Origin of the sequence: Emticicia sp. SJ17W-69, from assembly GCF_051209875.1 — a bacterium.
Taxonomy (GTDB): Bacteria; Bacteroidota; Bacteroidia; order Cytophagales; family Spirosomataceae; genus Emticicia.
Genome location: NZ_JBNTQY010000001.1, coordinates 1,557,130 through 1,614,800 on the forward strand (window position 1 = coordinate 1,557,130; position 57,671 = coordinate 1,614,800).

At 34.4% G+C, this 57,671-nt stretch carries 49 protein-coding genes (1 of these 49 running past the window's edge); 23 read left to right on the forward strand and 26 right to left on the reverse strand.

All coding sequences use genetic code 11. The features are described from left to right. The 7 genes from ACQUQZ_RS06330 to ACQUQZ_RS06360 form a co-directional block, all read left to right on the forward strand. A protein-coding gene (locus tag ACQUQZ_RS06330) for a trypsin-like peptidase domain-containing protein (RefSeq protein WP_435353958.1) crosses the window boundary here: on the forward strand, positions 1-795 show its 3' portion. It extends 93 nt beyond the left edge of the window; only the last 795 of its 888 coding nucleotides appear in the window; the start codon falls outside the window, past its left edge; it ends in the stop codon at positions 793-795. 143 nt (positions 796-938) lie between these two features. Then, positions 939-1,283 carry an RNA recognition motif domain-containing protein gene (locus ACQUQZ_RS06335; RefSeq protein ID WP_435353959.1) on the forward strand — a complete coding sequence of 115 codons (345 nt, stop codon included), beginning with the start codon at positions 939-941 and terminating at the stop codon, positions 1,281-1,283. Then, complete coding sequence (locus ACQUQZ_RS06340; protein WP_435353960.1) at positions 1,280-2,527, forward strand: DEAD/DEAH box helicase; 1,248 nt, start codon at positions 1,280-1,282, stop codon at positions 2,525-2,527. Before ACQUQZ_RS06335 ends, ACQUQZ_RS06340 begins: the two co-directional genes overlap by 4 nt. Positions 2,528-2,640: 113 nt before the next feature. Continuing rightward, positions 2,641-2,883, forward strand: coding sequence for a VF530 family DNA-binding protein (locus tag ACQUQZ_RS06345; RefSeq protein ID WP_435353961.1), 243 nt, complete (start codon positions 2,641-2,643; stop codon positions 2,881-2,883). A 442-nt stretch (positions 2,884-3,325) separates the two neighbouring features. Continuing rightward, on the forward strand, positions 3,326-4,000 hold the full coding sequence (locus tag ACQUQZ_RS06350) for an acetyltransferase (RefSeq protein ID WP_435353962.1): 675 nt from the start codon (positions 3,326-3,328) through the stop codon (positions 3,998-4,000). Between the two features lie 8 nt (positions 4,001-4,008). Continuing rightward, complete coding sequence (locus ACQUQZ_RS06355; protein ID WP_435353963.1) at positions 4,009-6,213, forward strand: O-antigen ligase family protein; 2,205 nt, start codon at positions 4,009-4,011, stop codon at positions 6,211-6,213. 12 nt (positions 6,214-6,225) lie between these two features. Next, complete coding sequence (locus tag ACQUQZ_RS06360; RefSeq protein ID WP_435353964.1) at positions 6,226-7,254, forward strand: glycosyltransferase family 2 protein; 1,029 nt, start codon at positions 6,226-6,228, stop codon at positions 7,252-7,254. 19 nt (positions 7,255-7,273) lie between these two features. Here the strand turns inward: ACQUQZ_RS06360 and ACQUQZ_RS06365 are convergent, their stop codons facing one another. Then, entirely contained in the window at positions 7,274-10,048 is a 2,775-nt protein-coding gene (locus ACQUQZ_RS06365) for an outer membrane beta-barrel protein (RefSeq protein WP_435353965.1), read from the reverse strand. Between the two features lie 173 nt (positions 10,049-10,221). Next, entirely contained in the window at positions 10,222-11,094 is an 873-nt protein-coding gene (locus tag ACQUQZ_RS06370) for a geranylgeranylglycerol-phosphate geranylgeranyltransferase (RefSeq protein ID WP_435353966.1), read from the reverse strand. Positions 11,095-11,312: 218 nt separating this feature from the next. Here ACQUQZ_RS06370 and bshA point away from each other — a divergent pair, with 218 nt between their 5' ends. After that, positions 11,313-12,455 carry an N-acetyl-alpha-D-glucosaminyl L-malate synthase BshA gene (gene bshA, locus ACQUQZ_RS06375; protein ID WP_435353967.1) on the forward strand — a complete coding sequence of 381 codons (1,143 nt, stop codon included), beginning with the start codon at positions 11,313-11,315 and terminating at the stop codon, positions 12,453-12,455. An 84-nt stretch (positions 12,456-12,539) separates the two neighbouring features. Here bshA and htpG read toward each other — a convergent pair whose 3' ends face one another. Then, entirely contained in the window at positions 12,540-14,348 is a 1,809-nt protein-coding gene (gene htpG / locus ACQUQZ_RS06380) for a molecular chaperone HtpG (RefSeq protein ID WP_435353968.1), read from the reverse strand. A gap of 254 nt (positions 14,349-14,602) precedes the next feature. Between htpG and ACQUQZ_RS06385 the strand changes: the two genes are divergently transcribed. Then, entirely contained in the window at positions 14,603-15,184 is a 582-nt protein-coding gene (locus ACQUQZ_RS06385) for a hypothetical protein (RefSeq protein WP_435353969.1), read from the forward strand. 2 nt (positions 15,185-15,186) lie between these two features. Here ACQUQZ_RS06385 and ACQUQZ_RS06390 read toward each other — a convergent pair whose 3' ends face one another. Then, positions 15,187-16,230 carry a DUF4249 domain-containing protein gene (locus ACQUQZ_RS06390; protein WP_435353970.1) on the reverse strand — a complete coding sequence of 348 codons (1,044 nt, stop codon included), beginning with the start codon at positions 16,228-16,230 and terminating at the stop codon, positions 15,187-15,189. A gap of 228 nt (positions 16,231-16,458) precedes the next feature. Between ACQUQZ_RS06390 and ACQUQZ_RS06395 the strand changes: the two genes are divergently transcribed. The 5 genes from ACQUQZ_RS06395 to ACQUQZ_RS06415 all read left to right on the forward strand — a co-directional run bounded on the left by ACQUQZ_RS06395 (position 16,459) and on the right by ACQUQZ_RS06415 (position 21,939). Next, positions 16,459-17,277 carry a TonB family protein gene (locus ACQUQZ_RS06395; protein WP_435353971.1) on the forward strand — a complete coding sequence of 273 codons (819 nt, stop codon included), beginning with the start codon at positions 16,459-16,461 and terminating at the stop codon, positions 17,275-17,277. Positions 17,278-17,358: 81 nt separating this feature from the next. Next, the gene (locus ACQUQZ_RS06400) at positions 17,359-18,105 is read left to right on the forward strand and encodes a hypothetical protein (protein ID WP_435353972.1); all 747 of its coding nucleotides are present in this window, start codon (positions 17,359-17,361) and stop codon (positions 18,103-18,105) included. 182 nt (positions 18,106-18,287) lie between these two features. Next, positions 18,288-19,430, forward strand: coding sequence for a carboxynorspermidine decarboxylase (gene nspC / locus ACQUQZ_RS06405; protein ID WP_435353974.1), 1,143 nt, complete (start codon positions 18,288-18,290; stop codon positions 19,428-19,430). A gap of 424 nt (positions 19,431-19,854) precedes the next feature. Beyond that, entirely contained in the window at positions 19,855-20,910 is a 1,056-nt protein-coding gene (locus ACQUQZ_RS06410) for a saccharopine dehydrogenase C-terminal domain-containing protein (RefSeq protein WP_435353975.1), read from the forward strand. Between the two features lie 114 nt (positions 20,911-21,024). Then, the gene (locus tag ACQUQZ_RS06415; RefSeq protein ID WP_435353976.1) at positions 21,025-21,939 is read left to right on the forward strand and encodes a DUF1338 domain-containing protein; all 915 of its coding nucleotides are present in this window, start codon (positions 21,025-21,027) and stop codon (positions 21,937-21,939) included. A 31-nt stretch (positions 21,940-21,970) separates the two neighbouring features. Here the strand turns inward: ACQUQZ_RS06415 and ACQUQZ_RS06420 are convergent, their stop codons facing one another. Together ACQUQZ_RS06420 and ACQUQZ_RS06425 are read right to left on the reverse strand one after the other, a co-directional pair. Next, positions 21,971-22,168, reverse strand: coding sequence for a PspC domain-containing protein (locus tag ACQUQZ_RS06420; RefSeq protein ID WP_435353977.1), 198 nt, complete (start codon positions 22,166-22,168; stop codon positions 21,971-21,973). A gap of 94 nt (positions 22,169-22,262) precedes the next feature. Beyond that, complete coding sequence (locus ACQUQZ_RS06425; RefSeq protein WP_435353978.1) at positions 22,263-22,589, reverse strand: HesB/IscA family protein; 327 nt, start codon at positions 22,587-22,589, stop codon at positions 22,263-22,265. A gap of 163 nt (positions 22,590-22,752) precedes the next feature. Here ACQUQZ_RS06425 and ACQUQZ_RS06430 point away from each other — a divergent pair, with 163 nt between their 5' ends. Beyond that, positions 22,753-23,370 carry a YiiX/YebB-like N1pC/P60 family cysteine hydrolase gene (locus ACQUQZ_RS06430; RefSeq protein WP_435353979.1) on the forward strand — a complete coding sequence of 206 codons (618 nt, stop codon included), beginning with the start codon at positions 22,753-22,755 and terminating at the stop codon, positions 23,368-23,370. Between the two features lie 45 nt (positions 23,371-23,415). On the opposite strand, the gene ACQUQZ_RS06435 is transcribed toward ACQUQZ_RS06430, so the two are convergent. The 5 genes from ACQUQZ_RS06435 to ACQUQZ_RS06455 form a co-directional block, all read right to left on the reverse strand. After that, positions 23,416-23,799, reverse strand: a complete 384-nt coding sequence (locus ACQUQZ_RS06435; protein WP_435353980.1) for a hypothetical protein — start codon at positions 23,797-23,799, stop codon at positions 23,416-23,418. A 151-nt stretch (positions 23,800-23,950) separates the two neighbouring features. Then, positions 23,951-25,699 carry an aspartate--tRNA ligase gene (gene aspS, locus ACQUQZ_RS06440; RefSeq protein ID WP_435353981.1) on the reverse strand — a complete coding sequence of 583 codons (1,749 nt, stop codon included), beginning with the start codon at positions 25,697-25,699 and terminating at the stop codon, positions 23,951-23,953. A 123-nt stretch (positions 25,700-25,822) separates the two neighbouring features. Further along, positions 25,823-27,034, reverse strand: a complete 1,212-nt coding sequence (locus ACQUQZ_RS06445) for an acyl-CoA dehydrogenase family protein (protein ID WP_435353982.1) — start codon at positions 27,032-27,034, stop codon at positions 25,823-25,825. 308 nt (positions 27,035-27,342) lie between these two features. Next, positions 27,343-28,563: a diaminopimelate decarboxylase gene (lysA, locus tag ACQUQZ_RS06450; RefSeq protein ID WP_435353983.1), complete on the reverse strand. Its 1,221-nt coding sequence runs from the start codon at positions 28,561-28,563 to the stop codon at positions 27,343-27,345. Positions 28,564-28,716: 153 nt separating this feature from the next. After that, positions 28,717-29,100, reverse strand: coding sequence for a DUF3127 domain-containing protein (locus tag ACQUQZ_RS06455; RefSeq protein ID WP_435353985.1), 384 nt, complete (start codon positions 29,098-29,100; stop codon positions 28,717-28,719). Between the two features lie 237 nt (positions 29,101-29,337). Between ACQUQZ_RS06455 and ACQUQZ_RS06460 the strand changes: the two genes are divergently transcribed. Further along, positions 29,338-30,669, forward strand: a complete 1,332-nt coding sequence (locus ACQUQZ_RS06460) for an alkaline phosphatase D family protein (RefSeq protein WP_435353986.1) — start codon at positions 29,338-29,340, stop codon at positions 30,667-30,669. Next, positions 30,666-31,301: a redoxin domain-containing protein gene (locus ACQUQZ_RS06465; protein WP_435353987.1), complete on the forward strand. Its 636-nt coding sequence runs from the start codon at positions 30,666-30,668 to the stop codon at positions 31,299-31,301. The genes ACQUQZ_RS06460 and ACQUQZ_RS06465 overlap by 4 nt, the downstream gene beginning before the upstream one ends. A gap of 59 nt (positions 31,302-31,360) precedes the next feature. Here the strand turns inward: ACQUQZ_RS06465 and ACQUQZ_RS06470 are convergent, their stop codons facing one another. The 4 genes from ACQUQZ_RS06470 to ACQUQZ_RS06485 all read right to left on the reverse strand — a co-directional run bounded on the left by ACQUQZ_RS06470 (position 31,361) and on the right by ACQUQZ_RS06485 (position 38,635). Then, positions 31,361-32,668, reverse strand: coding sequence for a hypothetical protein (locus ACQUQZ_RS06470; protein ID WP_435353988.1), 1,308 nt, complete (start codon positions 32,666-32,668; stop codon positions 31,361-31,363). 74 nt (positions 32,669-32,742) lie between these two features. After that, entirely contained in the window at positions 32,743-33,459 is a 717-nt protein-coding gene (locus ACQUQZ_RS06475; RefSeq protein WP_435353989.1) for a hypothetical protein, read from the reverse strand. A gap of 109 nt (positions 33,460-33,568) precedes the next feature. Next, the gene (locus ACQUQZ_RS06480) at positions 33,569-35,248 is read right to left on the reverse strand and encodes a SusD/RagB family nutrient-binding outer membrane lipoprotein (protein ID WP_435353990.1); all 1,680 of its coding nucleotides are present in this window, start codon (positions 35,246-35,248) and stop codon (positions 33,569-33,571) included. A 105-nt stretch (positions 35,249-35,353) separates the two neighbouring features. Further along, positions 35,354-38,635, reverse strand: a complete 3,282-nt coding sequence (locus tag ACQUQZ_RS06485) for a SusC/RagA family TonB-linked outer membrane protein (protein ID WP_435353991.1) — start codon at positions 38,633-38,635, stop codon at positions 35,354-35,356. A gap of 434 nt (positions 38,636-39,069) precedes the next feature. Here ACQUQZ_RS06485 and ACQUQZ_RS06490 point away from each other — a divergent pair, with 434 nt between their 5' ends. Then, positions 39,070-40,587: an McrB family protein gene (locus ACQUQZ_RS06490; RefSeq protein WP_435353993.1), complete on the forward strand. Its 1,518-nt coding sequence runs from the start codon at positions 39,070-39,072 to the stop codon at positions 40,585-40,587. 121 nt (positions 40,588-40,708) lie between these two features. Here ACQUQZ_RS06490 and ACQUQZ_RS06495 read toward each other — a convergent pair whose 3' ends face one another. The 4 genes from ACQUQZ_RS06495 to ACQUQZ_RS06510 form a co-directional block, all read right to left on the reverse strand. Continuing rightward, positions 40,709-41,725 carry a hypothetical protein gene (locus ACQUQZ_RS06495; RefSeq protein ID WP_435353994.1) on the reverse strand — a complete coding sequence of 339 codons (1,017 nt, stop codon included), beginning with the start codon at positions 41,723-41,725 and terminating at the stop codon, positions 40,709-40,711. A gap of 43 nt (positions 41,726-41,768) precedes the next feature. After that, positions 41,769-42,167: a DoxX family membrane protein gene (locus tag ACQUQZ_RS06500; RefSeq protein WP_435353995.1), complete on the reverse strand. Its 399-nt coding sequence runs from the start codon at positions 42,165-42,167 to the stop codon at positions 41,769-41,771. Between the two features lie 55 nt (positions 42,168-42,222). Next, a complete protein-coding gene (locus tag ACQUQZ_RS06505; RefSeq protein ID WP_435353996.1) occupies positions 42,223-42,678 on the reverse strand; it encodes a YHS domain-containing (seleno)protein in 456 nt (151 codons plus the stop codon). 70 nt (positions 42,679-42,748) lie between these two features. Then, positions 42,749-43,369: a LysE family translocator gene (locus ACQUQZ_RS06510; RefSeq protein ID WP_435353997.1), complete on the reverse strand. Its 621-nt coding sequence runs from the start codon at positions 43,367-43,369 to the stop codon at positions 42,749-42,751. Positions 43,370-43,543: 174 nt separating this feature from the next. On the opposite strand from ACQUQZ_RS06510, the gene ACQUQZ_RS06515 reads away from it, so the two are divergent. After that, on the forward strand, positions 43,544-44,080 hold the full coding sequence (locus tag ACQUQZ_RS06515) for an RNA methyltransferase (protein ID WP_435353998.1): 537 nt from the start codon (positions 43,544-43,546) through the stop codon (positions 44,078-44,080). Positions 44,081-44,166: 86 nt separating this feature from the next. Here ACQUQZ_RS06515 and pheS read toward each other — a convergent pair whose 3' ends face one another. Further along, on the reverse strand, positions 44,167-45,195 hold the full coding sequence (pheS, locus tag ACQUQZ_RS06520) for a phenylalanine--tRNA ligase subunit alpha (protein WP_435354000.1): 1,029 nt from the start codon (positions 45,193-45,195) through the stop codon (positions 44,167-44,169). Positions 45,196-45,471: 276 nt separating this feature from the next. On the opposite strand from pheS, the gene ACQUQZ_RS06525 reads away from it, so the two are divergent. After that, positions 45,472-45,858: a LytR/AlgR family response regulator transcription factor gene (locus ACQUQZ_RS06525; RefSeq protein WP_435354001.1), complete on the forward strand. Its 387-nt coding sequence runs from the start codon at positions 45,472-45,474 to the stop codon at positions 45,856-45,858. A 167-nt stretch (positions 45,859-46,025) separates the two neighbouring features. On the opposite strand, the gene ACQUQZ_RS06530 is transcribed toward ACQUQZ_RS06525, so the two are convergent. Then, a complete protein-coding gene (locus ACQUQZ_RS06530) occupies positions 46,026-46,757 on the reverse strand; it encodes a M15 family metallopeptidase (RefSeq protein ID WP_435354002.1) in 732 nt (243 codons plus the stop codon). A 150-nt stretch (positions 46,758-46,907) separates the two neighbouring features. Between ACQUQZ_RS06530 and ACQUQZ_RS06535 the strand changes: the two genes are divergently transcribed. The 3 genes from ACQUQZ_RS06535 (at position 46,908) to ACQUQZ_RS06545 (ending at position 50,818) form a co-directional block, all read left to right on the forward strand. Continuing rightward, positions 46,908-48,143, forward strand: coding sequence for a nucleoside recognition domain-containing protein (locus tag ACQUQZ_RS06535; RefSeq protein WP_435354003.1), 1,236 nt, complete (start codon positions 46,908-46,910; stop codon positions 48,141-48,143). A gap of 117 nt (positions 48,144-48,260) precedes the next feature. Next, the gene (locus tag ACQUQZ_RS06540; RefSeq protein ID WP_435354004.1) at positions 48,261-50,174 is read left to right on the forward strand and encodes a sensor histidine kinase; all 1,914 of its coding nucleotides are present in this window, start codon (positions 48,261-48,263) and stop codon (positions 50,172-50,174) included. Then, the gene (locus tag ACQUQZ_RS06545) at positions 50,174-50,818 is read left to right on the forward strand and encodes a response regulator (protein ID WP_435354005.1); all 645 of its coding nucleotides are present in this window, start codon (positions 50,174-50,176) and stop codon (positions 50,816-50,818) included. The genes ACQUQZ_RS06540 and ACQUQZ_RS06545 overlap by 1 nt, the downstream gene beginning before the upstream one ends. Positions 50,819-51,375: 557 nt before the next feature. On the opposite strand, the gene ACQUQZ_RS06550 is transcribed toward ACQUQZ_RS06545, so the two are convergent. Genes ACQUQZ_RS06550 through ACQUQZ_RS06570 form a run of 5 tightly spaced genes read right to left on the reverse strand, consistent with a single transcriptional unit; the run spans position 51,376 to position 57,659 of the window. Next, entirely contained in the window at positions 51,376-52,977 is a 1,602-nt protein-coding gene (locus tag ACQUQZ_RS06550) for a carboxylesterase/lipase family protein (protein ID WP_435354007.1), read from the reverse strand. A 54-nt stretch (positions 52,978-53,031) separates the two neighbouring features. Then, the gene (locus ACQUQZ_RS06555) at positions 53,032-53,331 is read right to left on the reverse strand and encodes an AtuA-related protein (protein ID WP_435354008.1); all 300 of its coding nucleotides are present in this window, start codon (positions 53,329-53,331) and stop codon (positions 53,032-53,034) included. Between the two features lie 25 nt (positions 53,332-53,356). After that, positions 53,357-54,718, reverse strand: a complete 1,362-nt coding sequence (locus ACQUQZ_RS06560) for an acyclic terpene utilization AtuA family protein (protein ID WP_435354009.1) — start codon at positions 54,716-54,718, stop codon at positions 53,357-53,359. Next, the gene (locus tag ACQUQZ_RS06565; protein ID WP_435354011.1) at positions 54,715-56,010 is read right to left on the reverse strand and encodes a CitMHS family transporter; all 1,296 of its coding nucleotides are present in this window, start codon (positions 56,008-56,010) and stop codon (positions 54,715-54,717) included. The genes ACQUQZ_RS06560 and ACQUQZ_RS06565 overlap by 4 nt, the downstream gene beginning before the upstream one ends. Positions 56,011-56,033: 23 nt before the next feature. Beyond that, on the reverse strand, positions 56,034-57,659 hold the full coding sequence (locus ACQUQZ_RS06570; RefSeq protein ID WP_435354012.1) for a sulfatase family protein: 1,626 nt from the start codon (positions 57,657-57,659) through the stop codon (positions 56,034-56,036). Between the last annotated feature and the right edge of the window lie 12 nt (positions 57,660-57,671).

Consider the following 57,671-nt stretch of genomic DNA (forward strand, 5'->3'; position numbering starts at 1 on the left):
GCCGCTACCTTGTTTTTTGTGAATGAGTTTGCATGTGCCATTACCTGTAAACACGTCATGGATTTGATTGGAAATAGGGCAGTAATTAATCAAAACTATGCTAATTTTCGTAGAGAAAGAGCAGCAATTGCCCAAAATGCTCAATATCAAGAGGCCTTGAAACAATTAGAAACCAAATACAATTATAAATCTGATGTGATGGTCGAACTGAGCGAAAGGTTTTTGGACTGCACAGCAGATTCAGAATTGAGATTTAGATGGATCAATCATCCAAAATATGATTTGTCAATTATTATCTTTGATGACTTTAGTCAGCCTCTTTATCAATCTTACGCACGATTTTTAAAAGATGGTTCTTCTCTCAAACAAGGTAAATCTTTATGCCGTTTAGGTTACCCTTTTCCTGAGTTTACCAATTTTCAATACGACCAAAAATCAGATGAAATTTCATGGACAAATACTGGAATTATAGGTACACCACGCTTTCCGATTGATGGAATGCTCACCAGACATTTGGTTGATGAAGGAACAATTTTTGGTGTAGAGTTAAGCACTCCTGGCTTACGTGGACAAAGCGGAGGCCCACTTTTTGACCGAAATGGCTTGGTTTGTGGAATGCAAAGCAAAACAAACGCATTACATTTGGGTTTTGACATGATGGATGCCGAGCATAATGTCAATGGTAAAACTATCAAAGTTAATAATCAACCTTTTCTTCATGTAGGGCATTGCATTCATGTAGATATTATCAAAACTTTTTTGGCAAAAAACGGTATCAAGTTTTATGAAGAGTAAGTAGTGAATGTATAATTAATAAGGAGTCGCCCGTGTGATGGAAAATGAATAATTGTAAAACCTCATCTTTTGAGCCTTTTCACTTAGTTATCTACATTTTCGTCTAAAAATCCGTACTTTTGTAAAAAAATAAGAAATAAGCAATGGATATTTTTGTGGGAAGTATTCCTTTTAAGTTAAAGGAAAAAGAATTAAGAGAAATGTTTGAGAAATTTGGAGAAGTTACTTCTGTCAAAATAGTAAAAAGTAAGGTGACTCGTCAAAACAAAGGCTTTGGTTTTGTAGAAATGCCCGACGAAGACGAAGTACGCAAGGCAATTTATGAACTCAATGGGACAGAACTCATGGGGCGTACTATTGAAGTGAGTATTTCAGAGAAAAAAGATAAAGCTTCTCAAGCAGGCAAACTCAATGCACAAGGAAAACTAAAAGGTGGTGCTTTTAGGGGTATTGGCAAAGGATATATTGATAAACGTGGCGAAAAATGAAATTTGAAGATTATAGTATCTCGCTCGAAATCAAGCAAAATTTAGAAAAATTAGGCTTTAAAAAGCCAACTGATATTCAATTTAAGTCGATTCCTCCAATTTTAAAAGGAGAAGATGTATTGGCAATTGCCCAAACAGGTACTGGGAAAACGGCAGCATTCGCTATTCCGATTATAAGCATTTTGCAAGAAATGAAGTATTCGGTAAGGTATCAAGAAGGATTAAAGTGTATAGTCATGGTACCTACTCGAGAGCTGGCGATTCAGATTACAGAGGTTTTTCAGCAATTGGCTCGTGGAACAAAAGTTGAGACTTTATGCCTTTTTGGCGGAGTAGAACAAGAGCCACAAATAGCAACAATTGAGAAAGGAATAGATATTCTTATCTCCACGCCAGGTCGAATGTTTGATTTGATTTATCAAAAACATCTCAAAATTACAGGTGTTGAAATATTGGTACTGGATGAAGCTGACCACATGCTTGATTTGGGTTTTATCAAGGATATTCAAGATGTAAAAAAGTTTTTGCCACGTAATCATCAAACTTTGTTTTTTTCGGCAACTATTAATGAGCAAATCAAAAAAGTAGCTTATTCACTGGTCAAAAATCCAATTAGAATTCAAGTTTCGCCTAAAGACCCTGTTTCAAAAAATATTACACATTCGGTGGTATTTGTAGAAATGGACGACAAACGTTTTTTCTTGGAGAGAGTCATTAATGAAAACCCAGACAGTAAAATTTTGGTTTTTGTGCGTACCAAAGTACGTGCTGAGAGAGTAAAAGCAGCAATGGAGCGGGTTGGTATTGCCAGTGAAACGATACATGGTGATAAAGAACAACAAGATCGATTAACAGTTTTAAATAAATTTAGGGAAGGTGAAAGTAAGGTTTTGATTGCTACCGACGTAAGTGCCAGAGGAATTGATATTGCTAACGTGGATTATGTAGTCAATTATGATTTGCCTGATGTTCCCGAAAATTATGTACACCGAGTAGGCCGCACGGGTAGAGGGACAAAAAAAGGTTTAGCAGTTTCATTCTGTAGTACTGAAGAAAAGCCTATTTTAGCAGAAATTGAAGGATTTATGGATAAAGCTATCAGGGTTTTAGAAATTGATAAAAATGACTACACTGAAACCATAGATTTTTCAAAAGATACGACAAATTATGACCTAAAAGCTTTGCTATTGGAGGCCGAAAAGATAGAGGAAAAGCGTAAAAAAGGAAAGAAAAAGAAGAAGTAGAATTGATTGTGCTGATAATTAATGTTGCTTGCAAAGCATTTAGTATTTTTTGCATAAATATTCAACAATATTACAAGCACTTTTTAACAAAAAAATAGAAACTTTTAAAAAGAATGAACCAAGAGCAACCTCAACCTAACAACCCGCTTCATGGCATTACTCTTGAGAGGATTGTAAAAGAACTACATGATTATTATGGTTGGGACCAAATGGCTTACCATATCAATATTAATTGCTTCGCTAATAATCCAACATTAAAATCAAGCCTTAAATTTCTACGAAAAACTGATTGGGCAAGAAAAAAAGTAGAAAAGTTATATCTAAGAATGCTAGATGAGGTGAATGGGTACCAATGATTTTTAGTTTGTAATAAGTTAAATTCACATAACTTTCTTACTAATCTTCTAATTTATATTTAGTCATCGAATTTGATTACTTCTGCATAAGTGATATTTATTTTCAGAGAAAAGTATATCGAAATACATTATTTGATATGACAGATGCAGCTAAATAAAGTAATGCCATATTATTTATAAGTTATTCATAATCATTGAGTTATGAATAATTTACTTCATTGGAAATTAAAATAAAGTACCGTATAATAAAAAATGCTTGTACTAATTTTTGCTTGTAGTTAAATTACACAAAATACTTATTTTAATATTAGTTCAAAATTTTAGCATTTTGTGGTGATAGTAAAATAGCAATTGGTATAAATGCTAAAATAGCAACAGTAAGCCGTTTAAAATATATTTGCTGAAAGAGTGAGTCCTTCTAAATCTGTTTGAAAACCCAATCATGATCACTAAAAAACATAAACTTATCATTTATGGCACTGGGAAGTTGGCTGAATATGCCTATTTTGTGTTTACACATGATAGTGAGTACGAGGTCGTTTGTTTTTGTATCGAAACAGAGTTTATGCCCTCAACTACACAACACCGATTAGGCTTACCTATTTATGATTTAGGCAAGATTGCCGAACATTTTCCTTCAGTTGAATATCATATTTTTGTTGCAGTAGGCAATAATTCTGTGAGAGATAGAATCTATGCAAAAATAAGCACTATGAACTACACATTTGCTAATTATTTATCCTCAAAATCACAATATTGGTTTGATTGTCAGCTTGGAAACAATGTATTCATTAGTGAAGGATGTGTAATACAGCCCTTTGTGAGCATTGGAAACAATACTTTAATTTTTAGTTCAATAATAGGTCATCATTCTACTATAGAAACCAATGTAACGCTGAGTGGATGCACGATTGGTGGTAGTGTGACAGTTGAAAAAAATACATTTATTGGAATGAATGCTACGATTAATCAAAATTTAAAAGTAGGGATGAATAACATCATTGGGGTAGGGTGTAATATTATTCGTGACACAAGAGATGGCGAAGTGTATTCGGCAATAAAATCAAAATTAAGATTATTTTCTTCTTCTCGTATTTTTTCTAATTTTTTAAAATAGTTGCAGGGATGGACCACACCAAAAAACAAACTAACTACTTATTTTATATAGCATTATTATTGACTTTAACGCCACTCATTCATTCTAAAACAACAATTTTCGGAACCATTGTCCAGCGGTCTCTTTACTTTTGGTTGGTTATAGATGTAGCTTTAATTTTTACCCTTTTTCGACAAAAAATAACGAGTATAAAATTTAATTATCTACAATTGGCTGTTTTAATTTATTTTGTAATCAGCCTTTTGGCAGCTATATTAGGTACAGATATTTACCTCAATTTGTTGTCAAATTTTGAGCGAATGATGGGAGTCGTTGGGATGCTACATTTTGTTGTTTTTTTCTTTTTATTTAGCAATTATTCATTTTCAGAAACTCAAATCAATACGCTTATTTATTTGACATTAATAATAGGAACAGCATTGAGTTTTTGGGGAATCGCAGAGGTAATGAATGGAAAGCACTATCGAGCAGAATCAGTATTGTCAAATCCGATGCACTTTGCTTTATACCTTGTGCTGCAAATATATTTGGGTATTTATTGCCTCTTTCGTTGGAAAAATTACCCATCAAAACTTGTAATCATTCTGTATTTGATTGTTTGTTTGATTGCTTTGATGCTTACACAAACAAGAGCTGCTTTTGTTGCTCTTTTGATTGGTGGATTGATTATGTTAATAATTACCATAATTCAATCACATGAAAAATTAAAACTCATTATTTATACCCTAATTGTCTCTATTGTTTCGATAAGTATTGCATTTGTAGGAATAAAATATGGACAGTGGGATAGAATTGATATTATTGATAGAATTGTTAATACCAATTTTGCCGAAGATACGAGTTTGGTTCGTTTGAAAATTTGGAAAATGTGTTTACAACATACTTTTGATAAACCATTTTTGGGTTGGGGGCAAGGCTCATTTGTTTATTTTTATTTCCAAAATTTTACAAGTGAATTAAATAATGCAGGTTTTTGGTATGACTCTTCTCACAATAATTTTATAGACCAAATCATAGGAGCAGGTTATTTGGGCCTCTTTTCATACTGCTTGATTTTTTTCATTTCATTTAAGACCATTTGGATGAAAAACAATCAATTATTGAGATATGAAAAACTGTTACTTACAGGCGTCATCGTATCTTATTTGGCATTTATATTTTTTGGTTTCGATAGTTTGATAAGTTATTTAGGGATATTTTCCTTGTTTATTATCATTCAAAAATATAGCCCCATAAAATGGTCAGTTGATATAAGTAAGGTGAATTTACCGATGAAATTTGTTAAAATAGTAGTATCGTTTTTATCGGTTTTATCGCTTTATTTCTTTGTCTATAAGAGTTTTCAAACAAATGAATTGCTAAGTAAAGCCCATCTCGAACAAAATATTTCAGAAATGATCAGTTTATACGATAAAGCGTATAAAAATGCAATTATTGGAGAATATGATGTGGCTGTAGATTTTGCTCTGAAACAAAACTCAGTTTTAGCAAGTAAACTTTCTAATGAATTGAATCAAAGATATTTTTCAAGTATTGACGAAGTGCTAAAAACGTCATTGAATAAACATTCTGAGAATCCAGTTTTACTTAATCAAAAAGGTTTTGCCGAATACCAAAGCAATAGGAAACTAGCAGGCATCAAAACATTTGAGTTAATGAATAAACTTTCTCCTAATCGCCTTATCAATCATCATGATTATGCTTGGTTATTATTCAATAATAATCAAGTTTCAGAAAGTATATATATATTAGATAAAGTTATCAAAAAACAGCATTATAATAGCAAAGCAATTATCCTGAAAGCTCGCATTTTGTTTGAATCAAAACAATCAAAAGAGGCATTTAAGGCATTGGATATTTATACTCCTAAAGAAGTGATTGAGAATTTCAAAGAAATTACTAATCTCATTTTTGAATACCAACAATACAACGAGTTTTACGATTTTATTTATGCGAAGTTTTCTCCGAATCATTTAAACGATTTTGTTTTGACAGAGGAGCAGGTGTTGATTTGGTCTCAAATTGCTCAACTTTCAAAGGATAAAAAACAAATTTATTCGGTATTTTCTTATTTTTCTGGCAATACCCTTTTAGGAGATGATAGACACTTTCGCCAGAAAAAGGATTCATTAATGGTATTAGAATTGATTGACAAGGTGCATCAAGGTACTGTAAATTATGATGTAATTATGACATTGAAAGACTTCAATTAAGAGCTAAATTATATGGACAAGTTCAATGAAATAAAAGTTAGTGTACTTATTCTAACTTACAATCACGAAAAATTTATCAAAAAAGCGATTGAAAGTGTCCTGAATCAGAAAACAGATTTTGAGTTTGAACTTATTATTGCTGATGATAATTCTACCGATACTACTCAAAATATAATTATTGAAACACTTGCCAGTATTGCTACGACCTCAAAGGTGAGATATATCAGAAACGCAGAAAATTTGGGCGTGATGCGTAGCTGGAGAAATATACATAATATGATATGCGGGCAATATTTTGCCATTTGTGAAGGAGATGATTACTGGATTGATGAGCTAAAACTTCAAAAACAAGTAGATTTTCTTGATACTAATCAATCATTTTCGATTTGTTTTCATAATGTTAAAGTTGATTTTATAGATATTCCACAGGCCAATTATTTATTAAACGATGGCTTAGTAAAAGATGTTTTTACGCTGGATGATTTGATTGGCAATAAAGAGATTTGGTTTATGGCAACTGCCAGTTTAATGATTAGAACCAATAGCCTTAAAAGCATTCCAGATTGGGTGATTAAATCAAAAAGTGGTGATATTCCTTTAATAATTTTAGCATCTCTGCATGGAAAAATCAAATATTTACCCAATGTCATGGCAGTTTATCAAAAACATTCAGCAGGCATGAGTATGACTGACCATAAAGATGACACTGTTTTCTTGAAAAACAGGATTTTTATGTATAGAATGATAAACAAAGAAACCCGTTATAGATATAATAGGAAACTCAGAGAAAATATTGCTAGCTATTATTACCTAATGTTATCAGCTAAACAGCTAAGAAATAGCTATTTTAAAAAACTTATCATTAGCTTTTATTATATTTTCCTTACATTTCCTAATACACCTCAACTAAAATCAGTATTAAAAGACCATATCATTCCTCTTTGGGCAATCAAATTAAGTAGGATTCTTAAAAGAAAATTAGGTTTAATTCCTTTGAACGATGCAAAATATGGCAAAAACGCATCAATTCAAGAACTATAAATCAACAAATACTGATTTTTTATCTAGTAATAATTCTTATTCCTCCACGTCCTTGTGTGGGATTGAATCCTTTCAAAGAATAAGTAAAACTCAGTAAGAAATATCTTCCAAGTGTACGGATACGTTCGTCTTGTATATAATTGAGTTGTGCTACTCGATTGATACCAGTATTACGATTCAATAAATCATTGACCGAAAACTTCAATTCTCCTCGGCGATTTTTCAAGAAAAATGTAGATAACGAAACAGCCCAAAGTGGAATATTTTGGTTATAGCCCGTAGTTAGGCCTGTATAGGTAGTATAATCGAAATCAGTGCCAAAAATCAAGTTTTTATGGATTGTCCAATTTAAGTCGGCAGCGTAGTTATTGTTGAAATATTCTTGGTTTTGTTGCTTGTTGACAGAGTAAAGTGTTTGGTTATACCCAATTTTTGCCTCGGTCGAAAAGTCAAAGTTGTCTTTTTGATAGCTTAACCTGAGTCGTGTATTTGCTTGAAAACCTTTAGTTCGATTCTCTTGTTGATTCACAAAGCCAATTCCTCGATTGAGCATGATATTTTCTGTCAGTTCAACTCGTAATTTTATAGGTTTGATGCGAAAACCATAAGAAGCGTTTCCATTCAATAGATAATCATCTTTTACATTAATTGGCTGTAAAGTCCTCACTAAAAGTTCATTAATTTGCTGAGAATCGGTGATTTTGTTGGTTGTATAAACGAGATTAATACTTGAGAAAAAGCTTGAAAAATTTAATTGATTAAAAGAAGAATAATTTGTTCCAAGTCGATGAGAATATTCAGGTTTCAGGTTTGGATTACCAATATAAATATTCAATGGGTCACGATTATCGGTGATGGGTGCGAGTTGACTGATACTCGGTTCTTGGAAGTTAGTTTCATAGTCAAATCTCAAATGCTGTGATTGTTGAAAATCATAGTTATAGTGCATATTTGGCAAAATATTCTGAAAACTACGTGAAATTTTGCTATCTAATAGCAACAAATTACCTTCTAAATGAGCATTTTGGATATTCAATCCTGTAGAAAAGTTGTATTTTTTACCATTAAGTCTAATATTAGCACCCAAACGGTTATAAGTAAAATAGCTTTCAAAGCTATTACTTAGGAGTTTATTATAAGTACTTATATTGTCTTTGACATCATTCACCACCGCATCTGATTTATAATTATTTTTTGAGTAAGCATAGTTCAATTCTAAATACTTTCTTTTACCTAAAGGCTCGGTAAAAGAGGCGTTTACGCCATAATTCATGCGGTCTGATACCTTATTGTTATTTTGTGAAATATTTTCGGTACGAGCCAAGATTTCATCTTTGAAATATTTGTTGGTGGCAGCTAAATCTCCTTTACTCGTATTATTATTGAAACCAAAAATTAGATTTGAAGAAAAGGTTCGACCTTTTTTGTGGAATCTGTGTCTAAAAAGTAAGTTGCTGTTTAAACTTACTCCTTCGCCATTGCCAACATAATTGCGAAAGCCTGTATTTAACAATACATTTTTATCATTCAATGATTGGCTATTACTCACGGTATTGGTCTTGGTATTATTGTAATTGATATATGAGGTAAGTTTCAACGAATTAAGTGAATCAATTTTTTGGTCGAGTGTAAAATTCAAACGATGATTGTCGTTGATGTTGTTTTGTGTACTCTTTTTATTAGAATTAAAATTGCCAGTTGAAAGAAAATTTTCACGATTTTGTTCACTTTCTGAAAGCTGGTTAAGATTATTGTAAAAGTAGCTACCATTTAGCTCAGTTTTTTTTGTGATTGGATTATTGAAATTCATTCCCCCCGCCCAATTTTTCATATAACCAGTCGGTTTTTGTCCAAAATTGAGTGGCAAACCTGAATCATCCCCATTCACTTCTAATCTAATTGAACCGCCCCTGCCACTCATCATTCTCATCAAATCTCCCGTAAAATTCATATAATCATCAATCGAAAAACCTTGTTGGTTTACATTATTCCCCATACCCAAAAATGACAATTGCTTATCTTTATTGAAGCGGTTGATGTTTAACCTTCCTGCAAAACGTTCGTCAAGTCCCGCTCCAGCAGTAATTTTACCAAAAGCTCCTTTTTTATGGTCTTCTTTGAGTGTAAGATTGATGTTTTTTTGACGTTGACCATCATCAATGCCAGTGAAATCAGATTGGTCAGACCGTTTGTCATAAACTTGTACTTTGTCAATGGCATCAGCAGGCAGGTTTTTGGTTGCCATCTTTGGGTCTCTTCCAAAAAACTCTTTTCCATCAACGGTTACTCGCCTCACAGTTTCGCCTTGTGCCTTTACTGTACCATCTTTATCTACTTCCACACCAGGTAATTTTTTCAGTAAATCCTCCACAACTCCATTGGGTTTTACCTTAAATGAACCTGCATTAAACTCAATTGTATCACCTTTGATGGTTACGGGTGCTTTTTCTGCTTTAACAGTTACTTCTGCCAATTCTTTACTAATAGGTTGTAATTTTATCATACCTAAATCAACTAAAATAGCATCGACAGGAACAATCATTTTTAGGTATGCTTGATGCCCGATATAAGTTATTTTGAATAAATAATTAGTAGAATTGATGTTCTTGAGTTCAAAAAGGCCTTTATCGTTGGTACGACCAAAGTTTACCAAAGAAGAATCTTTTACATTTAATAACATCACTGTAGCATATTGTAATGGATGTGAAGCAGAATCTAAAACAGAGCCTTTAATCGTTATTTTTTGGGCGAAAGTTAATTGTGTAAGTAATAAAAGTAAGAAAAGCTTTTTCATAAAATGTGATATTGTTTTGTTGCCTCAAAATTATGATGAGATACGGCAGAAGTAGGTTAATCATAATTGAAATAAGGTTAATTAATGTTAAAGCAACAAAGCTTGAAAACAGCAGCATCAATGGAAGAAACGGAAATGAAGAAATCAGAAGGGAGTCCTATTTGGTGTATTATTCACACAAATATCATACTCAAAATGCCTACCAACATAATGATTTTGCATACACGGCTTAAAAAGGCAAAATCACGTCGTTTATCAGCCCAATAAAGTTTATAAATAAGCCACGAAAAAGGGAGAATACCTATAATAAAAATAGAAATTAGGTATTGATTTTCAAGAATTGAAGCCATTGAAATCAGAATAATCACAAAGGAGATTATGAAAATATATAGTAATATTTTTGTTCGTCTGATTCCCCAAATAATAGGTAATGTGCGACAGCCATAACGAGCATCACCACGAATATCTTCCATATCTTTAATAATCTCTCGAATCAATGAAATCGAAAAAGCGAAAAGGGCATAAATATTTACTAAAAGTGTGTTTTTTTGATAATAAACAGATAAAATTACTAAAGAAAATGCAGTCAGAAAAGCCACTAAAAAATTACCTATAAATGCTTTCTTTTTAAACCTTTCTGAATAAAACCAAAGCATACAAACCGCTAGAATATTTATTAAAAAAACTTTTAAACCTAAAAAAAGCCCAATGGCAATACCAGTGAAATTGAGTATTTGATGTATAAGTATCGCCCAACGTCGTTTGATATATTTACCAATAACCACTTCTCGTGGCTTATTAATCAAGTCAATCTTTACATCGAAGTAATCATTGATAATATAACCAGCCGATGCAATAGAAATCGTAGCAAAAACAAGCATAAATTGCTTGTAATCAAGTAAGTAGCTTATCCATTCTTCTTTTGGGCCTATCAGGAAAATCCTAACCATATATTGGGTCAACAAGACTATCAAGATATTTCGAGAGCGAATAAGTCGGAAAAAAGCATTGAGCGTTTCTATAAGTTTGGAGTTTAGTGTATTCAAAGATATTAAAGCGAGTACTAATTTGCAAGCTATTTGTAATTGTTACAAGATTTATTTTGATGTTTTTATGTAAAATTGGAGGTAACTTTTAATAATAATAAATCCTTAATTCAAAAATTTGGGATTTTTTTTGAAAAATTTTGTTGTACTAAATAGTGATAGATAAACAAGCCCAAAATCTATTCTAAAAAACTATCAACAAGTCACATAAAGCATCTATGAAAATCGGAATTGTTTGTTATCCTACCTTTGGGGGAAGTGGTGTAGTAGCTACCGAACTCGGAAAGGGACTCGCTAAAAATGGTCATCAGGTACACTTTATTACTTATACCCAACCTGCCCGTTTAGATTTCTTCAATGAAAATATATTTTATCATGAGGTAAATATTGCCAGTTATCCATTATTTCAATACCCACCTTACGAGTCAGCTTTGGCTGGTAAAATGGTTGATGTTGTGAAATATGAAAAATTAGATTTACTACATGTGCATTATGCCATTCCACATGCAACTTCGGCATTTTTGGCAAAACAAATCTTGAAATGTCATGGAATAAATATTCCAGTTATCACAACCTTACATGGTACTGATATTACAATTGTTGGTAAAGATGCCTCGCTTGCACCAGTTGTTACTTTTAGTATCAACGAGTCAGATGGGGTAACAACTGTTTCAGCAGATTTACGAAAAGATACTTATGAAGCTTTTGATATTAGAAAAGAAATTGAAGTAATTCCAAACTTCGTTGATTTAGAGCGTTTCAAAAAGCAAAGAAAAGAGCATTTCAAACGTATTATTTGTCCAAATGATGAAAAATTGTTGGTACATACATCAAACTTCCGCCGAGTAAAGCGTATTGAAGACATCATAAAGATATTTGCAAAACTAAAAACTCAAATACCAAGTAAACTATTGCTTGTTGGTGATGGACCTGAGCGTGGACCAATGGAACAATTAAGTCGTGATTTGAATTTGGGCGAAGATGTTCGTTTTGTTGGAAAATTAGATGCAATTGAAGAGGTTTTGTCGGTAGCTGATTTGTTTTTAATGCCTTCCGAAAAAGAAAGTTTTGGTTTGGCAGCGTTAGAAGCAATGGCTTGTGAAGTACCTGTCATTTCATCAAATACTGGTGGCCTACCTGAGTTGAATGTTCAGGGAGTAACAGGATTTTTGAGTAATGTAGGCGATGTTGATGACATGGTAAAAAATGCCATATATATTTTGCAAGACGAAAATTTGCCTACTTTTAAAGCAAATGCCTTGGCTCGTGCAAAAGAGTTTGATATTACTAATATCGTCCCAATGTACGAACGATATTATGAGAAGGTTTTGATAGGAGAAGGTGTAGGCAGTTTACAGTAAGCAGTCTTTATCCATTTATAAAAAAACTCACAAGAACTAAATCATGTGAGTTTTTTTATGTTTGAAAGTCAGCTAATGCTAATTTTACAAACCTGCTACTGTGCGTTCTACAAATTTGGTTAATTCAGCACCAGTGAGCATTCCTTGAGCTAATAAACCTAAATCATACAACTGCTTTGTCAGTGCCTTTTGGGCTTCAATATCTTCAGTTTTTAATAATTTACTAATCAAACTGTGGTTTGAATTGACTACTACATTATTGCCCATTGGCATCATGCCAAACATATCTCCTTGCCCACTGATACGTTGCATATCTTTCCAACGACGCATGAATTCAGGTTGAACAATACTCACAGGTGTTTCATCAGGTGAAAGCGATTCAAGTTGAATCGTATTATTCCCTGCTACACTTTTGAATAATTCTTCTACTTTCTTTTTCTCATCTTCATTCAATACACTTTCTAAATTCAGCCCTTTGTCAATCAATTTATCAATGCTATCTGAATCTACTCTTTTGAAAGTTGTTTTTTCTAATTTTGATTCCAAAGCATTAATAAAGTGAGCGTCCAGCGGGGAATCAAGCACTAAAACATCATACTCACGTTTCTTTGCCGATGCAATAAAAGCATCTTGTTGGTTGATGTCGTTGGCATATAAGAATACAACTTGGTCTTCTTTATTCGTCTGATTTACCTGTACTTTTTCACGGTACTCATCAATTGTAAAATGCTTACCATCAACGTTTTTTAATAAGATAAATTCTTTTGCACGGTCATAGAATTTATCGTCTGAAACGATACCATATTTCACAAACACACCTACACTTTCCCATTTTTCTTCAAAACCTGTGCGGTCGTTGCGGAAGATTTCTTGTAATTTATCAGCAACTTTTTTAGTGATGTGAGAATTGATTTTCTTCACATTGCCGTCCGCCTGTAAATAACTACGAGAGACGTTCAATGGAATATCAGGTGAATCAATCACACCATGAAGCATTTGCAAGAATTCAGGAACAACGTCTTTTACGTCGTCAGTAATGAACACCTGACGGCTGTATAATTGTACTTTATCACGATTGAGTTGAAAATCCTTCTTGATTTTCGGGAAGTACAAAACACCAGTTAAGTTGAATGGATAATCAACATTTAAATGAATCCAAAAAAGTGGTTCTTCACCAAATGGATACAATTCTTTGTAGAATGCTTTATAATTTTCATCTGTTAATTCAGAAGGAGATTTTGTCCAAATTGGATTTGGATTATTGATAACTTTTCCAGCAAATTCAATCTCAATTGGCAAGAATTTGGCGTATTTTTCTAAAATACCACTAATTCTGAAATTATCTAAAAATTCTTCTGAATCAGCCGCTATGTGCAAAATGATGTCAGTTCCACGCTCTGCTTTTTCAACTTCAGTGATTTCAAATTCTGTACTACCATCACAAATCCAACGAGCAGGTGTTGTATCACGGAATGATTTAGTAATGATTTCTACATTTTCAGCAACCATAAATGCCGAGTAAAAACCTAAACCAAACTGTCCAATTATTTGATTAGTATCAGGAGTATCTTTGTATTTTTCTAAGAATTCTTTTGCTCCCGAAAAAGCAATTTGGTTGATGTATTTTTTGATGTCTTCGGCATTCATCCCAATTCCTTTGTCAGAAATAGTGATCGTTTTTGCCTCTTTATCGACCGAAACTTTGATTGTTAAATCACCTAATTCGCCATCAAATTCACCCATTGAAGCTAATTTCTTTAGCTTTTGAGTGGCATCAACCGCATTTGAAACCAACTCACGTAAGAAGATTTCGTGGTCGGAATAAAGAAATTTTTTGATGATTGGAAAAATATTTTCCGTGTTAATCGAAATTGTACCTTTTTCAGCTACCATAATTTATTGACATTTTTACATGAATACAAATCTTTTGCGACCCTAAAAGCCAGCGAAGTCTATTCATCAAAGCTTGTTCCAAAGCCCTAAATACTGACAGATTGGCAGTTTTTGAAAATATTTTTAGCGTAAAATATACTAATCTTGACTAAAACCGTGTTTATTCGATTAATTAGTTAATTGTACTTTTAGCTCATATCATTTTTTATTGTCAAATGCTAACCGCTAAGAGCTAACCACAAAACCAAACACTCGTGAAGAAACTCATCATTATCTGTTCATTTTTTGCTATTTGTTCGCAATCCTTTGCCCAAGCTGAATATCATACACCTTTCAGATGGGATATTGGGATGCACTATGCTCGTCCGAGCAATTATGGTGTTGGTTTAGGTATTTTTACTGAACCTAAATATTTGGTAACAGATAATTTGTCAGTTGGAGTGAGAGCAGAAGCAACCGTACTTGGGCGTTTGAAAACAAATGCTTCAGAAGATGCAGGAGGCTCATTGGGTTGGGTTACTTCATTGCTTGCTATCTCTGATTATCATTTTGGAGAAGGGCAAATTCGCCCCACTATCGGGTTTGGGGCTGGGCTTTTCCGACCAACGGCAGCTTCATATAGCAAAGGTGATAAATACCCAGAACTGGCTCGTGGAAGTAAATTTGGTATTTCACCACGCTTCGGATTAGATATTTGGCATTTCAGATTATCAGCCGACTACAATTTTATTTTTGGACAAAGAAATCTTATTGACGGACAAAGCATTAATCTCAACCAAAACCATTTGACTATTAAATTAGGTATTTTCTTTGGTGGTGGGATACGAGAGGAGTAAACTCAATCAATCCAGCCTCGTGGTTTTGTTGGCGTTCGATTAGGTCCTTCGATACAAACATAAGTAACACCATTTGTTGTCGGATTTGTCTTTCTACCTAATAAGCCAACAGGCTGAGCTTTACCAGCTGCATTTGCTCGATTGAGCCAATATTTTACCGTAGAACTACTTGCTACAATAAAAGTACCTGTAATTAATTCATTTGGATTGGTTAGATTTTTTACATTTCCCACAATAGCGGCAGGAGGGGTATCTACCAAAGTTCCTGTTCTTTCGGTTTGATCGCTGATAAGTTTCAAAAAGCGGTAGGTTTCTTGACTAATACCTAATTGTTTGATTTCAAATAACGAACCCGCCATTTGATAATAAGGAATTTTAGCAACCAATTTTCCTATAACAGGCCTGCCATTGGAATAAATATCACTAAAGATATTCCAATCTTCGTTATGAAGAATTTCCCAGCAATTTTGGTTGCAATAATAATCATAATTGAATTCAGTTTTACAAACAAACTGTCGTTCCCATAATGTCCAAGTCCAGAGATAATAGTTTTTCTGTTCAGCTGGGTCTTTGAAGTCAACATATATAAAATTTGCTGGAATTTTCTTGATACCATTTTCAATGCCATTTACTTCAAATTCGTCATAAATTTCATCGATTTTTGGTGTATCTGGCATTATTTGGTCATTAGATTCATATTTTGTTCCATCACTTTTCTGAAATTTCAATTGATATGAATTACCAACTTTTGCACGAAATAAAGCAGGTAAAGCATAGACGCCTTCTCCCTGATTGAGAAATGAAATACTCTCTTTTCCATTGATAATAAGCTCAACTTTTAAGTTTGGGATTTCACTATTATAAATTGTTTCATTTTCATGTACGGTAGCTTGAATTTTGATTTTTTGTTGTGTGTCTTCATCTGTCAAAATACCATCTACAACCATTATTTTTAATGAACTTTCATTCAACGTTTCAAAAGGCTCTACACATGAGCAGGCCCACAGTGCGATTGCACATAAGAATATTTTTCTTCTTTTGAACATGTAAAAGTAATTGTATCAGAATTTTGTATAGGATTAATCCTATTTATCCGAAAGTTAATGATAAATAGAGCTAATTTAAGTTATTATATGAATTTTTAATTTAAAAATAAATATTTAGACAAATATCTAAATATTTATTGTCATTTCCTTGCAGGATTCATTTTTGTTATTTAACATTGTGTCGTAATTCAATAAAACTACCAAATGTTCAACTAAACTTTACACAAAATGAAATCTATCAATGCAATTCAACCATCGCTCGATGACATGATTTTCGAGCATCGCAACAAGGCTTATGGAGCGTATGAGCTTCGTACAAGTTATACCAAAACTATCAATCGTGCCTTTGTAATAGGCGTGGGTGTGTTTTTATTAATGTTATTGACAAATTTTATTTTTGCTCGGCAAAAGGATAAGCAAGAAACAGTCATAGATGTAGATTTGACAGCTCAAAATATTCATGATGAAGAACTGCCTGTAATCGAAAAGCCTAAAGAAATAGAGCCCCCAAAAGAGGTAGAGCAATTAAAAACGATCGCTTATTTAATTCCAGAAGTGGTAGAGGAAACTCAAAATGAAACACCTCCACCTACGCAAGAAGCTATTGAAATAGCTGTAATTAGCGATAAAACGCAAGATGGAAAAGAATCTGAGGGCATTGCTGAAACACCACCCGCTGAAGCTCCAACTGCTGTTACAAAAGTGGTTGAATTACCAGAAGAAGATAACGCTCCATTTCTAACTGTAGAAATGAAACCTTCATTTGTAGGTGGTGATAAAGAAATGTATAAATTTTTGTCACAAAATCTGAAGTATCCAAGTGCGGCTCAACGAGCCAATATACAAGGAAAAGTATTTCTGAAATTTATTGTTGAGAAAGATGGTAGTATCACAGGAGTGGAAACGATGAAAGGCATCGGTTTTGGTTGTGATGAAGAAGCTGCTCGTGTGGTAAAATTGATGCCAAAATGGATTGCAGGGAAACAAAATGGTAGAAATGTAAGAGTATTTTTCACCATTCCTGTTTTTTTTAGATTAGATGATTAGATATTTGTATAATTATTTTCAATAGACTTTATATAAAACAGCAGTATAAAGTCTATTGATTCATTTAACCAACTCTAACTTATGACCTCAAAATTACTTTTAAAGAAATTTATTACTTGTCTCATCGCTGGGCTTAGCTCTACTGCACTATTATTAGTTTTGGGAAATAGTGGAAACATTCCTTGGTTTCCTCCTGCAGTTGTCTTTTCATTCGTTGGTATTTCTTTACTAATTGCCTTGCTTTTTCCTTTTATTTGGCAGTTTTTAGAGAATAAACAAAAAATAGATTCGAATAAAATCTATGGATTTATATATACTTTCATTCGATTTATAATTGCCTTCAATTTGATGAGTTTTGGTTGGAAAAAGGTTTTTGGACTTCAATTTGTTGTACCAAATAATATTGCCAGTCAACCAATGAACCAACAATCAGGCGAATGGCTTACTTGGTATTATTTTGGTTATTCGCTTACTTTTGGACTTATCACTGCTGCCATTCAAATTGTTGGTTCTTACTTATTATTGTTCCGAAAAACCATGCTTTTGGCTGCAATTATATTGTTTTCTTTTATGCTCAATCTGACTTTAATCAATATTTTTTATCAAATGAATGGAGGAGCATTGTTACAATCTATTATTTTAAGTATAGGAATTTTGTTCCTAATCCTGCTTGATTATGAGCGTCTTGTCGTGTTTTTCTTGAAAACAAAATCTACATTACCATCTATTTCCTTAACAACTATTTTTACCAAGAATATTATTCGATTTGCCTTAATTATCTTGTCATTATTATTTACACTTTATTTAAAAACTTTGATAAAATCCTAAAATTTACTCTTTTCCTGCCTAATTCTGCACGTGTAATGTGCTTATGAATAGGTTTTGATAGTCCGTTCAATATTTGTTCGGGCTATTTTTTTGTTAAAGATTACAATGAAATGAGTAGTTTTGTAAAACAATAATGGCATCCAAAGCATTATACATTTTACATTATTCATTTTACTTTAAAAATGTCAATAGATATTTCGAAAATTCCTTCGCCGTGTTATGTTTTAGAAGAAAGACTTTTACGCCGAAATCTTGAATTATTAAACCGAGTCCAAACCGAATCTGGTGCATCAATCATTGTTGCCCTGAAAGGCTTTTCGATGTACGCAACTTTCCCAATGGTAGCTCAATATCTGTCGGGTGCAACAGCCAGTTCACTCAACGAAACTCGCTTAATTGTAGAAGAAATGGGTTGCTTAGCACATACGTATTGTCCTGCTTATAAGCCACAAGAATTTGACCAAATAATGGCAAATAGCAGCCATATTACATTCAATTCTTTGAATCAATGGAATCAGTTTAAAGATAAAGTACAAGGTTTTGAACGTAAAATTTCGTGCGGAATCAGAATAAATCCTCAATATGCCGAGGTAGAAACTGACATGTACAATCCTTGTATAGCTGGTTCGAGATTGGGTATTACAAGAGATTTACTTGGTGAAAAATTGCCTGAAGGAATTGAAGGACTACATTCGCACACACTTTGCGAAAATGATTCTTATACTTTAGAACGCACATTGGTTCATATCGAAGAGAAATTTGGTGATTTATTGCACCAAGTAAAATGGCTAAATCTCGGTGGTGGGCATTTAATGACCCGTGAAGGCTATAACCATGAACATTTGATTGCTTTGATAAAACGTCTGCGAGCCACATATAATATTGATATTATACTCGAACCTGGCTCCGCCATTGGCTGGCAAACTGGCTATCTAACTTCCACGGTCTTAGATATTGTTGATGCTCAAGGTATTGATGTCGCAATTTTGGATGTATCTTTTGCCGCTCACATGCCCGATACCCTCGAAATGCCTTATAAACCACGTATTTGGGGTGCAACTGATGCAGTAGTTGGAAATATAAAACCTACTTATCGCATGGGTGGCATGACTTGTTTGGCCGGCGATTTTATGGGAGATTATTCTTTTGAAAAACCGCTACAAATTGGTGATAGTGTAGTTTTTGATGATATGATTCACTATACAATGGTAAAAACCACCACATTTAATGGGGTAGGTTTACCATCAATCGGAATTTGGAAAGAAAATGAAACTTTTCAATTATTGAAAAGTTTTGGTTTTGAAACTTATAAAGATAGGCTTTGATTAGCCTCTGCCTTCGACAATTCCATTGCGGCTACACTCAAGCAGCGGAAATTCTCTCCCGTTCCCTGAGGGATGATTTGTGCCACATCTCAAAGATGTGGCACAAATGTGTCATAAATTTTTGTTTAATTAAATTCTCTTAATTTCCTTGTAAATGTCTTTTCGTTTTCTACATTTGCATAAAAATTATTCTTCATTTGTTTAAAGACTTAAAATACCTCTTGGCACGCCTTGCATATCTTCGCAGTGCTTGCTCATTTGTTCCTGACGCTTGTTAGGTTGTATTTTTACGTTTAATTTCCGACAAAGTTTATCAGTTTTGTAGGATAGGTTTTTAACCTGTCTTTCTAAGAAACGAGTTAAAAACTCGTTGTGCCTTGTCGCATTTATACTTCATCATAACATATTTTAATCTTTTCCTACAATGAAAAACGTACTTGTCATTGGTATGGGCAAGGTAGGTTCGTTGGTTGGTACATTACTCGCAAAACGCTTTGCTGTTACGGGTATGGACTTACGCCAACCTTCTACCAAATTGCCCTTTGATGTCTTACTCGGTGATGTAAATGACATCCATTTCTTAGAAAAAACACTCAAAAATTTCGATGCTGTTGTGTCGGCGATGCCTTATAATTTGAATCTTCCGATTGCACAAACTGCACATAAGCTTGGCATCCATTATTTTGATTTGACAGAAGATGTACCTACAACTTCGGCAATCAGAGAAATGGCAAAAACTTCTAAAGCAGTAATGGCTCCGCAATGTGGACTTGCTCCAGGTTTAATCGGAATAGTAGGAGCAGACTTGGCCAAACGTTTTACAAAACTGCGTGATATTGAGCTTCGAGTAGGAGCTTTACCTCGTTTTCCGAATGGTTTGATGGGATATTCCTTTACTTGGTCGCCTGCAGGTGTAATTAATGAATATATCAATGATGCCGAAGTGATTCATAATGGCGAAGTAAAAATGGTTACTTCACTTGATGGAATCGAACATATTCAGATAGAAGGACAAGAGTTTGAGGCTTTTAGCACTTCGGGTGGTCTTGGTACTATGTGTGAAACTTATTCAGGGAAAGTTGATACTTTGAATTATAAAACTATTCGTTACCCCGGTCATGCAAAATTGATGAAATTCCTCCTTTATGAGTTAATTTTGAAGGATAAAAGAGAACTCATCGAAAAAATATTGACCGAAGCGAAACCTCCTGTGCAGGAAGATGTTGTATATGTATATGCTGTCGTGGAAGGTTGGAAAGGACAAGAATTAGCACGAGAAGAGTTTTATAGAGCTTATCACCCAATTGAAATTGATGGCAAACATTGGCGAGCAATCTCATGGACAACCGCTGCTTCGGTGGCTGCTGTGGTTGAAATGGTTGCTGATGGGAAGTTACCACAACAAGGATTTTTGAAACAAGAAGATATTGATTTCGGGGCTTATCTTGAAACCAAAAATGGCTCGTTTTTTAAAGATTAATTTGTGGAGCGAACCGTAGCGACGGTAGCATTCTGTTCGCCAATAAAGTTGAAAATATTATTTGATACGCACGATAAATGCTTAAAAATATCAATTTAATTTATTGAATTACTAATGAAAAATAATAAAATAGAAACTTTAGCATTTGTATTAAATGGCTTAATGCGTAGATACAGCGAGCGTGTACCTGATGTAAATAAAGTTGCTGAGGCTATGATTGCAGAAGGTATTATTACTAATGCCAATGAAATAGAAAATGACCATGTAGCTTTCCGTACCATGGGTGTGCCGCAATTAGGGGTTCAGTCTTTTGAGAAGATTTTTCTTCATTTTGGCTATGAAAAGCGTGATTTTTTCAATTTTGAAGGAAAAAAACTTAATGCGTATTGGTTTTCGCCACCAGAGCCACGCTTCCCGAGAATTTTTGTGAGTGAACTTCGGGTCGAGGATTTATCAGAAAAAGCCCAAAAAATTATTAAAAGTTATACTGATGAAGTTAAAACTGACCCAGCCGATAGCTTAGATTTAAATGATGGAGTAGCGGTAGATGGATTTCTTCATCAACCATTATGGCGAACACCCACTTGGGATGATTATGAAGCTTTACTTCAAGAAAGTGAATATGCCGCATGGGTAATTTATAACCGATATTACTTAAATCATTATACGATTAGTGTCCATAATTTGAAAGAAGGTTATAACACGATTCAAGAGTTTAATGATTTTGTGGAGAAATTCGGTGTAAAACTCAATGATGCTGGTGGAAAAACAAAAATTAGTCCAGATGGAGGGTTATTGCAAAGCTCGACTGTGGCCGAAATGATTGATGCAGTATTTGCTGATGGTAGCACACATGTTATTTCGGGAAGTTATGTGGAATTTGCCGAAAGAAAGGTATTACCACAATTTGCCGGCATACCAATGGATAAAATTGAAAGAATTCATCGCCGTGATGGTTTTGAAACTGGCAATGCTGATAAGATTTTTGAAAGCACATTTACTAGTCAGACCATGAAGTCAGAAATGTAATTTGGACTCTAAAGGAACAGTAGAAAGTTTTTTATACTGTTCCTTCCTTTGGCATTATAAAAACCATGACTGCATAAATCAGAACAGGTGTACCAAATCCAAAAATGGTAAATATTGCCCACAAAATTCTAATAAGTGCGGCATCTAAACCAAAATATTTGGCGACACCACCGCAAACACCAAAAAACATTTTTTCGCTGCCAATAGTCCTACGTAATTTCTTTTCCATAGTTTCAAAGATTATGTTGTAAAAATAAAAACCATCTGTTTCAAAACAGATGGTTTTTATGTAAATATAGCTAAAAACTTTTCAAGCGGTCATTTTATACCGAAAAACTTTCACCACAACCACAAGTACGAGTGGCATTTGGGTTTTTGAATTGAAAACCTTTACCATTTAGGCCATCCGAAAAGTCTAATTCGGTGCCTATTAAGTACAAAAGACTCTTTTTATCAACAAAAACTTTAATTCCTTTATCTTCAAAAACATGGTCGGTTGGACGTTGCTCCGAATCGAAATTCAAATCATACATCAATCCTGAGCAGCCACCACCTTCTACGGCTACTCTTACTCCATGATTTCCTTCTAAACCATCTTTTGCACGGAGTTCTATAATTTTATTTTTTGCGATTTCAGTTACAGTTACCATAATTTTATTGAGTTAAGCGGCCCACCGCTCGTTACGATTTTGCGATTGATTTTTTACAAATTTAAACACGATTTTTTTAATCTTTTTAAACTAAAAAATCTTTTTTATCGTGCTATATTTGAACTTCACAATTAATTAACGAAAAGTAATACTCAAAAGTTTCATGGCAATTAGATTAGCTAATCGAAAAGAATTAGATGACTTATTTCCCAAAAAAGGGATTCAAGAAATCCGTAGAAATTATGAGATGCTACGAAATGAACTCCAAACGGGTGATTTAATTTTTTTTTCGGGAAACCATTGGCTCTCTAATCTTATTCGTATACGCTCGAAAGGGGCATGGAGCCATGTTGGAATTGTAGTGAGAATTGAAGAAATAAATCGTGTCTTTTTAGTTGAAAGTATTTTGGAAGTAGGTGTAAGAATGATTCCAATGTCTTTTGTTATAAAAGATTATGATGGACGAAATCATCCTTATAATGGACGAGTGAGTTGGGCAAGATATAGAGATCTTACTTTTGATAAGGCATTGATTATCAAGGAATTTGCTTTAGATAATTTGTCGAAACAATACGATAGAAAAGAATATAGCCGAATACTCTGGCGAACGATAACGGGGAAAGCAAAAGTATTTCATGATACGAAATACACTTGTTCGGAGTATGTGTATGAAGCATTTAAAAGTGCTGGAATTTATCTGAAATATGAACGAGGCGATTTTATTTCTCCGTCAGCTTTTTGGAGTAATCAAGAGATTGAAATGAAGGGAATAATTATTTAGATAAGTTTAAGAATCAGCCCTATTTTTTAGGACTGATTCTTTTTACTATAAATTATCGGCAGCAAACTGCGTGAAATCATCTTTAAGTGATTCAAAAATTGGGTCGAAAATTTCGACTTTTTCACGAAGCACTACATTGTCATCTAATTTTCGATGTGTATATGCTACTGGATTTTCTTTCACATTGGCGGTTAATGTACTTTCTTCTTTGTTAATTGAGTGTTTTAAGTGGTCGATTTCATTTTTTTGAATAATAAAGCGATTTTGGAATTGTTCGACCTTAGCTTTGATTGTGGTATCAGTATTTTTAGCACTTACTTCCGACAAACGATTGGTCATAATCTTTATTTCATCTTCATAAAAAGCTAATTTCTTTTCCCAATCTTGATGTTCTTGATGTAAATCCGTGATATACTTTTGAGTCTCCATAATAAAATTTGTGTTTTTGTTTACCCAAAAGTCCGCTTTTATTGTGAGTTCAAATATGAGATACATCAGTTTTGAAACTGCTTTAAATCAACATAAAAAAAAGAGACAAACCTTTTACAGTTTGTCTCTTTTTTTTATGATTTTTTATTGACTAAACAGTCGTTTTAATTTTCAATTCGTCCATTTGTTTGGCATCAATTGTTGATGGAGAATCTATCATTGTATCACGTCCTGAATTGTTTTTCGGGAAAGCGATAAAGTCACGAATCGAATCAGCACCTCCGAAAATTGAACACAAACGGTCGAAACCGAAGGCAATTCCAGCGTGTGGAGGAGCTCCAAATTCAAAAGCATCCATCAAGAAACCGAATTGTTTTTTAGCTTCTTCATCGGTAAATCCTAAAACCTCAAACATTTTTTGTTGTAACGGTCTTTGGAATATACGTACCGAACCACCACCAACTTCTGTTCCGTTAATAACCATATCGTAGGCATTTGCTCTCACAGCACCTAAATTAGTTTCTAGCAAAGGAATATCTTCTGGTTTTGGACTTGTAAATGGGTGATGCATTGCAAACCAACGATCTTCTTCTTCGCCATATTCCAAAAGTGGGAAATCTAAAACCCAAAGAGCTTTAAATTCATTAGGGTTTCTTAAACCTAAGCGACTACCCATTTCCAAACGAAGTTCGCTTAATTGTTTACGAGCTTTGTTGGCTTCTCCCGATATAACTAAAATCAAATCGCCTTTTTCTGCTCCGCAACGCTCTGCCCAAGCTTTCAAATCTTCTTCAGAATAGAATTTATCAACCGAAGATTTTAGCGTGCCATCAGCATTATAACGTACATAAATCAAGCCTTTTGCACCAATTTGTGGACGTTTTAACCATTCTGTCAATTCATCTAATTGTTTGCGAGTATAATCTGCACAACCTTTGGCATTAATTGCTACAACTAATTCAGCTGCATCGAAAACTGGAAAATCTTTCCCTTTGGCAAGGTCGGTTAATTCCACAAACTCCATTCCAAAACGAGTATCTGGCTTATCATTCCCGTATAAACGCATGGCATCAGCGTAGGTCATACGAGGCACTTCTGGCATATCGATATTCTTCACTGTTTTGAATAAGTGACGAATCAAGCCTTCAAACATATTCAAAATATCTTCTTGCTCAACAAACGACATTTCACAGTCGATTTGAGTAAACTCTGGCTGACGGTCGGCACGTAAATCTTCATCACGGAAACACTTGACGATTTGATAATAGCGGTCAAAGCCACCAACCATCAATAATTGTTTAAATGTTTGTGGTGATTGTGGCAAAGCGTAGAATTCACCTGGATTCATGCGACTTGGCACAACAAAATCTCTTGCTCCCTCAGGTGTAGATTTGATTAAAACTGGTGTTTCTACCTCAATAAAATCTTGAGAATCCATGAAAATACGTGTTTGTTGGGCCATTTTATGACGCAACTGCAAATTTTGACGTACCGCATTTCTACGTAAATCGAGGTAACGGTATTTCATGCGAATATCATCACCACCATCAGTTTCATCTTGAATCAAAAATGGCGGTAGTTTGGCTGGATTCAATACTTCCAATGATGTTACTTTTATTTCAACATCACCAGTTTCTATCTTATCATTTTTTGCGATACGCTCAACTACTTCACCTTTTGCTTGAACCACAAACTCACGGCTGAGTGTGCGAGCAGTAGCAATTGAAGCTGCATCTGTTTCATTTTCATTTAAAATCAATTGTGTGATGCCATAGCGGTCACGGAGGTCAATATAAATAATACCACCTTTATCACGAACAACTTGTACCCAACCGCTCAAAGTAACGGTTTTCTTCACATCAGAGATTCTTAGCTCTCCGCACGTATGAGTTCTTAACATTATTATTTATGAATTATTAAATTTTTTGCAAAAATAAGGATTTTTACTCAAAGAAAGGGCTTCTATCACAATTTTCTAAATTGTGAAGATTCATTACTAATAATTTAAATAATTGGTTTACTATTACTTAAACGCGGAAATTCCAGTAATAGCATGACCTAAAATCAATAAATGGATATCGTGTGTACCTTCATAAGTTACCACCGATTCGAGATTCATTTGGTGACGCATGATAGAATATTCGCCAGTAATGCCCATTCCGCCGTGTATTTGGCGAGCTTCTCGGGCAATTTCTAAGGCCATTGCTACATTATTTCTTTTTGCCAAAGATATTTGAGCGGTTGTTGCTTTTCCTGCATTTTTCAATGTTCCCAAACGCCAACAAACCAATTGAGCTTTGGTAATTTCTGTAAGCATTTCTGCTAATTTCTTTTGTATCAATTGAAATGAGGCAATCGGTTTATCGAACTGGATACGCTCCATTGCATATTTACGTGCTGATTCATAGCAGTCCATCGCAGCACCCAATGCTCCCCAAGCAATACCGAAACGGGCGTTATCAAGGCACGACATCGGTGCTTTCAATCCATCAGTTTCAGGCAAAATATTTGATTTTGGAATTCTTACATTATCAAAAACCAATTCTCCTGTAATACTTGCTCGCAAAGACCATTTTCCGTGAATTTCGGGTGTACTGAAGCCCTCCATTCCTCGCTCAACTATTATTCCTTTGATGCGTCCTTGTTCGTTCTTTGCCCAAACAACTGCTACATCGGCTCTTGGTGAATTAGAAATCCACATTTTTGAACCATTCAAAATGATGTGATCGCCATCTTCCTTGAAATTAGTAGTCATTCCACTTGGGTTTGAGCCAAAGTCGGGTTCTGTTAAGCCAAAGCAACCTAAATATTCTCCACTACCCAATTTGGGTAAAAATTTCATTTTCTGTTCTTCACTACCATATTTATAAATCGGAAACATGACGAGCGAACCTTGCACTGATGCAGTTGAACGCATTCCTGAATCTCCTCTTTCAATTTCTTGCATCATCAAGCCATAAGAAATATAGTCAAGGCTTTGCCCACCATATTCGAGAGGAATGGTTGGCCCAAAAACACCCATATCACCCATTTTTTTTACGATAAATTCAGGGAAAGTGCAAGTTTGAGCGGCATCTTCGATGATAGGAGAAATTTCTTTTTTTACAAAATCACGCACAGCCGAGCGAATCATTAACTGCTCTTCGGTCAATAAATCATCAATTTGGTAAAAGTCAGGAGACTCGAATTCGTCTTTTTTATTTGAACGTTGGAAGTTTTGCTGAGAAGGAATCATGTTTTTTGATGTAGCTTTGTTAATGAATAATATTTTGCAATATTAGTGACTAATCACCTTACAAAAATATGACATTGCTTACTAAATAAAAAGGGACTTATTAAATAAGCCCCTCACTATTCTATTTAATATGTATAAATCCTTTTGTAGTCATTCTTTTGTTACATCAATTACTTTGATTTCAAGTCCTTTGAGCAGTTTTGATTTTACTACCTCTTCATCGGTTCCTTTGGAGAAAATTTTATAAATGCCATCTTCTAAAGTAAAAACTTCAATCGTATCGTAACTTTAGTAATTTGGATTCAAATTTACAAATCAATCAGCACCTGATTTTTCAAAATATCTTCCATCGTTTCTCGTTGACGAATGAGATGAGTTTTACCTTCATAAATCAAAACTTCAGCAGGACGAAAACGAGAATTATAATTAGATGCCATCGAAAAGCCATAAGCTCCTGCATTTTTTATAACCATAATATCGCCTTCTTTGGTTTTTGGCAATTCTCTATCTTTCCCAAAAGTATCAGTTTCACAGATATAACCAACCACATCATACTTTTCCTTCTCTTCTCCATCAATATTTGAGCCGTTGATGATTTCGTGATAAGCATCATACATCATTGGACGAATGAGGTGGTTAAGTCCAGAATCAACACCAATGAAATTTCTTTCCGGACTATATTTAACCACATTGGCACGTGCCAACAAATAACCGCATTCACTCACTAAAAACTTACCTGGTTCAAACCAAAGTTCAACATCACGTCCAAATTTCTCACAGAATTCATTGAAAACCTTAACAACTCCTTTACCCAATTTTTCCATGTCGGTTACATGGTCATCTTCTCGATAGGCAACTTTAAAACCTGAACCTAAATCGATAAACTGAATATTTGGGAAATACTTAAATGTTAATTCAAAAAGTTTTTCAGCAGCTTCAATAATTACATGAGCATTTTTGAAATCTGAACCTGTATGTTGGTGCAAGCCTACTACATTTAGGTCATATTTCTTTACGATTGCATTGATTTCTTCAGCTTGCCCAATAGAAATACCAAACTTAGAATCTTTATGCCCTGTCGATATTTTCAAAGTTCCACCCGCCATGATATGTGGATTGATTCTCAAACAAATGGGGAAACGATTGCCATAAGTTTGCCCAAATTTTTCAAGCAAGGGCAGAGAATCCAAATTCATACGTAAACCCATTTCGACTGCTTCTTGTACTTCTGTAAAAGCCACGCCGCTGGGAGTATATTGAATTTGATTGGGTGCATAACCTGCTAAAATGGCTAAATGTGCTTCTTGCATCGAAACAACATCAATATCAACGCCATTTTTTCGCATCAACTTCATGATACTGACATTGGTAAGGGCTTTGCAAGCATATTTTATTTTAAGATTTGTCCCTGCAAATGCACTTCTCATTTTGGTAATTTGTTCTTCGATTTTATGACCATCATAGACATAAAGTGGAGAACCAAATTGCTCGACTAAAGACTCAATACTAATATTTTGAATTGAAAACATGCTTAGTTTAATGTTGAATGGACGAATAATTGAATAAGTGAATAATTAATTCGACCTTAATCAACTATTCAAAACCATACTGTATAATATTTAGCTCTTTTTACTCTCTGAGCATAATCTCAACGAAATTACAGGAGAGAATAGGGAATTTAATTAAAATGGTAAATCATCTTTATCACCTTCAGCCGAGACCGCAAATTCGGTAGCAACTGATGTGGGCTGTGCTGGTGTTGCTGCTTTATAGGCAGTTGCTGGAGCAGCGGCAGTTTCTGCACCTGCCAATTCGATTTTCCATGCTTTCAAATCAGTAAACCAACGTCCATTATATTCACGGCTTTCGGCATCAAATGATACCAACAGCTCGTTTCCAACACTTAAAAATGTTTCATTATATTTATCTCCCCATATCGAAAGACATACTTTCTTTGGATATTGACCATCTGTTTCTATGACAAAATCTTGTTTTTTCCAAGGGCCATTTTTGCCTTCGCCTGTTTGCAAAGCTAATACGTGAATAAGTCTTCCTTTGATTTCCATTGTAAAATTTAATAAATGTTTTGCAAAAGTAAGGCTAATCTTTGAATTGAAAAAGTAATGTAGAAAGGATTGCCGATATGAGTCTATTTTTATAGATTTTACCAAATAGTAATATAGCCTTTTGAAATATTCCTGTAAATTTGAATTGTTGTAGTACAAGTTTCCAACTTGTTCGATTTAATATAAAATTTACGAAATGGTGTTACATTTTTTTGAAACTAAAAATCAACAAATATTATGAGAAAAAAACTTTTATTTGTCTTGACCCTTTGGACAATTGCTCTCTCCTCCTTCGCACAAATACAGTCAAGTACGATTCAATCTGGGCCAATGTTGGGGTATTCAGAAATGAAAGAGGTTTTACTTTGGGTTCAAACAAGAAATGAAGCAAGTGTAAAGTTTGTTTATTGGGACAAAGAAAAACCGGCTGAGAAGTTTTCGACAGATGAGATAAAAACCACTAAAAAAGATGTTTTTGTGGCAAAGTTGATCGCAGATAAAGTTTTACCAGGGAAAAAGTATAATTACGAAGTATATGTTGATAAGAAGAAAGTAAGTTTTAACTATCCTCTTGAATTTCAAACACAAGCACTTTGGCAGTGGCGTACTGATCCACCAGCATTTAAATTTGCGGTGGGAAGCTGTGCTTATATCAATGAAGATCCTTTTGACCGCCCTGGAAAGCCTTATGGTTCTGAATATGAGATTTTTACAAGTATCTATCAATCTAAACCTGATTTTATGGTTTGGGGCGGTGATAATTTGTATTTGAGAGAAGCAGACTGGAATACAAAAACAGGTATTTTGCACCGTTATACACATACACGTTCATTACCAGAAATGCAGCCACTTTTGGCAAATGTACATAATTACGCTATTTGGGATGACCACGATTTTGGCCCAAATGATTCAGATCGTGGTTTTGTAAGCAAACAACAAACATTAGATGCTTTTAAACTTTTCTGGGGAAATCTTAATTATACCTTTGATAATGAAGGTGTTACAGGTTCTTTTCAATGGGCTGATTGTCAATTCTTTTTAGTTGACGACCGCTGGTGGAGAACGCCAAACGACCGAAAAACAGGTACACAAGATTATTTTGGGCAGAAACAATTACAATGGTTAGTGGATGCCATGAAATTTTCAAATGCTCCTTTCAAATTTGTTGTTGTTGGTGGACAAGTGGGAAATCCTGCGAAGATTTTTGAAAACTATGCTAATTATGAAGAAGAACGTAACCAATTATTTGATTTAATAACAAAAGAGAAAATACCCGGAGTCATTTTTATCAGTGGCGATCGTCATTGGACTTCTCTTTGTAAAGTTGAGCGTGAAGGAACTTATCCATTATATGATTTGACAGTTTCTGCTCTAACTTCGGGAGCATCCGCCCCCGTAAATGAAGAACAAAATACTCCTTATGTGGAAGGAACAAGTGTAACCAAACATAATTATGGTTTATTGGAAGTTTCAGGAAAACGTACGGATAGAGTATTGAAAATCAATATTTTAGATAAGGATGGTAAAGAATTGTGGACGAAGGAAATTAAAGCAAGCGAACTGAAATGATTTACCTTAGATATACATCACTTTGGTTTACTCACCATTTAGGAAAGCAATATAGTAAGCCATTGCCTACAAAAAGTAGGGTAGTAGGGGTGATTTCACTTTATGCAAACTTATTACTTATATTTTGTTCTTTAACTATTAATGCCCAAAAACTCCCAACAGATTCTGAACAAATCTTTGACTATAAAACGCTGAAATATAATAAAGCATCAATCGTTGTTTTTTTTGACCCCGAATGTCCAATTTGCCAAAAATATACCAAAAATTTAATTGAATTAGATAAAAAATATAGTTCTGAAGGGATAAAAATTTATGTTGTTTATCCTTTTAAAGTTTTGGATAAAAGTGTATTAGCTGAGTTTAGAGAAGAATATCAATTCAATTTGCCAATTATTTATGATTCAAAAAGAAAATTATTGAAGAAACTTAAAGCTAATTATTCCCCTGAGGTTTTTTTGTTGGATAATAATAGAAAAAGACTTTATCATGGAGCGATTGATAATTGGTTTTATGGATTAGGCAGAAACCGTGCTATACCAAATGAGTTTTATTTACTTGATGCCATCAATGCCTATAAAAATAACTTAGAAATAAAAATAAAATATATAGAGCCTGTTGGGTGTATGCTTTAATATTTGATAAGACGGAGTTCCTACTCCGTCACTATTTCAACGGAACTCCGTTGTACAGTTCAACGATTTTGTTCTATATTTTCATCACCTTCTTGATAGTCTAAATAATATAAAACTAAATTAAACATCTCATCTTTTGTTCCCCAACCATAACCAATATCTATGGGTGGAATATTCGGGTTTTCTGGATTTTCATCAGAATTATCGTAACTTGCTTCTACGATGAAAGTTGAACCAGCGGGGATTTTTAGTAGTTTTTTGAATTGGTAAGTCATTTGCCAATTAAATTCCCAATTGTCAATTTTTACTAAATTTACCACTTCTCCATTGGGAGTTACGGCAAAAGCCCTAAAGTTTTTGCCAATCAAGTGCATGTGTGGTAAAACTGAAATTACAGATATTGACTTGTCAATTTTTTTGGAGATAAAAAAAGTTTTTTTCTCACCTGCTTTTATCAAAAATGGTTTGTTTGAAATATCATTTTCACGTAGCGTAATGTTTCTTACTTCTCTTTCAACTTTTTGTTTGGCAAAAAAAAGTAAAATTTCTGATTGGTCAGTTTCTAGAACTGGTGAAGGGGCATAGTGCATATTTAGTAAAAAGTCTGAATTGGCATTCAGTTTTATACCTGTCCCTTTCGGAAAACTGATTTTATCATTTCCTGGAACCCAACCATATAAAAATTCATCTTTTAAGGCAGTTTTTTGGAATTCATAAACTTTTGGGTCAGTTTCTGAAAGCCCATCAATACCACGAATATGATTAGTTGTATCTACCATTAGACGACTATGGTGTACCACTTTTTTATTGCCTGGATTAAATCCAACTGCTTCAATGTATTCATCTTTTGAGGTATTGCTCGGTAAACTAAAAAACCTAAAATCTTCTAAATTTTCACCTGAAATTTGGTAGGGATTATTCATTTTCAAAACTAAATCAGGTTTTTTATCTTGTGAATCAGCAAAGTGAACCATGTCCACAGTTGAAGAAAGCTTGTTATTATCAATTGACTTTCCCTCTTTCATTCCTCCTTCAATCCAAAGCTTGATAGTGGCTATTTCGCCCACAGTAAGGCCTCTTTCATTGAGATAAGATTGAAATTTTCGGTCAGCGGGGAATGGAGGCATATAACGTGATTGAGTCACTCTTCCAATAAACTTAGCACGTTTAGCAACGTCTTCATACTTGATTAGGCTGAAAGGAGCCGACTTATTTGGTTGATGGCAAGGCGTACAGTTTTTATGAATAATAGGAGCAATATTATCGTAGAAGTTGATTTCACTTGCTTGTTGAGCAAATAGAGTATTACTACTTATTAAAATTAAAATAGTAAAGAAAGTTTTTAGAAGATATTTGGAGTTCAGCATACTTTTAAAAGAAAGAGCAGGTTACAAATGTAGCCTGCTCTTTCAAAATTATACATTTTGCAATCAAGAATCAATTATTTTACAATAAATGAAATTTGGCAATTTGAGTTTGCTTCAGATACTGAAGTTGGGTCTGCACAAATTGAATCTGGATTCCAAGTATTGAATACTTGGCCATCAGTTGTATAGAGTACCCAAGTTACAATAAAGTTATCTTCAGCCACATCACCATAAGCTGCTGTTTCGGCCGGTCTTAACCAAGCGTTATCAGGGCGTGGTCTTGAAGGGTTACTGAATACGTTTACAGCATTTACTTTGTCATATTTAACAGTGGCTGTTTTGTATGCATTATAAATCTGTTGTGGAGTAATACTAAAAGTATTCCACTGACGGTTTGCTGCTGGTGATGAAATAGTAGTAATTAATTTACCTTTACCATTGCCACTCAAATCAGCTACTTTAGGGTTACCATCAGGGTCATTGTATGACTCCAACATTCTAACATAAATTTCAATTTTATTAACTGCCAGTTTATTATCCAAAGATACCCAACGAGTTTTTAAATCTACTTTCGCTGTATTTTGAGCTGCTTTAGGGAAGTTTTTAGCATTGTTAACCTCATAAGGTTGAGGTCTTGCTAATAAATTTCCATTAAATGCAATACCATCAAAAACAGTAAAAGCATGAACACCTGGAAGGAACGTTGGTAGAGGATTCAATGACTCATCTCTACATGCACTAAATGCAAGTAATAGCGAAATCACTAACGAAAGACTTAATATTTTTTTCATTTCTAATTACGTTTAAAATTTTAGATACAAGATTGGAGATTTGAGATATGAGATTTGAAATAAATTTATATTATTTCTTGAATTTCATATCCCAAATTCATTATCTAATTTAGAACTCCCATTTAAGTTTAACTTTATCCCAGAACACAGGGTCTCTGTCAAAAATTACTTCTGTCAATTTAGCTGTTGCATTTGGGTTCAAGCTTCCTTCTTGTGAAGTATAAGGTAAACGCAAAGCATATTGTCTTGGTGGTTTGATGATTGGGTTATTCACTTGTGATGGGAATCCAGTACGACGCATCGCATTCCAGATTTCCATTCCTTGTCCCCAAGAACTGAACCATACTTGTTTCAAAACAACGTTCAATTTAGCAGAATTTGTAGGAGCAGCATCATATAATTTTAATTGAGCCGCTACATAGTCGCTGATTGCAGTAGCTGAAGGAGCCACAGAGTTGGCAGCATCAACTTTAGTACCTAAAGCAGCAACACGAGCAATATGCTCTTTAATAGCAGCTTCAAAAATTGCTCTTGCATCACCACTACCACCACCATCTAAGATAGCTTCGATTTGGTAATACTTCATGTTATTACTTGTGATTAATGGCCAAATACCATTTCCTGAACCTCTACCACCAGTTAAGGCTCTTGGAGTTACAGTTCTACCACCATATAATCCACCAGCAGGGTAACAACCTGGAGCAGTACGCAATGCACCATCTTGAGGTACACCAGTATTATCTCCTCTGTCACGACCGAAGAAACCTGCAATATATTTTAAATCATCAGCAGATGGATCTGAACCAAAAACGGTTTTCCATTTAGCTAAGAAAGCAGGTTTACGTACTAAATAAGTACCACCGTAAGGAATAGTACCTCTATCAGTAGGATTCGACGGGTCAAGAATAGTGTTTGTTTGACGATAGAAATAGAAATCCAAACGTGGGTCTTTGTTGAAAATCATTTCTTCCATCAATTGGTGTGCAGGATACGCAAAACCATTATCTGCTAAATAAGCCGATTGGAACCATGGATGACGACCTTCTGGTGAAGAAGCTGAACTGAAGTTGAAAGTAAAGTCATCAGCTGGTGCAGTGATATAACCACCTGCTGCAATGGCTGCATTCAAATCAGCATTACCAGTTGCACGCCCTTTTCTTGAATTTAACAATAAACGAATCTTAACTGACTTTGCGAATTTAATCCATTTAGCAGCAGAACCACCATACATAAAGTCCGCAGAAGCAGCCAATGGATCAGCAGTCACTTTTGAAAGGTTTACAACAGCTTCATCACATAGTTTAATTAATGCCTCATAAATATCTGAGTCTTTATCAAACTTAGGTGTTGTAATAGCTGTTTCAGCATTTCCTTTCCAAGCTTCGCTATAAGGACAGTCTCCAAAAGTATCTACAAAATTACCAGTTGCAAAGGCCTTCAATGCTTGAGCTACACCCAAATAATGCGGGCTGTTAGCACTTGAATTGATGATAGCTTCTACGTTGCTCATGTTACGGTAGAATGCATTCCATGTGCCATTATAAGATTGATTATTTAAATCAAAATTATCCGCACTACTTAATAATCCCGCAAAACCCATTGCATTATCATTTACAGCTGTTACAGCATTGATTGCCGCATACTCTGCTGTTGGTAATAAAAGCTTGGCAGAAGCCACAGTTGGGCTATTTGGGCTTTGATTAATATCTAAATCAGTCAAGTCGCAAGAACTCAGCACGCTTATTAAAGCTGTGGTAAGTGCTATTTTTGATATATATTTTAATTTCATCTCTTATTTTTTTTTAGGTATGAGAAATTAGCTGTTAGGTTTAGGATTAGGTTTCCTTACATTTTCAATTTATTAGTTCCTAAATCCTATCTCCTAAATCCTAAATTAGAACGATACTGATAAGTTAATTCCGTAACGACGAGTTGAAGGTGCAGCTCCTAAGTCAAAACCTTGAATGTTTGAATCAGCAAAGTTTGATAAAACTTCTGGGTCAAAGTTCAAGCCTGTCAACATGTTAGGAGATTTGAACCATAAGTTTCTTCCCGAACCAGAGATTCTCAAACCACCGATAAATGGCAATGTTTTTTTCAAGAATGCTTTTGGAACATTATATCCTAATGAAACTTCACGTAAACGAATAGTAGTGATGTCATAGATATTAGTTTCATCAGCACCATACGCACCATAACCATTTGAGAAATGAGATTGGAACGCTGTCATTGGAATTGTATTAGGTATAGTTTTACCACTTTCATCAAGCAATGGCTTGTATGTTTGTGGGTCACCTAAGATACCTGGAATTACACGCATACCTTCACGATCTTCAGAGAATTTCAACTGACCTCTCAATAATAGTGAAGCCGCAGTTGCAGAGAACATACTTCCACCTACACGGTAGTCCATCAAAGCAGTCAAAGTAAATCCTTTAAATGTGAATGTGTTAGTCCAACCAACAGTATATTTAGGAGCTGGGTTAGCCAAAATCTCAGAAGTAGGGTTTTGTAATGGCAAACCAGTAGTTGGGCTGATCAATACATTACCTTGGTCGTCACGAGCATTTTTAGAACCATAAATCATACCATAAGGGAAGCCATTGCGGTGCATAGTACCTGTTGATGATAGACCAGTACCACCTAAGAATAATTCACCACTTGGGCCAGCGTCAACAACTTCTGAACGAAGACGAGTATAAGCTACAAATGAATTCCATGTGAAACCATTGTTCAATTTGATAGGCACTAAATTTAAGCCTAATTCCCAACCACGGTTGATGATTTTACCAGCGTTAGTTGCTTTGTAATCAAAACCAGAAGATGTAGGGATACGAGCTGTTACAATCAAATCTGTTGATACACGATTAAAATAAGCGAGGTCAACTCCGATACGATTTTTGAAGAATTGTAATTCTGTTCCTAATTCGTACTCAGTTGTAAACTCAGGCTTCAATGTAGCATTGCTCAATACAGTTGGCAAACTTGTTGCTGAAATTGGTGCACCACCATAGTATTGTACAGCAAAGTTATAAGAAGTAAATACTTGATATGGATCAGCATCTTTACCAACTTTTGCAATGTTAGCACGGATTTTACCAAAACTCAAGATATTTGTAGGCAATTTAAACGCTTCAGTAAAGATGAATGAACCACTTACTGATGGATAAATGTAACTATTGTTGGCTGCAGGCAAAGTAGATGAATGGTCATTACGAACTGTTGCAGTTAAGAACGCATAATTATTATACGATACACCATATTCAGCAAAATATCCATACAAACGTCTTTTGCTTGAGAATTCATTAGCAAATTGAGTGTTTGTTCCACCTACGATCAATAAGTTAGGGTCAATGATTGTTTGACCAACTACATTACTAATATTTTTGTAACGTTGATTGGCATTGAAACCAACTAATAAGTGCATATTAATTTTTTCAGTAATATCTTTATTTGCTGATGCTAAGAACGTGAAATCTAATTCAGTGTTAGTGATATCGGCACGTGTAACTGAACCCAAAGGCACTGAGTTACCACCCGGACGATACACATTTCTACGTGTTTCAGCATAAGTATTTATACCACCTTTGGCAGTTACATTCAACCAAGGAGCTACATCGTAAGTCAAGGCCATGTTCCCAAATACACGATTTACCTTACTGTTATAAGTATTGTATTTAGCAGTCCAAAGAGGATTGTCTAAGGCACGGTAGAATACGTTTGCACCAGTAACTGGATTTTCAAATGGCAAACCATTCAAGTCGAAGTTACGTGGTAAATAAAACAAACGAGAGTAGATTGAACCTGTTGCAGCTAAACCACCGTAGTCAGCATAATAACCTGCACCTGATTGTGGAGAAGCTTGGTTTGTACTTACATAGTTAACATTACCACTCAAAGTGATTTTGTTAGTCAATGTTGCATTTCCACCAAAATTCAAAGTAGTACGGTCAGAACTTGAACCTGGGATAATACCTTTGTTAGTAGTACGTGAAGCACCTGCACTAATAGTAGTAGTATTACCAGTTGAGCTAATATTGAAACTGTTTTCAATTACGTGACCTTGACGGAAGAAACCACCAATGATATCGTAAGGCTTCAATTCATAAGGAACTGCATTTCCTTTAGCATCTAATAATTCAGGGAATGCTGTTTTGTAACGAGCTGCACCATAAGCAACACCAGTGATGGGGTTTGGAACAAAACCAGCAGCATAATTACCATCAATGATTTTTGAATAACGTTCGAAACCTAATGCTTGGTTGATACGGTCAACTTCTGCTGGGAATGCAGAACCCCAGTTTCCAATGAATCCACCATTATACGTTTGGTTTGAACCTTGTGTATATGAATCTTGGTAATCTGGTACAGTAGAGATTTTTTCTGTAGAGTAAGAGGTATTGTATGTTACTTCTAAACCTTTTTTTGCATTTTTACTACCAGCTTTAGTTGTGATAACAACCACACCATTGGCAGCACGAGAACCATAAAGAGCCGAAGCTGCAGCACCTTTCAAAACTGTTAATGACTCAACGTTGTTTGGATCGATGTCATACGCACGGTTTGATGTTACTGTATTTTGGTTAAAACCATCAGTAGCATTTACTGAGTTGTCAAATGGAATACCATCTACCACAAATAAAGGTTGGTTGTTTCCTGAGAAAGAGTTAGCACCACGGATGGTAATACGAGTTGCTTGTCCTGGAGCTCCACCACCTGAAATAATGTTTACACCTGGTACTTTACCATTCATTGCACGCAATGCATCTGGCTCAGAGCGTTGTTGTAAACTCTCGGCACTTACACTTGAAACTGCATACGCCAAAGCTTTTTTCTCTCTTTGGATACCAATAGCAGTAACAACTACTTCTGACAACTGTTTTGTGTCGGCACCAAGCGATACATTTACAACCGACTGGCTGCCTAATTTTACTTCTTGGGTATTCATACCAACAAAACTGAATACCAAAGTACTCCCACTCACAGCCTCAATTGAGTAGTTACCCTCTACGTCGGTTTGAGAACCTTTAGAAGTACCTTTTACTTGCACCGAAACACCCGGTAATCCAGAGCCATCATCTGATGACGTTACTTTACCTGTAATCTTCTTGCCTTGTGCCATTACAGCAAAGGACATGATGACTCCCAGCAAACTAAGAAGTAGATTCTTCTTCATGTACATTTTAGTTTAGGTTTATAATTAAAGAAACATTAGGTACAAAAATACTTATTTTAAACAAATAATAAAACAAGAACCTTGCACATTCTTGGATTAAACATATAATAATTTTCATAAATGACGAAATAAAATTGGCAAAATTTGTAAAATTCTTTATATAGTTATTTTTAATATCAAAAGAATGCAATACTTTTAGTTTATTTTATAAATATGCACTTATCCCAAATATAGTTTTGGTATTAGACGTATATACACAATTTTAATCTTTGTCAGAATGAATAATTTAGTGATTTTTACTCATAATATTAAATTTTGAAAATTCTTGAAAAAATGCAATCTTTACAATCCAAAATTTAGTATGCAAGACGAATATTTTATCGACAAAATGCTTTATTGTAACTATCTTGTAAAAAAATATATAGACCAAATCTATGATCATAGTACCTAAGCAAAAAGAAGTCCTCATTAAAAAACTTCAAGAAATTGACAATCGGGAAGCATGTCTCAAGTTTTTTGTACTTTTACAAGAACTCATCGAAGTAACGAACTTTGATATTGATGACCCAAGAATCGCTTTTTCAGTTAGAAAAGATAAAGGAATCACTGCTAATATTAACTTCTACGCAGCCCTAAAACTGTATCGACAAAATGGCGTTTGGCTCGATTTAATGTTCTTTAAAAGAGATGAATCTTTGTTTAATAAATATAAAGGGATTAAAATTTCAAGGCTTGCTGATAGCTCTGATTTCTTATACATACAAATTCCTTTTGAACAAAAACATATCCTTGATGATACTAAGGTAATGAGTGCTTGGCAGCATTGCTTAGAAGAATTGAAAGCTACTGCGGTGTCGAGCATGAAGAAAGAACACCATAATCATTATATGTATCAGGTTGCTGAAAGTGAAAGCCTCCGTAATGAATTATTTTGGGAAATAGCAAATCCAGATAAAGTCTATACTTTGGAAAATACCCCAAATACCATTTATGAAACAGAATCAAAGTATGTTATTAAATTAAATATCCCACTAAACTTAATATTTTATGGCCCTCCTGGCACTGGAAAGACTTTTGAAGTACAAAAAATATCCCAAAATGTTGATAATCAATTTGTGACTTTTCATCAATCATATAGTTATGAAGATTTTTTAGAGGGAATTCGCCCTATCTCTAAAAACGGACAAATATATTATGAAGTACTGAAAGGTGTTTTTTATCAATCTTGCTTAGCAGCCCTACAAAAAGCTGGCTATAAAACATTTATGGATGCTATTGAAGATTCTAAAGAAAGCCGTGAATTGAAATTTAAACAAGCTCCAAGCGAGTTATTGATTATTGATGAAATAAATCGGGCAAATATTTCTAAGGTCTTTGGCGAGCTTATTTCGCTCATTGAAGATGATAAAAGACTTGGTGCAAAAAATGAACTGTGGCTTACTTTACCTTATTCTCAAGAAAGTTTTGGAGTGCCAGCAAACCTACATATTGTTGGAACAATGAATACCGCTGATCGTTCTATTGCTTTGTTGGATGTTGCGTTGAGGCGAAGATTTTCATTTCAAGAAATGATGCCACAACCGCACCTGTTAATAGAAGTAGAGGGAGTGAACTTAGAGAAGCTTTTAAGTAAAATTAATCAGAGAATTGAATTTTTGATTGACCGTGATCACACGATTGGTCATGCGTATCTAATTGATTGTCAGTCGATTATGCAGTTGTGTAAGGTATTTGTGCATAAAATTATTCCTTTGCTTCAAGAATATTTTTATAATGATTGGGAGAAAATTAGACTCGTTTTAGGAAATGATTTGGTGCTTCGTGAAACCTTGAAAACCAAAACTATTTTTGGCCAAAATTTAGATGATTTTGAAGATGAGTCCTATCGTTATTTTATTAATCCTGATTTAATTACAGGTGAAATAGGAGCGGAGATATTTTTGAATTTGTAATTTGTCGCTTTTGAGAAAAACTGTTGCCTAATTGAAATTGAAGGCAACAGTCTTTTAAAAACACTTATACTTACTTTTAAAACCGTTCCGTTCTCTAAGCGAAACCGAAGGGAACGTGAGCTTACCCAAAATGTTGCTTCACAATTGTTAGAATATCCCCAAAAGGCATAGGTTTTATGCCTTTTTTTTGATTTTGAATACTTATATCAGCTGCACGTCTCCAGTGCCACATCAAATCTCGATAGGCTTGCCAAAGAAAATATTTCGGGTCATAGATATGACCAGGGTCAGAACTTACACCATTTAATTCCATGATTTTAATATTCTTGCCTTCATAAAGTTCTTCTATACTCGACACTTTTATGTCAAAACGCCCATAAAAAAAACCGTCATAGCTTTTGGAAATTTCGGTAAAAACTTCATCTAATTTCCTATTAATCAGGTGATTAACGTTAATAAACTTCGTTCCGCGACAATGATTGCCGATAGGTTCGAGTAAGCGTTTTTCACCCAAAGGTAGTATTTCGTTGATCTCTTCGCCCATACGTTTTTGCAAAGACTCTAACTGAAATCTGGCACGTGTATCTTGTAAAATCAATGCTTCAATGCTTGATTTGCCGTCACCCGTAACTGTCAAAAATTCTTTCATAGTCAAAGAAGAAACTTTACCCAATTTTTCGCTGGGTAAACGACTAAAAAGCACACCCAATTCGATAGGAAAAGTAACAAATTCTTGAATTAAATAATCTTCAGAAATATGGGTATGGTATTTTAAAAGCTCTTCTTCTGAATGGATTTTTTCTACTGAATTTCCTCTTTCTCCAACATTTGGTTTGGCAATAATTGGATAAGGTAAGTTATTGTTTATCAGTAAACTAATTGTTTTTTTAAAAGAGGTTTGCTTTGCTATAAAGACAGTTTTTGCTAAATATTTGGGCGAAATATTTTTTAGAATCTCGGTCTTATGTTCGCCATAAAAACCTCCTGCTTCAATGCTGGGATTGACTGCCGTAAAATATGCCAAAGATTTGGCACGTATAGCTTGGTAAATCCAATATGGAGCCATTGGTAAATAAAACACCCACCATGACCAATATTCGTAATTAAAAAATTTCACTAAAAATAAGGGAGTTCGCATAATATTGCACGACGGGTTTCCTAACCAGTCAAGGTTTAACGGGTTAGGAAACCCATTTTACAAAAATAGTTGATATAAAATTTTGTACTTTCATACGTTCAAAAAATAATACAAATGCACAACAAAGAAAAGTGATTAGGGCCATACCAAAAAGTTGTCCGCCATCATTCTGTACTTCTATGCCAAGAATTGTGAGGTGAGAAGCAATTGCACCAGCCATTACACCGATGCCTAAAATTGCACCTATCCAAGAAGTTCGAGGAATAAGCAATAAGATGGAAGCAATGAGTTCGGCAATACCTGAACCAATTCGGCCGAAAGGTTCGATGCCGAGTGTTGAGAAAATATAGACACTTTCGGGCTGTGCTGTAAATTTAAAATATAATGTTTGTAACATGATAATTGCAGCGATAAATCGTGCTATCAATTGAAGTGTTTTCATTTTTAGGAAGATTGTTTATTGTTTAAATGATTGATAGTTAGTGATATATGAATAATCATTTGAGTATTTTTATCCAATTTATATCTGCTTGCTTTTTTAATTTTGCTTCGTTTTTATTCCAATCATCCAGCGTATTTGAGAAAAAATTCTTGTAAAAAAGATTCAGAGTTCCGTTGACAATTTTATAATTTTCAGGGTCAACTTCTACTTTCTCGCCCTTTGTACCCATCGCAAAAGCACACCAGCCACCATAAGCAGGTTCATATTTGGAGGGATTTTTTTTGAATAATTCCAAGTTTTCATTAGAAGAAAATTTATAGCTAATCCCATCTTGGATATAAGAAATTTTCCCTTTTAGTGGTTTTCCTAAAAAATAACTTACAGGATCATAGCCCGAGATTGCAACTCCTTTTTCAATAAGAAAGTGTTTTTGACGTATCGTCCCATGTACTGTTTCTTGCGAATAAGCAACGAATGATAATAAAACTAAAAATACGGTTATTTTTTTCATTTTGTTTTTGATTGTTATAATACAAAGGTATTGGTTCTGAATTTTACGAATTGTCGGGAAAATGACAGATTTAAGCAAAAATTTTAATTGCTTGAAGAATCGCTAAACTTAAAAAAGTATAACCAAAAATGTGATTAACTGAGTAGCGTTGTAAGATTGATGTAATGCGTTGATGATAACGGTGAGCAAACTTGGCGTATAAGTATAAAATACTAAAAGCTCCAGCCGCCGTTCCTAAAACAAAAGCGAGTTTAGTGCTTAAATCATTGATTATAAAATACTTATGTAGATAAGCCAGTACAAAAAACCAAAAAGGAAATAATTGCGGATTCAACATTCCAAGCGAAAAACCTTTGATGAAATTAATGTTTTGGCTATGTTTTTCTGAGTGTATATGCTTGTTAGATGTTGTTTTTTGAAAGATATTTATCAATCCTATGATAGAAAAGATTGGAATGATGAGAAAGTTTAAAAACTCGATAATGGATTGGTTGTTTTGTAGAAAAAACAAACCTTTCAAGGCCAAAGATGAATAAATGATTTCGGGGATACTACCACCAATAGCTACTAAAATACCCGCAGAAAAATTACGATTCAAGGTTGTTTGAATCACTGCCAAATTGACGGCACCAATATGTATTGAGCCGGCGAAACTAATCAATGCTACAAGAAAAAATAAGATAAAATCCATCGTTTTTTTGATTTATGCTGCAAAGTAATGGCTTTAAATACAAAACAAATGTCTTGCTGCCGACAGTATTTATCAGTTTTTAAGTAGAATCCTCAATGCGTTGTTTGCCAAGTTCCACTAAGGCATTCTCCATTATTTTTGGTAAATTGCGGAAAATTAGAAATTAAGGAAAAGATGAGAAAACTTCAAATGGATGAATTGAACCGGCTGTCGGTGGAAGATTTTAAAGAAACGAACAAGAATAATTTTTGTATAATATTAGATGATGTCAGGAGCATGAATAATGTTGGTTCGGCTTTTCGTACAGCCGATGCTTTTTTGACTGATAAGATTTATTTATGTGGTATTACAGCAAAGCCGCCTCATAGAGAAATAGAAAAAACCGCTTTGGGTTCAACAGACTCTGTGTCTTGGGAATACCATGAAAGTATTATAGAATTGATTGAACAACTAAAAGCACAAGACTATATTGTGTTGGCAGTGGAACAAGTAGAAAATAGCTTAAAATTGAATGATTTTCAGCCAAAAACTAACCAAAAATACGCTTTTGTATTTGGGAATGAGGTTTTTGGTGTAAATGAAAAGGTAGTAGAAATGGCCGATAATTGTTTAGAAATTCCACAATTTGGCACAAAACATTCACTCAATATTTCGGTAACAGTAGGTATTATTTGTTGGGATTTTGTGAGTAAAATGACCCTCCGCCCCTAAAGAGAAGCTTCTGTTTATATGTAATAGAAAAAAATAGATTGTTTCAATTCATTGAAACAATCTATTTTTTTGTTAGCTCGGGGGGCTTAAAACTGTCTCAAAAACCTTACATCGTTTTCAAAGAAAACACGCAGGTCATTGATTCCGTATCGGAGCATTGTGATACGCTCGATACCCATACCAAAAGCAAAACCCGTATATTCTTCAGAGTCGATACCACTATTTTTTAAAACATTTGGGTCAACCATACCTGAGCCAGCAATTTCTACCCAACCAGAATGTTTACAAATATTACAACCAGAACCTTTACAGATAAAACATGAAATATCAATTTCGGCACTTGGTTCGGTAAATGGGAAATAACTCGGACGCAAACGTATCTTGGTATCTTTGCCAAACATTTCTTTTGCAAAATGATAAAGTGTATCTTTCAAGTCCTTGAAACTTACATTTTTATCTACATATAAACCTTCGATTTGATGAAACTGGCAATGGGCTCTTGCTGAAATGGCTTCATTGCGATAAACCCGACCAATCATCAACGAGCGAATCGGTGGTTTTTTACGTTCCATTAAGCGAACTTGCACATTCGATGTATGCGTACGAAGCAAAACATCATCTTTTTGTATATCTTTCTTTTCCACAAAAAAAGTATCTTGCATCTCACGAGCAGGATGGTCTTCAGGGAAATTTAAGGCTGTAAAATTGTACCAATCAGTTTCGATTTCAGGCCCATCTTCATGATTAAAACCCATCCGAGCAAAAATCTCTAATACACGTTGACGGGTTAGGGTAAGCGGGTGAATCGTACCAGCAAAATTGGGTGCGACAGGCATCGTTAAATCAAGACCACCTTGATTGGCAGAATCGTCAGCACTTTGTTCAATCGCTTCTGTAAAAACCTTCAATTGTTGTTCTGCAAGGTTTTTTAACTTATTAAGTTCTTGTCCAACTGCTCTTTTTTGGTCATTTGCAACAGTTTTAAACTCCTCAAATAAATCATTTAAAATACCTTTTCGGCTAATATATTTTATCCGAAATTTATCTAAGTCATCTTTATTACTGACTATTGCTGAGTTTACTTCCTCAAATAAAGTTTGAATCTTGTCTAACACCTGTGTACCGTTTAATAAAATTTAGCACAAATATATAAATATTGTCAGAATCTCCCATAATTTTACTTATCAAATAGAAAATGATATACCAAATGTAGGGTATTTATCAATACGTAGTATTACGCATTTTGATAAGGGATTTTACTTGAAATTATTATTGTTTTATTTGTAAGTAGTTGATAATTAGCTTTTTACGTATTTTGCTGAGGTTTAAGCTAATTTGCATACTTATTTTTTAAGGGTTAAGTTTGAAGTATAAACTTTCCTCAAGAAGAAATGAATCAACTACTCAATACTTCAAACTGCTCAATAAGAAAAACTTTAGATTCAAAAAGTAAACTAATTAAATTACACTATTCGAATCGTTTTGTAACAATACCTGTTGAAAAAATAATTCGTTTAGAAGGTGATTGTAATTATACTGTTGTACATACCCAAAATAACCAGTATGTCTCTTCACGGACTTTAAAACATTTTGAAGATATTTTAGATGATAATATTTTTGTGAGAGTACATAAATCGCATATTGTAAATATGCTGCATATTAAAGATTTACAACCAGCGTGTTTTGAAATAAAATTTGAAAAGGGAAATCCAATTGAAGTTTCTCGTCGTAAATTAAAAGAGGTTGTTAAAAAATTTGCAATTTACAGATTTAAGTAGATATTTTTGTTTACTGAAGTATTAAAGATTTTGGTATTATATTCTTTTCATAATACTTTTTAGTGGTTAGGTGATGAACAAAGCAACCGTCTTCTGGATGGTTGCTTTTTGCTTTTTTATAGAGATAAAAATCGAGATTAGAAAATATTTTTCTGTAAAAATGACCTTTATTCAATGATTTTATAAAGGGCTTTTGCCCTGATACGTGCCATTGCATTGAAATGCCACCATTCACTTTCTATTCGCCCATAACCTGCTTTTCTCATGGCATTTCTCAAGATTAAGCGATTATCCAGTTGATTTTGACTCAATTGTTTTGTTTTCAACATGAACGACTCTAAACGTGGGTAGGCTAAATCACCAAAAAAATCATAACTTGTACCCATATCTAAAGGTTTTTGCGTAGTTAAATCATACACCGTTAAATCAACCGCCGAACCAAAATTATGTATCGAAGCAATTACTGGATTGGAAACAAAATCTTCTCGTTTTTTTGGCGGAATACTATCTAATAAATTCCAAAAAGTATATTGAACACTCAAGGGGCGTGCAGCATCATAGACCAAAAGCCGATAGTTTGGATATTTTTCTTTTAAAAATTGATTAGCTTTTGCTAACATTTGAGCAGGATTGACTTGCAAATATGCTTTTGTGAGATCGCCATAAACATCGGTATGAACAAAATTATCGGTGGTTGAATATTTTAATTCTACCATGATAGTAGAATCAATTGTTTGAATATCAACCAAGCCTTGCGAAATCATACGTTGCTCGATTTCAGAAATAATTGGTTTTGGAGCAATGACGATAGTATCTTTTTTTGTAGAAACAGTATCAATTTTTTGTATGGTTTCGGTTTGAGTTTTTGTTTGACAACTCCAGGCTAAAAAGAGGGTCATTGGTATAAAAATTTTAAATAGAATGCTAATTTTGGGCATTGTTTGGAGGATTATTTTTTTTGTATGAAAATCAAATTTCGCTTAAAAAAAACAAAAAATCGTGGTTTTTTCTTAAATTAGCCACAAATCTACTATTAAACCTTAAAATTTATGGCATTAAACTACATTTGGGTAGCTTTTTTTCTAATAGCATTCGTTGTTGCGTTATTGAAACTCATCATTACAGGTGATACTGAAATTTTTAAAATTATTATTGAAGGGATGTTCGACTCCTCAAAAATGGCAGTTATGGACATTGCTTTACCTCTGGCGGGAGTAATGACTTTTTTTCTGGGTATTCTAAAAGTTGGTGAAGAGGCGGGTGTTATCAGACGAATGGCAAAAATTATAGGGCCCTTTTTTAGTAAGTTATTTCCAGAAGTACCAAAAGACCACCCAGCCAATGGTCAGATGATTATGAACTTTTCGGCAAATATGCTGGGTCTCGACAATGCCGCTACACCATTTGGGCTGAAAGCAATGCAGAGCTTGCAAGAATTAAATCCAAGTAAAGACACTGCTTCTAATGCTCAAATTATGTTTATGGTGCTACATAGTGCTGGTCCAGTTTTGATTCCAATAAGTATCATGGCACAGCGAGCTATATATAATGCTGCCGACCCCGCTGATATTTTCATCCCAGCCCTCATTTCGGTTTATATTGCTACTCTTACAGGAATGCTGTTTGTAGGAATCAAGCAAAAAATCAATTTCTTTGATAAGACTTTACTTTCATGGCTTTTAGGACTGACAGGATTTATCGGGTTTGTTTTATGGTATTTTGCTGGTTTACCCAAAGAAGAAATCGAAGCAACTTCCAAAGTAGCGAGTAATTTAATATTGATGACTTTTATTATGGGATTTATTGGCGGAGCAGTTTATAAAAAAGTAGATATTTTCCCAGCTTTTATTGAAGGTGCTAAAAGTGGTTTTGAAACATCTATCAAGGTTTTGCCATATTTGGTAGGCTTGTTAGTAGCCATTGGTGCGTTTCGAAATTCAGGAGCTTTAACCTTTATTGTTGATGCCTTAAAATGGATTTTTAGTTTGACAGGCATGAATACCGATTTTACCGATGCCTTACCTACGGCTCTGATGCACCCACTAAGTGGCAGTGGTTCACGAGCCATGATGATTGATGCGATGAAAACTTATGGTGCAGATTCATTCGTAGGGCGACTTTCATGTGTATTTCAAGCTTGCTCCGATACCATTTTATATGTTTTAGCATTGTATTTTGGCTCAGTAAATATCAAAAATACTCGTTATACGCTTGTTGCAGGTTTATTGGCAGATTTAGCTGGTGTGATTACTGCCATTATTGTTTCATATATTTTCTTTCATTGAGTTTGGATTTATGTAAAGCCAAATGTGGTACGTCTGAAGTTTTTTGACTAACAAAGTTTTTATCTAAGACGTGCCACATTTTATCTGTCCGCTTTTGCCATCCATGACCATTTAGCCATGATAAAAAAACTACTGTATATTATTATTTATATGTCAAGCATTTGTCTTTCGGCTCAAGACAAAAGTCAAGGGGTTGTATTTAATTATGATGGTAGTTGGAAGCAATTAGATAGCCCCGAAGGAATTTATTATTTACCCGAAGTAACCGAAGCATATACAATTGGGAAGTTAGCCTCCTTTCCGCAAGTATATAAATTCACAAAAGCCCGTGGGAGCGTGCCTACCTTCTGGGCTGAAGGGCATCCTTACTGGTTTAGATTTGAATTAAAAAACTCAACCAAGTTTGTTCAAAATCTGCTTGTTCACTTGCACGTATCTCTTTATGATGAAATTGTTTTTTATGTCGTACAAAAAAGACAGGTGATTGATAGACAATCGATTACGTGGAAAATGCCTCAGCAAAAGCGAAGTGTCAAACACCGAGATTTTATTTTTCCAACAAGTCTTCAGCCCAATCAGCAAGTATTTTGTTACTTAAAAGTCAGTAAAAGTTTTGGTTCAATCTCTTTTCCTTTGACTATTTGGGAAAGGAATTATTTTGATTACTCTTATCCCACCAACGATTATCACAATTGGGGACTGGTTTCAGGTGTTTTTGGGTTTGTTATATTTATTTCCATATTATTAGCTTTTGTTTTTAAAGAAAAGCTCTATATTTATTATGGCTTATATGTATTTACTGCACTCGGATTTGTTTATACGATGCAGGGCTATTTCATTCGTTTTTATGGCGATGGTTCTTGGGGTATTGAAGGTGATAAAATTCGATTCATCGCAATCATGTTGATGATTATTGCTAATATTTTATTTGTTAGAAGTTATTTACGCTGGGATTTGCTCAAAAATGAACTTTTTCAATGGTATAGCAATTTTTTTATAATCGTATTTTGTATTCTAATCACTTTAAGTTTTTTCGACCATTTGGTTTTGAAAGACTATATATTTAATTCATATACCCTTGCTATCACATTTATGATAAGTTTGGGTCTTTGTATCCCTCCTTTTTTTATTTTTGGTACGACAGTTTATTGCATCGTTGTAAATCATTATCGCCAAGATGCCACCTATTATTTATTGGCAAATTTGCCCGTTTTTTTATTGGCATTTTATGCGGGTTTGAGTATCTATGAGTTTGTACCAGGAAGTTTTTTGATAGGTGTTGATTATTTTGCCATAGCTTTTTTAGTTGAGATATTAGCTTTGAGTGGATTTTTAGCCCATCGTGTAAAACTGATTCAAGAGACAAGTAAACAGCTTTTGATTGAAAAAAACTTTGTACAACAGCAAAGAACACAAGCAGTGCTGGAAGCTGAAGAACGAGAAAGAATTCGTATCGCAAGAGACCTACATGATGGTATTGGACAAATGTTGGCAGCAGTTAGAATGATGCTTGGAAATTACCTTTCACATAGAAAAACTAAAGTAAAAGAAATACAAAATTCACTCGATTTATTAGAAGAAAGTATTCGAGAAGTGCGGGAAATATCGCATAATATGATGCCTGGAACACTCACAAAATTTGGATTATCGTCGGCTTTAAAACAATTTGTCAATAAAATTAATGCTTTAGATACACTCCAAGTAGATTTACAAGTGGTTGGTTTTAAAGAACGACTCAATGAAAAAATTGAAATGATGCTCTATCGGATAGTCCAAGAAATTATTAGTAACATTATTCGCCACGCTCAAGCGACAAAAGTTAGTATCGAACTTATCAAACATGACGAAGAATTAGTTTTGATGATTGAGGATAATGGCAAAGGATTTGATAGTGGAAGCAAAGAAAATCAAGGCATCGGATTAAAAAACATTGCTACTCGTGTCGAATATCTAAATGGATGTGTTAATTTTGATTCTACTCTCGGACATGGAACGAGTGTTGTTGTAGAAATCCCTTTGAGTTTAAACTAATGTCAGGAAACAAATTAAAAATTTTTATCGTTGATGACCATCAAATATTAATTGATGGGATTGAGTCTATGCTGAAAGGTATATCCGAATTTGAAGTAGTTGGCAAAAGTTTGGATGGAAATTTAGCATTAGATTTTCTCAGCGATAATCAAGTCGATGTGCTGTTGACAGATTTGTATATGCCCAAAATGACTGGAATTGAACTTACGCAAAAGGTCAAAAAAAACTTTCCAGAAGTTAAAGTCTTAGCTTTATCTGTTTCTTATGATGTTTCTATTGTCCATGATTTAATTGATGCTGGAATTTCAGGATTCATCATTAAAACCATAGGTCGAGATGAACTCATTGAAGCCATTCATGAAATTGCGAAAGGAAATATATATTTTAGTCGTGAAGTATCAAACGAAATTTTACGAAGTCTTTCAAATCGAAATGATGCCGAAGAAGAAAATTATCATTTAACTGAACGTGAAATTGAAATTGTAAAATTGATTGCTCAAGAGTTTTCAAATGGTGAAATTGCAAAAAAGCTCTGTATTTCAGAAAGAACAGTAGAAACACACCGAAAAAATATCTACCGAAAAACCAACACAAAGACCATAGTTGGACTCATCAAATATGCAGTTGAGCATAGATTAATCTAATTTATTCTACAATAAGTTCAAATATCCGTACTGGTACGGATACAAGTTTTATGAAAAATACCAAAATTGGGGTATTGTTCATTATTATTCGTCTTCTGATATTTGTATTAATAAAAAGCGTAGTAATTATAGCCATGTAAACAATTACTATACATTAAAAAGACATTTCTTATGTTCAATCAATGTTTGATATATTTTAAATAATTTTTACAAGGCTTTTCAACCTTTTTATGATAATTAGAATCATAGTAAAAAAAAGTAAGAAAACCATGAAAAAAATATTCTACGAATACATTGATGAACTCTTAGTTGTGTCAATCTTTATTGTAATAGTTGCGATAAATGCTTGTAAAGCATAAAGTTAAAACCATCAATTTTAAAATTGATGGTTTTAATAATCAACAGCAGTTTGACGAGAGTAAAAGCAAGAGCATTTTGATTCTTGCTTTTCTATTTTTTTGATGATTTAGCATTTTCCCATACTATATTCATAACTAAAAAATAAGAGCCTTACGCATTGTTTTGTGTAAGGCTTTTATTGATTTACTATTCATTGTTTATTTCACCAAGTCAAATAATTCTTTATCCATTTGAGGTTTTACAGTGCTTATGTTATCAAAGTGCATGGTTGCGGTATTTGATGAATTATAAGCAGGCCAATTTGGCAAACCTTTATGGTTTGGATTACCAGCTTTTGCAAAATTAATCCACGATTGACTCATTTTGTCGGCTAAAGCTTGTGCTTCTTTAGTACCTCCAGTCATGTTTTTTGTACGTTGGATATTATCAAAACAAAAAGCTATTTCCATACAGTGTACAGCCTTATATTTTCCATCCATTACAGGAGATTGCCAATCGAACAAATACATATAAACAGGGGCTCCACCAGCTAATGCTGATTTTTGATTAGCCTGTGAAACTGCTCCAGGACGAAAAGTTACATCATAGCTAAGCATATCAGACATTTTGCCATTCGGATATGCTTTTTTTACTGCTGCAATGTAGGCATCAGTTTTATCACCATAAACTTTTTTTATCGCTTCAGTTGCTTGTTCGTTTGTTGCTGTGCTTGGAATACCACCTCTAAATACTGCAAATTCGTTGATAGTTGTTCCAATCATCAAAGGAATGTTTTTTGAAAGTTCAAATGCCTCATTTGAAAATAATTGGTAAGGTAAAACTTCACCATCTGCACTTGGCCCCCAACTTAAACCAAAACCAATCACTGGTTTTCCTTCAGCTTTCATTTTATCTGCAACAGTTTTTAGAGCTTTTTTACCTGCATCACTTAAAGTTTGGAAAGGTACTTTCTGAATATCGTCAACTTTATCGGCTGAGATTCCCAATTCTTTCAAAACTTCTGCACCAATTGCCTGAGTTGTTGTTTTATCAAGCATAGCTGTACGGAATGCACCACTTTGATTGATTGCTTTGTGAAAAAGTCCTTTGGCCGATGGCATCGCCATCAAAGTATTTACTTTTGCTCCACCGCCCGATTGACCAAAGATCGTAACATTATTTGGGTCTCCACCAAAGTTTGAGATATTGGTTTTTACCCATTCTAAAGCAACTTTCATGTCAAGAACACTCAAATTGGCTGATTGCTTGTATTTTTCTCCATAAGCTGAAAGGTCAAGATAGCCTAAGATATTTAAGCGGTGATTGATAGAAACGACTACTACATCGCCTTTTTTTGCTAAATTTTCGCCATCATAAGAAGGTAATTCTTGTGATGAACCTGCGGTAAAACCACCTCCATGAATCCAAAACAAAACTGGACGTTTTTTGCCGTCATTGATGCCTGGTGTCCAGATATTGATACGCATACAGTCTTCATTCGTAAAACCCCAGCTATGGTCAAAAACAAATTCGCTTTCATCCATAATGCTGGTCGTAGGGTCCATTAAAGGAGCAACAGGACCATAACTAAAAGAACTACGAACATTTGACCAAGGTTTTGGTTTTTGTGGAGATTCAAAACGCTTTGCTTCTGCGTAAGGGATACCTTTGTAAGTGTAGATTCCGTTGTTGATATAGCCACGAACTTTACCTGCATCGGTTGTTGTAACTCCCACATTTTCACCCGTTTGTAATTGTGCATCGGCTGTTTGAATGAGTAAACAGCATGATACAAATAGAGAAAGAATTGTTTTTTTCATTGTTTAAAATTGAGTTGAAAACTAAAATATAAATTGAGACTATCACTAAATTGGTTAAATTTCCATATCCAAAAGTTTATAACTGAGTGCTTTTCCATGTGTATCCATGCGTAAAGAGGTAGTTACACCACCTGCTAAGGCATCTTGACAGACAAAAAGCAAGGATGAGATATTTGGCATTTCGTAGCGAATAATTTCTCCAGAAACGATTTCGTCTAAATGCTTTTTTACTTTTTCTACTGTAACTTCTTGACAAAGCATTTCATAATCATTTTCATTGTAAGGAATCAATGAAAGTGTTGAAATATTGCCTTTATCTCCAGCTCTGCTATGAGCGATGTCGTAGAGTTTCATTTTTAATTTTGAATGAGTGAAAAATTTAGCTAATAAAAACAGCTATTTTAGGTAAAACTTTAGTTCTATCTACCAAAACTGAAACGATTCCTATCACTTCATTGACGTATTTTCGTACACCACCGCCACCTGCCGGTCCATTGGTATAAAGAGCTTCTACTTCTTCACCTACCAATGTTGCTTCGATTGATGTTTTGGCTTTTGCCGCTACTCGTAATCTCACTTCGGCAATCTGAGTATTTGCGTCGCTTAGTAACCTATTTTGACCAAAAATTGAGTTTTGTCCAATGTAATTTACTTGTATTTCTTCAAATTGATTTTTTAATCGTTTTTCAACCGTTTCGCCTGCCAGTATCGCTCGCTCTAAAGCTGATGAACCAGCGTAGGAAATTTCGCCTTCGCCCAAATAAAAGGCTTTGTAGCCAACGCTTACTTTATAGGTATTTGGTTTTACTTTTCCTGTTCCTCCCGAAAATTCAACTTGGTTTTTACCTATTTCTTTCAATTGTACACTTGTGAAGTCGGCTATTACATCAGGTGTATAATATTCACTTGGATTGATCACTTCATAAAGCAATTGTTCTTTTGCAGTTTGAAGATTAATGACTCCACCTGTATCGGCTACTTTACTTATGATAGCTTTTCCGTCTGAGAATACATCAACAAAAGGGTGCCCTAAATTTTCCATGTTTTCGACTGGCTTTTTGATTGGGTCGGCAAAATACCCACCAGTGATGTGACCAGCACATTCCATTAAATGACCAATTACAGTACCTTTTCCAAGCAAATCATAGTTGTCTGTTTTCCAACCAAATTCATTAATCATCGGTGCTAAAAACAAGGAAGGATCAGCCACTCTTCCTGTAATAATAATTTGAGCATCAGCCTTCAAGGCTTCTAAAATACCTTCGATTCCAAAATAAGCATTAGCAGAATTTACGATTGGATTGGTTTTACGATTTACGATTAAATCGTAAGCAAAATCTTCGTTTCCAAATTTTATAAAATCATTATCCGTTAATTCAGTATTATCAAAAACATCATCGCCATAAACTGCTGCAACTTTTATTTTTACTCCTTGATTTTTTGCTATTTCAATGATTTTTTTTGCTCCCTCTATTGGATTTGCCGCTCCCATATTAGTAATTAAGCGAATATCGTTTTTTACCAAAATTGGTAAAAGTGTTTCGATTCTCCGCTCTAAAAGTGGGTCATAACCTTTGCTTGGGTCAGCCATTTTTCGTTTATTAGCAAGGGCAATAGTCCGCTCGGCCAAACATTCCAGAACCAAGTAATCCAATTCACCATTTTCCGCAAGTAGAATCGCAGGCTCGATTCTATCTCCCGAAAAACCTGCACCGCAGCCAATTCTGATTTTTTGTTTCATAAATGTATCGAACCCGTTAAAAGTGCTACAATCGTCATCACTATCGTTGTTCCCCATGCCCATTTGAATGTGTGTCTTTGATGTTCTCCTAAATCAACTTCTGCCAAACCTACCAATAAAAAGGTCGAGGCTGTAAGTGGACTAATTGGAAAACCAACCGTCATTTGTCCAAGTAATGCAGCACGACCAATTTCCAATTGGTCAATTCCAAATTGAGTTGCGGTCTGACTCAGAATCGGTACAACCCCAAAATAGTAAGCATCTGGTGTAAATAACATACTCGCTGGCAAACTGGTGATGGCTGTAAGCATCGGCAAAAGATTGGCATGATTTTGAGGAATCAGAGCAACTAATGTATTTGCCATTTCTTCAATCATTTTTGAGCCAGTCAAAATGCCCGAGAAAATCCCTGCGGCAAAAATCATACTCGAAACCATGAAAATATTGGTACCGTGAGCTTTCATAACTTTCTGCTGGTCAGCGAGTTTGGGGTAATTGATCAATAATGCAATCATACTTGCTACCACAAAAAGCACAGCTGCTGGAAGCCAACCTTTCATTAATGAAAAGATTAACAAAATAGTGAGAATTGCGTTAAAAATAAGCAACTTTGGTCTTCTCAAACTATGTTGTTCATCGCTAAGATTTTCTTTGTGATTGTATTGAAAATCAATAATTCCAAGACGTTTTCTTTCATTTTTACCAAAAATATAAGCAACAAATAGTACCCAAACAATTCCACCAATAATGGCTGGAATATTTGGATTAAAAATATGTACAGCATCAGATTTTAAGGTAGAAATGGCTCTTGCTGAAGTTCCAGACCACGGAACTAAGTGCATAGGCCCAACACTCAAAGCTACAATGCTCGATAAAACTAATCGATTGATTTTTAGTTGTTTGTAAATAGGTAAAAATGCCGACAGAACTATCATAAATGTAGCTGTACCATCACCATCAAGATGGACAATCATTGTCAGAATCGCTGTTCCAATAATTACTTTCAAAGGGTCGCCTTTTACTGATTTGATGATCGCTGCGATAACTGGGTCGAAAAGACCAGTATCAAGCATGGTGGCAAAATATAACACCGCAAACATCAATAAGATACCCGTTGGAGCAACTTGTTTAATACCTGCAATGGCAAATTCACCCAATTCTTTTGGGTTAAACCCAGCCAAAAGCCCAAAGACAATGGGTGTAATGACTAATGCTGTCATAACTGACAGTTTTTTAGTCATTATTAATATTAAAAAAATAATAATAGTGGCAAAACCAAATATTGCGAGCATGTTTTATAGGTTAGTTTATAATATCATTTCCAAATTTTTCCATTTGTCTCCAATTCCTTATACTTTTCTATATACATTTTATCAAGTGTTTCGGAGTCTTTATATTTTACTCGGAGAGCAGCTAATTTCTGATGTAATTCAGCTTTTACTTTGGCATATTTTGGGTCGTTATAAACGTTTTTCATTTCGTTTTTATCGTTAAGACGGTCGTAAAGTTCCCATTCATCAATATCATAATAGAAATGAACTAATTTGTACTTTTCCGTGACGATACCGTAATGACGCTTCACCATGTGAACACTCGGGTATTCATAATAATGGTAATATGCAGCATCTCTGAAATTTTTACCTTGCCCTTTGAAAATCGGAATCAGACTTTCGCCTTGCATATCAGACGGAGGCTTGATGCCCGCCGCTTCGAGGAAAGTTTGTGCAAAATCAAGATTTTGAACCATTTGAGAGTTTTTTGTACCTGCTTTGATAACATTTGGCCATCGAACTAAAAGAGGTGTTTTGAATGACTCATCGAAAATAAATCGTTTGTCAAACCAACCGTGTTCACCCAAATAAAAGCCTTGGTCAGAAGTATAAACTACAATTGTGTTCTCTTCTAAATTGTTTTTTTTTAAGAAATCTAAAACTTGCCCTACACCTTCATCAACCGCAGCAATACTGCCCAGATAATCCTGCATGTAGCGTTGATAACGCCATTGCATTTTCTCTTTTTCGGTCATGGTTGGGTATTTTTTTATAAATTCCTCATTCATTTTCCCATAAGCCTCATCCCAAGCCTTACGTTGCTCTGGGTTCATTCTACCAACTGTATAATTGTAGTTCCGTTTATCATACGGATGGCTTTCTTTAATGCCCAATTTATCCATATTTTCAGGAAAAATCTTTGAATCACCCGCCCAATTCATGTGTGTAAGCAGATTCATTTCTGCCTCTTTTGATGCTCTTCCTCGGCCTTCATAATTATCAAAAAGTGTAGTTGGCTCTGGAAAGGTTTTCTTCAAATATTCTTTAAAATGACGCTCGGCAGGTAGCCATTCTCGGTGAGGTGCTTTGTGCAAATATGCCAAAAAGAAGGGTTTTTCTTCATCACGCTCATTTTTTAGCCAATTCAAAGTAATATCTGTAATGAGGTCAGTCACATAGCCTGTCAGCTTTTTTTTGCCTTCTTTTTTGGTTATAATATCAGGATTATAATAATCGCCCTGATCAGGTAAAATTTGAAATTCATCAAACCCTTTTGGATTATTTCCAAAATGAAGTTTACCAAACATAGCTGTCTGATAACCATTCTTTTGAAGGATTTGTGGGAAAGTAATATTGCTTGTATCAAATGGAAAATAATTATCAATTTTTCCATTGAGATGGCTGTGTTTTCCCGTCAGAATGACCGCTCTTGATGGAGCACAAATGGAGTTAGTCACACAAGCATTGGTAAATAGCATGCCACCTTTAGCAATTCTATCAATGTTTGGTGTTTTCGTCAATCTTGTATCATAAGCCGAAATCGCTTGATAAGCATGGTCATCCGACATGATAAAAACGATATTCGGACGCTTGGTTTTGTTTGGTTTGAACGCAAAAAATCCAAGAGAAACTAAGCCAATCGCAAGAAAAAATAAAATTATCTTCTTCATCTTTATTAAGGT

What these genes read in the sequence shown, in the direction of transcription:
- ACQUQZ_RS06335 (WP_435353959.1), top strand. Translation starts at nt 939, where the DNA reads ATGGATATTTTTGTGGGAAGTATTCCTTTTAAGTTAAAGGAAAAAGAA.
- ACQUQZ_RS06340 (WP_435353960.1), top strand. Translation starts at nt 1,280, where the DNA reads ATGAAATTTGAAGATTATAGTATCTCGCTCGAAATCAAGCAAAATTTA.
- ACQUQZ_RS06345 (WP_435353961.1), top strand. Translation starts at nt 2,641, where the DNA reads ATGAACCAAGAGCAACCTCAACCTAACAACCCGCTTCATGGCATTACT.
- ACQUQZ_RS06350 (WP_435353962.1), top strand. Translation starts at nt 3,326, where the DNA reads ATGATCACTAAAAAACATAAACTTATCATTTATGGCACTGGGAAGTTG.
- ACQUQZ_RS06355 (WP_435353963.1), top strand. Translation starts at nt 4,009, where the DNA reads ATGGACCACACCAAAAAACAAACTAACTACTTATTTTATATAGCATTA.
- ACQUQZ_RS06360 (WP_435353964.1), top strand. Translation starts at nt 6,226, where the DNA reads ATGGACAAGTTCAATGAAATAAAAGTTAGTGTACTTATTCTAACTTAC.
- ACQUQZ_RS06365 (WP_435353965.1), bottom strand. Translation starts at nt 10,048, where the DNA reads ATGAAAAAGCTTTTCTTACTTTTATTACTTACACAATTAACTTTCGCC.
- bshA (WP_435353967.1), top strand. Translation starts at nt 11,313, where the DNA reads ATGAAAATCGGAATTGTTTGTTATCCTACCTTTGGGGGAAGTGGTGTA.
- htpG (WP_435353968.1), bottom strand. Translation starts at nt 14,348, where the DNA reads ATGGTAGCTGAAAAAGGTACAATTTCGATTAACACGGAAAATATTTTT.
- ACQUQZ_RS06390 (WP_435353970.1), bottom strand. Translation starts at nt 16,230, where the DNA reads ATGTTCAAAAGAAGAAAAATATTCTTATGTGCAATCGCACTGTGGGCC.
- ACQUQZ_RS06395 (WP_435353971.1), top strand. Translation starts at nt 16,459, where the DNA reads ATGAAATCTATCAATGCAATTCAACCATCGCTCGATGACATGATTTTC.
- ACQUQZ_RS06400 (WP_435353972.1), top strand. Translation starts at nt 17,359, where the DNA reads ATGACCTCAAAATTACTTTTAAAGAAATTTATTACTTGTCTCATCGCT.
- nspC (WP_435353974.1), top strand. Translation starts at nt 18,288, where the DNA reads ATGTCAATAGATATTTCGAAAATTCCTTCGCCGTGTTATGTTTTAGAA.
- ACQUQZ_RS06410 (WP_435353975.1), top strand. Translation starts at nt 19,855, where the DNA reads ATGAAAAACGTACTTGTCATTGGTATGGGCAAGGTAGGTTCGTTGGTT.
- ACQUQZ_RS06415 (WP_435353976.1), top strand. Translation starts at nt 21,025, where the DNA reads ATGAAAAATAATAAAATAGAAACTTTAGCATTTGTATTAAATGGCTTA.
- ACQUQZ_RS06420 (WP_435353977.1), bottom strand. Translation starts at nt 22,168, where the DNA reads ATGGAAAAGAAATTACGTAGGACTATTGGCAGCGAAAAAATGTTTTTT.
- ACQUQZ_RS06425 (WP_435353978.1), bottom strand. Translation starts at nt 22,589, where the DNA reads ATGGTAACTGTAACTGAAATCGCAAAAAATAAAATTATAGAACTCCGT.
- ACQUQZ_RS06430 (WP_435353979.1), top strand. Translation starts at nt 22,753, where the DNA reads ATGGCAATTAGATTAGCTAATCGAAAAGAATTAGATGACTTATTTCCC.
- ACQUQZ_RS06435 (WP_435353980.1), bottom strand. Translation starts at nt 23,799, where the DNA reads ATGGAGACTCAAAAGTATATCACGGATTTACATCAAGAACATCAAGAT.
- aspS (WP_435353981.1), bottom strand. Translation starts at nt 25,699, where the DNA reads ATGTTAAGAACTCATACGTGCGGAGAGCTAAGAATCTCTGATGTGAAG.
- ACQUQZ_RS06445 (WP_435353982.1), bottom strand. Translation starts at nt 27,034, where the DNA reads ATGATTCCTTCTCAGCAAAACTTCCAACGTTCAAATAAAAAAGACGAA.
- lysA (WP_435353983.1), bottom strand. Translation starts at nt 28,563, where the DNA reads ATGTTTTCAATTCAAAATATTAGTATTGAGTCTTTAGTCGAGCAATTT.
- ACQUQZ_RS06455 (WP_435353985.1), bottom strand. Translation starts at nt 29,100, where the DNA reads ATGGAAATCAAAGGAAGACTTATTCACGTATTAGCTTTGCAAACAGGC.
- ACQUQZ_RS06460 (WP_435353986.1), top strand. Translation starts at nt 29,338, where the DNA reads ATGAGAAAAAAACTTTTATTTGTCTTGACCCTTTGGACAATTGCTCTC.
- ACQUQZ_RS06465 (WP_435353987.1), top strand. Translation starts at nt 30,666, where the DNA reads ATGATTTACCTTAGATATACATCACTTTGGTTTACTCACCATTTAGGA.
- ACQUQZ_RS06470 (WP_435353988.1), bottom strand. Translation starts at nt 32,668, where the DNA reads ATGCTGAACTCCAAATATCTTCTAAAAACTTTCTTTACTATTTTAATT.
- ACQUQZ_RS06475 (WP_435353989.1), bottom strand. Translation starts at nt 33,459, where the DNA reads ATGAAAAAAATATTAAGTCTTTCGTTAGTGATTTCGCTATTACTTGCA.
- ACQUQZ_RS06480 (WP_435353990.1), bottom strand. Translation starts at nt 35,248, where the DNA reads ATGAAATTAAAATATATATCAAAAATAGCACTTACCACAGCTTTAATA.
- ACQUQZ_RS06485 (WP_435353991.1), bottom strand. Translation starts at nt 38,635, where the DNA reads ATGAAGAAGAATCTACTTCTTAGTTTGCTGGGAGTCATCATGTCCTTT.
- ACQUQZ_RS06490 (WP_435353993.1), top strand. Translation starts at nt 39,070, where the DNA reads ATGATCATAGTACCTAAGCAAAAAGAAGTCCTCATTAAAAAACTTCAA.
- ACQUQZ_RS06495 (WP_435353994.1), bottom strand. Translation starts at nt 41,725, where the DNA reads ATGCGAACTCCCTTATTTTTAGTGAAATTTTTTAATTACGAATATTGG.
- ACQUQZ_RS06500 (WP_435353995.1), bottom strand. Translation starts at nt 42,167, where the DNA reads ATGAAAACACTTCAATTGATAGCACGATTTATCGCTGCAATTATCATG.
- ACQUQZ_RS06505 (WP_435353996.1), bottom strand. Translation starts at nt 42,678, where the DNA reads ATGAAAAAAATAACCGTATTTTTAGTTTTATTATCATTCGTTGCTTAT.
- ACQUQZ_RS06510 (WP_435353997.1), bottom strand. Translation starts at nt 43,369, where the DNA reads ATGGATTTTATCTTATTTTTTCTTGTAGCATTGATTAGTTTCGCCGGC.
- ACQUQZ_RS06515 (WP_435353998.1), top strand. Translation starts at nt 43,544, where the DNA reads ATGAGAAAACTTCAAATGGATGAATTGAACCGGCTGTCGGTGGAAGAT.
- ACQUQZ_RS06525 (WP_435354001.1), top strand. Translation starts at nt 45,472, where the DNA reads ATGAATCAACTACTCAATACTTCAAACTGCTCAATAAGAAAAACTTTA.
- ACQUQZ_RS06530 (WP_435354002.1), bottom strand. Translation starts at nt 46,757, where the DNA reads ATGACCCTCTTTTTAGCCTGGAGTTGTCAAACAAAAACTCAAACCGAA.
- ACQUQZ_RS06535 (WP_435354003.1), top strand. Translation starts at nt 46,908, where the DNA reads ATGGCATTAAACTACATTTGGGTAGCTTTTTTTCTAATAGCATTCGTT.
- ACQUQZ_RS06540 (WP_435354004.1), top strand. Translation starts at nt 48,261, where the DNA reads ATGATAAAAAAACTACTGTATATTATTATTTATATGTCAAGCATTTGT.
- ACQUQZ_RS06545 (WP_435354005.1), top strand. Translation starts at nt 50,174, where the DNA reads ATGTCAGGAAACAAATTAAAAATTTTTATCGTTGATGACCATCAAATA.
- ACQUQZ_RS06550 (WP_435354007.1), bottom strand. Translation starts at nt 52,977, where the DNA reads ATGAAAAAAACAATTCTTTCTCTATTTGTATCATGCTGTTTACTCATT.
- ACQUQZ_RS06555 (WP_435354008.1), bottom strand. Translation starts at nt 53,331, where the DNA reads ATGAAACTCTACGACATCGCTCATAGCAGAGCTGGAGATAAAGGCAAT.
- ACQUQZ_RS06560 (WP_435354009.1), bottom strand. Translation starts at nt 54,718, where the DNA reads ATGAAACAAAAAATCAGAATTGGCTGCGGTGCAGGTTTTTCGGGAGAT.
- ACQUQZ_RS06565 (WP_435354011.1), bottom strand. Translation starts at nt 56,010, where the DNA reads ATGCTCGCAATATTTGGTTTTGCCACTATTATTATTTTTTTAATATTA.
- ACQUQZ_RS06570 (WP_435354012.1), bottom strand. Translation starts at nt 57,659, where the DNA reads ATGAAGAAGATAATTTTATTTTTTCTTGCGATTGGCTTAGTTTCTCTT.